This is a genomic window from Thauera sp. 2A1 (genome assembly GCF_009469595.2).
Taxonomy (GTDB): domain Bacteria; phylum Pseudomonadota; class Gammaproteobacteria; order Burkholderiales; family Rhodocyclaceae; genus Thauera.
Genome location: NZ_SSXV01000012.1, coordinates 1 through 56,295 on the forward strand (window position 1 = coordinate 1; position 56,295 = coordinate 56,295).

The following is a 56,295-nucleotide window of genomic DNA, read 5'->3' on the forward strand; positions in this document are numbered from 1 at the left end:
GTTTGTGGTCGTTTCGACACTTCCACTTTGGCACATCGATGCCGTCAGGTAACAGGAGGGCTCTTCTCATTGAAGAGCACTGCGGACCCATACCTGAGGCGGGAGGGAGGCGTCCATTACATCTCCTACACGACAATCGAGAGACTCAGCCGGCGAACACCGGGATGACCTTGCGCAGCCGCGCCGGCGCGGCGTCGGCTACGTAGGCCTTGCTGCGGAAGCGTTCGAGCAGCGCCGCCTCGCGCTTGCGGGCGTTGGCCAGGTAACGCTCGCGGACGTGGCCGAAGCCGCGGATCTGCTCGGGGATGGAAGCGAGCTCCACCGCCGTCTCGTGGTTGGCGAGTTCGAGCCCGGCGAGGATCTCCTCGATCAGCTTCTCGTAGCCGGCGATCAGCTCGCGGTCGAGCTTGCGGTCGTGGCTGCGGGCGAAGGGATCGAGCAGGCTGCCGCGCAGGTGGCGGAACCTCGCCAGCACGCGCATCGCCTTCAGCATCCACGGGCCGTAGGTCTTCTTCTTCAGCTCGCCGGTCTGCGGATCCTTGTCGGCGAGCGTCGGCGGCGCGAGGTGGAAGACGAGCTTGTAGTCGCCCTCGAACTGCTCCTCGACCCGCTTCAGGAAGTCGCTGTCGGTGTAGAGGCGCGCCACTTCGTACTCGTCCTTGTAGGCGAGCAGCTTGTGGTAGCCGCGCGCCACCGCCTCGGTGAGCAGCGTGATGCCCGGCGCCACGCGCGTCTCGGCGGCGCGCACGCGCTCGACGAGTTTGACGTAACGCTCGGCGTAGGCGGCGTCCTGGTAGTCGGTCAGGTGCGCCTTGCGCCGCGCGATGAGCTCGTCGAGGCTCTGCGACAGCTTGTGATGCGCCGGCGTGCCATGCTGCGGCTTCGCGGCTTCGCTCACCGCCTTCAGGTCCACCGCGGCACGGCGGCCCCACAGGAAGGCGGCCTTGTTGGCTTCGACCGCGGCGCCGTTGATCTCGATGGCACGCAGGATGGATTCACCGGCGAGCGGCACCAGCCCCTTCTGCCAGGCGTAGCCGAGCATGAACAGGTTGGTGGCGATCGAGTCGCCCAGCAGCGCGGTGGCGAGCCGGGTGGCGTCGATGAACTCGGCACGGTCGGCACCGACCGCATCGACGATCTGCGCTTCCATCGAGCCGGCCGGGAACTGCGGGTCGGGATTGGCCGCAACATTGCCGCTGCGGGCCTGGGCGGCAAAGCCGCGCACGAAATCGCTGGTCATCGTCTGGTCGCGGTTGATCACCACCCGGGTGTGGCCGGCGCGCATCTTGGCGAGCGACTCGTCGCCGGCCGCCACCACCAGGTCGCAGCCGATCACCGCATTGGCCTCGCCGGCGGCGACGCGAGCAGCGTGGAGCTGCTCCGGCCGGTCGGCGATGCGCACATGCGACCACACCGCGCCCCCCTTCTGCGCCAGGCCGGCCATGTCGAGCACCGAGATGCCCTTGCCTTCCACATGCGCGGCCATGCCCAGCAGCGCGGCGATGGTCACCACGCCGGTGCCGCCGACGCCGGTGATCAGGATGCCCCAGGGTGCCGAGGTCGCCGGCAGTTGCGGCAGCGGCAGCTCGGCGAACGTGGCTGCGGCGGCGCCCACCGCCTTGCCCTTCTTCAGCTTGCCACCCTCGATGGTGACGAAGCTCGGGCAGAAGCCCTTCACGCAGGAGAAGTCCTTGTTGCACGACGACTGGTCGATCATGCGCTTGCGGCCGAACTCGGTCTCCACCGACGCCACCGACATGCAGTTCGACTTCTCGCTGCAGTCGCCGCAGCCTTCGCACACCAGGTCGTTGATGACCACGCGCTGCTGCGGATCGGGGAACTTGCCGCGCTTGCGGCGGCGGCGCTTCTCGGCGGCGCAGGTCTGGTCGTAGATGATGGCGGTCACCGCCGGCACTTCGCGCAGCTCGCGCTGCACCGCATCCAGCTCGTCACGATGGCGGATGGCGATGCCGTGCGGCAGGTCGGCCGGGCCGTAGGCGCGCGGCGTGCCGTCATTGACCACCACCACCGTGCCGACGCCTTCGGCCAGCAACTGACGGGCGATGATGGGCACCGACAGCGTGCCGTCGTGCGGCTGGCCGCCGGTCATCGCCACCGCGTCGTTGTACAGGATCTTGTAGGTGATGTTCACCTTGGCGGCCACCGCGGCGCGGATGGCGAGGATGCCCGAGTGCATGTAGGTGCCGTCGCCCAGGTTGGCGAACACGTGCGGCGTCTTGGTGAAAGGCGCCTGGCCTACCCAGGGCACGCCTTCGCCACCCATCTGGCAGAAGGTCTGGGTGTGCTCCGGCGACAGCCAGGTGGCCATGTAATGGCAGCCGATGCCGGCGATGGCACGCGAGCCTTCCGGCACCTTGGTCGAGGTGTTGTGCGGGCAACCGGAGCAGTAGTGCGGCACGCGTGCGATGGAGAGCCGCGGCTTGGCCAGCGCCGCCTCCTTGGCCTCGAGGAACACCAGCCGCGCCTTGATGCGGTCGGAGGTGTAGAAGCGGGCGATGCGGGCGGCGATGGCGCGCGCGATCATCGCCGGGGTCAGCTCGCCGGCGGCCGGCAGCAGCCAGTCGGAGTGCGGCAGGCTCCACTCGCCCTTCTCGTCGAACTTGCCGATCACGCGCGGACGGACCTCGTCCTTCCAGTTGTACAGCTCTTCCTTCAACTGGTACTCGAGGAACTGGCGCTTCTCCTCGATGACCAGGATCTCGTCCAGGCCGTCGGCGAAGTGGCGCACGCCCTCGGCTTCCAGCGGCCACACCATGCCCACCTTGTACAGGCGCAGGCCGATCTCGGAGGCCACCTTGTCATCGATGCCGAGGTCTTCCAGCGCCTGGCGCACGTCGAGGTAGCTCTTGCCGCTGGTGATGATGCCGAGCTTGGCGTTCGGGCTGTCGATCACCGTCCGGTTCAGGTTGTTGACGCGGCAGTAGGCGAGCGCGGCGTACAGCTTGTGGTGCAGCAGGCGCTTTTCCTGCACCAGCGGCGGATCGGGCCAGCGCAGGTTGAGGCCGTCGGCGGGCAGCGGGAATTCGTCGGTGGAGGGAATCAGCGTCTCCACCTTGAACGGATCGACATCCACCGACGAGGACGTCTCCACGGTGTCGGTGAGCGCCTTGAACGCCACCCAGCAACCCGAGTAGCGCGACAGCGCGAAACCGTGCAGGCCGTATTCGAGGTATTCCTGGATGCCGGCCGGGGCGAGCACCGGCATCATCAGCGCCTTGAACACATGCTCGGTCTGATGCGGCAGCGTCGATGATTTCGCCGCGTGGTCGTCGCCGGCGATCACCAGCACGCCACCGTGCTTCGAGGTGCCGGCGGCGTTGGCGTGGCGGAACACGTCGCCGGTACGGTCGACGCCGGGGCCCTTGCCGTACCAGATCGAGAACACGCCGTCGTACATCGCGTTGGGGTCGAGGTTGACCTGCTGCGTGCCCCACACCGAAGTCGCGGCCAGGTCCTCGTTGAGGCCGGGCTGGAAGCGGATGTTCTTCGGCTCGAGAAATTTCTTCGCCTTCCAGAACTCCTGGTCGACGTTGCCCAGCGGCGAGCCGCGGTAGCCGGTGACGAAGCCGGCGGTGTTCAGGCCGGCCGCTTCATCGCGCATCTTCTGCATCATCGGCAGGCGCACCAGGGCCTGGATGCCGGTCATCCAGGCGCGCCCGGATTGCAGGGTGTACTTGTCGTCGAGAGTGACGGGGGGCTGTGTGTTCGACATGGTGGCGTGAACCGTCGCGGGCACCGACGCGGCGCGCTGTTGGCGCGGGCGTCCGGCCTGACGACGTTGTCTCCTGTATGGTTGGTCTTGGCGCTCGTCCTCGTCAGCGAACGGCGAGGTGGCATCGTACGGAGAAGCCGCGGCGGAAAATTTCCTCGATGCGGCGCGAATTCGTCGGCGGCGGAAAAAATCTTTCGCACAAACCGCTCGCGGGGAAACGTTCTGCAGCGAGGCCGTGGATGCAGTGCAACATCAACCCCGCTGGACCGGCGCTTTCAGCCCTGTCCTCGTCGCATCGCGTTACAGATTCACCACCGGTCGGAGGTGCATGGGCTTGAAACCAGACGCGCACGCCCCCACAATGCAGACATGGTTGTAATTCCGGCAAGCCGGAGACGTTCTGGACGGGGGTTCGATTCCCCCCAGCTCCACCAAAAGGGAATGTCCTTCAGAGCGCGTTTTCTTCTGACGGGGCTGACCTGGTCTCGACAGGGCGGGCAAGGGTGAGCAGGCAACCCGAGAGGCGACGGACGTAATCCGCGCAAAACCACAAACGCCAACGATGAGCGTTTCGCACTGGCCGCTTAAGGCCTATGCCGAGGCTGCTTGAGCCTTGTTACCAAAGAAAAGCCGGCGGGGACTTCGGTCCCCGTCGTCACGTCTGCAGCTCTGCACGGCCATCCGGCCGCCTGCGCCCCATCTGCGGAAGCCTCCCCCCGCGAGCGCCTCTCGCGCTTGCCGCCTCATCGCCGCATCAACGCCCACGACCGTTCCACGACGAGTGCGCGAACCTGTCCGCCGCGCTCTCGCGGGGCGTGATGTTGCGCCGCGCCAGTCGCATTCGGAACGATCTCGCGAGATTCCGCTGCGCGAAGGAAAAAATTTTCTTTTGCATCCATAAACGGAGCCTTTCAACGAAAAACAATTCCGCTTGCTCCTCCGTACCATGCCTCACCTCGCAGACACCCCCACGAGTGACTGCAGGAAAAAATACAAGCAGGAGACAAACCATCGTGGATTCGCCGTCTGCCGCGCGTGCGGCCGGCGTCCATCCGTCTCCACCATGCTTGTCGAGCCCGAGCGCGCACTGCCGCCCACAAGGAGGAGACACACAATGAAAGCGAACAAACTGTTCATCGCCCCCGCCGTCGCATGCCTGGCCGCCAGCCTCGCCGCCGGCACCGTCCAGGCCAAGGAAGTCGTCGTGCGCATCGGCCATGCCGGCCCGCTCAGCGGTCCGGCCGCCGCATTCGGCAAGGACGGCGAGAACGGCGCCCGCCTCGCGATCGAGGACGCCAACGCGAAGAAGCTGCAGATCGGTGGCGACTCGGTGAAGTTCGAGCTCGTCAGCGAGGACGACCAGGCCGACCCGCGCACTGCCACCACGGTCGCGCAGCGCCTGACCGATGCCGGCGTGAAGGGCGTCGTCGGCCACGTCACTTCCGGCGCCTCGGTGCCGGCCGCGCGCATCTACGAGAACGCGGGCATCCCGATGATCACCCCGTCCTCGACCAGCCCGAAGCTGACCCAGCAGGGCTACAAGATGACTTTCCGCGTCATCGCCAACGACCTGCAGCAGGGCAACGCGCTGGGCAAGTACGCCGTCGAGCAGTTGAAGGCGACGAGGATCGCGGTGATCGACGACCGCACCGCCTACGGCCAGGGCCTGGCCGACGCCTTTGCCAACGCGGTGAAGGCCGCCGGCGGCCAGGTCGTCGGGCGCGAATTCACCAACGACAAGGCGACCGACTTCATGGCCATCCTCACCAAGGTGCGCGCGGCCAATCCGGACGTGGTGTTCTACGGCGGCATGGACGCCCAGTCCGGCCCGCTGACGCGGCAGATGAAGCAGCTCGGCCTCACCGCCAAGTTCCTCACCGGCGACGGCGGCTGCACCGGCGAGATGATCAAGATGGCCGGTGACGCACTGTCGGCCACCACCTATTGCACCCAGGCCGGCATCCCGCTCGACAAGATGCCGGGTGGCACGGCCTTCCGTACCCAGTTCAAACAGCGCTACGGCAGCGACATCCACGTTTATGCGCCGTACTCGTACGACGCGACGATGGCCCTGATCGAGGCGATGAAGGTCGCCAACTCGGTCGAGCCGACCAAGTACCAGCCTGCGCTGAAGGCGCTGAACGCGCAGGGCGTGACCGGACCGCTGGCCTTCGACCAGAGCGGCGACATCAAGGGCGGCGCCATCACCGTCTACAACTTCAGCGGCGGCCGCTGGGCCCCGCTGCAGACCCTGCAGTGATCCCCTGACCGGCCGGCCCGGCGGGCCGGCCCCACCTCCCCCGCATTGCGACTCCGGCGCCCGCTCCACGGCGGGCGCCGCGGGCCGACGCGTCCAGATCCAAGACGGCGTGCGCCGTCCATCAGGGTGAAACGATGGAAACCTTACTTCAGCAAACGCTCAACGGCCTGGTGGCGGGCAGCATCTATGCGCTCGTCGCCCTCGGCTACACGATGGTCTATGGCATCCTCGGCCTGATCAACTTCGCCCACGGCGAAATCGTCATGGTCGGCGCGCTGGTGGCGCTGCAGACCATCCTGTTCCTGTCTTCCGCCGTGCCCGGGCTGCCGCCGCTGGTGCTGCTGCTCGCCGGCGTCGTCGTCGCCGTGCCGGCCTGCATGGCGCTGGGCTACCTGATCGAGCGCATCGGCTACCGCCGGCTGCGCAACGCGCCGCGCCTGGCGCCGCTGATCACCGCGATCGGCGTGTCCTTCCTGCTGCAGACGCTGGCGATGATCATCTGGGGGCGCGAGTTCCACGTCTTCCCGCAACTGATCGACACCGCGCCGATGCAGCCGGTGGACGGCGTCGTGGTGTCGCCGATGCAGATCTTCACCATCGTCGTCGCCTTCACGCTGATGGGCGGGCTGATGCTGCTGGTGAACAAGAGCCGGCTGGGCCGCGCGATGCGCGCCACCGCCGAGAACCACCGCGTTGCCGGCCTGATGGGCATCAACGCCAACGGCGTGATCGCCGCGACCTTCATCATCGGCTCGGGCCTGGCGGCGCTGGCCGGCGTGCTGTTCGCCTCCAACTACGCGATCGCGCACTACAGCATGGGCTTCACCCCCGGCCTGAAGGCCTTCACCGCGGCGGTGCTCGGCGGCATCGGCAACCTCCCCGGCGCGATGGTCGGCGGCCTGGTGCTCGGCCTGGTCGAGAGCTTCGGCGCCGGCTACATCGAGCACCTGTCCTTCGGCTTCCTCAACTCCAGCTACCAGGACATCTTCGCCTTCATGATCCTCGGCGCCGTGCTGATCTTCCGCCCCTCGGGCCTGCTCGGCGAGCGGGTCGCCGATCGCGCCTGAACTCCGGCCGACCTCACAGGAAACGCATCCATGACCTCGACTTCCACGACGCTTCCGCGCCCGGCCGGCTTCTCGCTCGACCTGCGCCTGCAGCAGCCGCTGCTCATCGTGCTGGCAGCAGCGGCACCGCTCGTCGCGCTGGCCTTCGGCGCAAGCTGGGTTCGCGTGCTCGACTTCGCGCTCCTCTACGTGCTGTTGGCGATCGGCCTCAACCTGGTGGTGGGCTTCGCCGGCCTGCTCGACCTGGGCTACATCGCCTTCTACGCGGTGGGCGCCTACACCTGGGCCTTCCTCGCCTCGCCGCACTTCGGCATCCACCTTCCGTTCTGGATCGTGCTGCCGCTGGGGGCGGCGTTCGCCGCGCTGGCCGGCATCATGCTGGGCTTCCCGACGCTGCGCCTGCGCGGCGACTACCTGGCGATCGTGACGCTCGGCTTCGGCGAGATCATCCGCATCTTCATGAACAACCTGAACCAGCCGATCAACATCACCAACGGCCCGCAGGGCATCGACATGATCGACCCGCTGACCATCGCCGGCATCGACCTGTCGCGCAACCTGGACCTGTTCGGCATGCAGGTGCCTTCCCTGGTGCTGTACTACTACGCCTTCCTCGGCGCGGTGGTGCTGGCCCTGGTGCTGGTGCGGCGGCTGCAGATCTCGCGCGTCGGCCGCGCCTGGGCGGCGATCCGCGAGGACGAGCTGGCGGCCAAGGCAATCGGCATCGACACGCGCATGATGAAACTGCTCGCCTTCGCGCTCGGCGCCACTTTCGGCGGCGTGTCGGGCGGACTGTTCGCCGCCTTCCAGGGCTTCGTCAGCCCGGAGAGCTTCAGCCTGATGGAATCGATCGTGGTGCTGACGATGATCGTGCTCGGCGGCATGGGCAACCTCGCCGGCGTGGTGTTCGGCGCCATCGTGCTCACTGCCCTGCCCGAACTGCTGCGCCACTTCGCCGTCCCGCTGCAGGTCGCGCTGTTCGGCAAGACCCTGCTCGACCCCGAGGTCCTGCGCATGCTGCTGCTGTCGCTGGCCATGATCCTGATGATGTTGTGGCGCCCGGCCGGCCTGCTGCCCGCGCGCACCCGCTATGCCCACCGTGAAGGGAGGAAGGCATGATCACCCTGCTCGAATCGCGCACCGTCAATAAACGCTTCGGCGGGCTGCAGGCGCTCACCGACGTGTCGCTGAAGATCCACCGCGGCGAGGTCTATGGCCTCATCGGCCCCAACGGCGCCGGCAAGACGACCTTCTTCAACGTGCTCACCGGCGCCTATCCCATCGATGGCGGCGAGTTCGTCATGAACGGCGCGGAACTGCCGGCCGGCAAGCCGCACCGCATCGTCGCCCACGGCATCGCCCGCACCTTCCAGAACATCCGCCTGTTCCGCGAGCTGACGGCGCTCGAGAACGTGATGGCCGGCCATCACATCCGCACCTCCGCCGGAGTGTGGGGCATCCTCGCGCAGAGCCGCGCGGCGCGCGAGGAGGAAAGGCTGGTGACCGAGCGCGCGCTCGAGATCCTCGATTACGTGGGCATCGGCCGCCACGCCGACACGGTGGCGCGCAACCTGTCCTACGGTGACCAGCGCCGGCTGGAGATCGCCCGTGCGCTGGCCACCGAGCCGCAACTGCTGGCGCTCGACGAACCTGCCGCCGGCATGAACGCGACCGAGACCGCCGGCCTGCGCGCGCTGATCGAGACGATCCGCGCCGACGGCGTGACCGTGCTGCTGATCGAGCACGACGTGAAGCTCATCATGGGCCTGTGCGACCGCGTCGCCGTGCTCGACTTCGGCAAGAAGATCGCCGAAGGCACTCCGGCCGAGGTCCAGCGCGACCCCGGCGTCATCCGTGCCTACCTGGGAGACCACCGTGCCCACTGACAACACCCGCCCCATCCTCGAAGTCCGCAAGCTGCAGGTCGCGTACGGCGGCATCCAGGCGGTCAAGGGCATCGACCTGCAGTTGCACAAGGGCGAGCTGGTGTCGCTGATCGGTGCCAACGGTGCCGGCAAGACGACGACGCTCAACACCCTGGCCGGCGTCGTGCCGCACGCCGGCGGCGAGATCCTGTACGGCGGCGACGAGATCGGCCGCCTGCCCTCGCACCTGCGGCTGCGCCGCGGCCTGGCGCTGGTGCCGGAGGGCCGCGGGATCTTCACCCGCCTGACGGTGCAGGAGAACCTGATGACCGGCGCCTACACCCGGCGCGATGCGGACGGCGTGGCCGCCGACATGGAGAAGGTGTTCACGCTGCTGCCGCGCGTCAAGGAACGCCTGCACCAGACCGCCGGCACCCTGTCGGGCGGCGAGCAGCAGATGGTGGCGATCGGCCGCGCGCTGCTGTCGCGGCCGCAGGTGCTGCTGCTCGACGAACCGTCGATGGGCCTGGCGCCGCTGGTGGTGGAGAAGATCTTCGAGGTGATCCACGCCATCACCCGCGAAGGCATGGCGGTGCTGCTGGTCGAGCAGAACGCCAACCTGGCGCTGGAAGTGAGCGAACGCGCCTACGTGATGGACGGCGGACGCGTCACACTGAGCGGCACCGGCCGCGAGCTGCTGAGCGACCCCAAGGTGCGCAGCGCCTACCTCGGCGAGGAGCTGCTCGCTGCCTGAGCCGCGCCGGCGACGGGCGGAAAGACGGGCAAAGACCGCGCTGCCGCGGCTACAGCGGCAGCGCCGTTTCGTTCTTGATCTCGCGCAACGCCACGCTGGAGTTGGTGATGTCGACTTCCGGAATCTTCAGCAGGAAGTTGTGCATGAAGGTGGACAGTGCTTCGAGGCTGGGGAGGTAGAGCTTGAGCAGGCAGTCGGTCTCGCCCAGCAGCTCGTAACACTCCACCACCTCGTCGCAGTTCTTCACCGCCTGCTCGAAGCGATCGAGCACGTCGGCGCTGTGCTTGCGGAGCTTGACGCGCACCCACACGCAGGTGTCGAGGCCGATCTTGCGGCGGTCGAGCAGGGCGACGTAGCCGCGGATCAGGCCGGCTTCTTCCAGCTCGCGCACGCGCCGCCAGCATGGCGACGCCGACAGGCCGACCTTGTCGGCCAGCGCCTGCGTGCTGATCGACGAGTCCTTCTGCAACTGGGCGAGGATGCGCCGCTGCACCGGGTCGAGTTTCATGTCTCCGCCCCCACCTGTTCATCATCCTGTTTGCGGCCGCCACGCTGCGGCGGCGGCCGAATGAACGCAATCGCGCGTTCAGAGCACCTTCAACAGCTCGACCTCGAACACCAGCGTGGCGTTCGGCGGGATCACGCCGCCGGCGCCGCGGGCGCCGTAACCCAGTTGCGGCGGGATGGTCAGCTTGCGCTTGCCGCCGACCTTCATGCCCTGCACGCCCTCGTCCCAGCCGCGGATCACGTGGCCGGCGCCGAGCGGGAAGTTGAACGGGTCGTTGCGGTCCTTGCTGGAGTCGAACTTGGTGCCGTCGGTCAGCCAGCCGGTGTAATGCACCGACACCATCTTGCCCTTTTCGGCGAGGTCGCCGCTGCCGGTCTCGAGGTCGTCGATGACGAGGCCGCTGGCGGTGGTGGTCTGGGTCATGCGTATCTCCCTTGTTGGAGTGAAAGGATGGGAATTCTACCCGCCGCCGCGTTCAATCCGCCCGCCAGCGCGCCGCGAACTTCTGCCGGAACTTGGCCACCTTGGGCGCGACGACGTAGCGGCAGTAGGACTGCTCGGGGTGGTTGGCGAAGTAGTCGCGGTGCTCTTCCTCCGCCGGCCAGAACAGGTCGGCATGCTTGACTTCGGTGACGATGGGCGCCGGCCACAGGCCGGCCTGGTCGAGCTCCTCGATCAGCGCCAGCGCGGTCTCGAGCTGGGTGTTGTCGGTGACGAAGATCACCGAACGGTATTGCGGGCCGACGTCGTTGCCCTGGCGGTCCTGCGTCGTCGGATCGTGGATGGAGAAGAAGATCTCGAGGATCTCGCGGTAGCCGATGCGCGACGGATCGAAATCCACCTTCACCACTTCGGCGTGGCCGGTGGTGCCGGTGCACACCTGGCGGTAGCTGGGTGCCTCGACGAGACCGCCGCTGTAGCCCGACTGCACCGACAGCACGCCATCCGTGCGCTGGAAGACCGCTTCGAGGCACCAGAAGCATCCGCCGCCGAGGATCGCAGTTTCGTGCCCGGCAGTCGGCAGGGGCGGCAGTTCGCCGGCGGGCGCAGTCGTCGTGTTGGTCATGGTCGTTGTCTCCGTTGGGTCGGGGATGAGGGGGCGGAATGCGTGAGCGTCTCCGCCGCAACTGCTGGATGTTGTGACCGCGGCGCGCCGGGATCATTCGCAGCGCGCTCAGCGGAAGCTGAAGCTGTAGCGCAGGTCGAGCGAGTTGTCGGTGCCGCCGCGGGCAATCAGCGACAGCCGGCGCGACAACTGGTAGGTGAGCTTGACCAGCGTCTCGGCGCCGCCCAGGCTCTGCTCGAAGGACAGGAACAGGTCGCTGCCCAGGCGCTTGCCGACGCTTAGCACCTGGCCCGACACCGTCGGGCCGCTGGCGATGCGCGCGCCGCCGCCGACAACGCGGCTGGTCGCGGCGCGCGAGCTGCTGTTGAGCTCGCCCTGGCCGATGGAGAAGGAATCCAGGCCCAGGCTGCGCGACAGGCTGTCGGTCATGCCCCCGCCCGGGCCGCCCAGCAAGGCCTGCGCCGCCGGCAGCAGCAGCCCGAGGTCCGCGCCCGAGGCGGCGTCCGGCGCGCGGCCGAGCACGATCCACGACAGTTTCTCCGGATCGGGCACGGAGGGCTCGGACACCAGCTTCACCAGTGGCCGGCGCACGCTGCCGAGGATCTCGACGCCCGCCTCGACGGCGAGGCCCTTGCGCAGGGCGACGACGTTGAGCCCGGGGTTGTCCAGCGGCCCCTGGAAATTCACCAGGCCGCGCTCGATGCTGAGGCGCTGGCCGTAGCCGCGGTAGCTGCCGCCCACCGTCGCCACCGTGCCGACCGCCGCCAGCGGCAGGCCCGGTTGCTGGCGCAGGCGCAGCTCGCCCGACAATCGCGTGTCCAGCCCCATCGCCGACAGGTAGAGCGCATCGCCGAGCGCCACGCGCAGATCGGCGCGCACGCCGAAATTGCCGGCCTGCTCCTCGCGCCCCAGCACGACGACGTCGTCGCCCAGGCTGGGCGCCGGAGACTCGGCGAACTCCAGGTAGCCGGCGTCGGCGCGGAAATCGGCCTGCAGGTCGAGCGTGGTCCAGGTGGAACGGCCGCTGCCCTTGCCCGACACGATCAGCCAGCGGTCCGGCCGCTGCAGCAGCGGCAGGCGCTCGGCCTCGAAGCGGAATTCGCCGGCGCCGGTGGCGAGCAGGATTTCTCCCGACGCGTTCAGCGTGCCCGGCGTGGCGGTGAGGCGCTCGACGGGCACGCGGTTGTCGCGCGGACGCACCCGGTTGGGCGACACGAAGGCCAGGCGGTCGAGGCGCAGCCGGTCGCGGTCGAAGCTCATGTCCAGCTCGCCGCCCGCCAGCACCAGGCCCTGGTCGACCAGCGCCACCTGCAGTCCGCGACCGTTGATGCGCCCGCTCGCCAGCGGCTCGGCCACCGTGCCGCCGAGCGCGAACTCGCCGCGCAGGCTGCCGGCGGTATCGACGTTCTCGCGCATCAGCCGGCCCAACCAGTCGATGGAGGGCATGTCGAGCCGCGCCTGCCCTTGCAGCGGCGCCTGCGGCGCGATGCGCCAGCCGGACTTGCCCACGCGCTCGGCGCGCAGCGAGGCGGAGCCATCGACACGCCCCAGCTCGGTGCCGCGCGCTTCGACGCTGACGCTGAGCCGGTCGCCGCGCGCCTCCAGCTTCGCCTCGAGCGCCTCGAGGCCGAGCCGGGTGCGGATCTCGCCCTCGATGCTGACATCGCCCGCTTCGCGGAAAAGGCGCGCGTCACCATCCAGCGTGTCGCCGACACGCAGGTTCCATTCCGCCCCCAGCGTCAGCGGCCCGGGGCCGCGCCGCGGACGATCGGCGCGGTCTGCACGATCCGCGCGCGTGGCCGGCGATCGCGTAGCGTCGCGCTGGCGCAGATCGACCACCAGGCCGGTAAGCGACCCGCGCGCGACGCTGGCCGACGGCGTCCAGTGTGTCTCGAGCAGGCGCACTCTCCCCTGCTCGCCGGCAGCGAGCTCGGCCGCAGCCAGGTCAACGCGATCGGGCGCCAGTTCGAGCGCTGCCGGCGCCAGCAGACGCAGTGCGAGCTTGCCGCCCGTTTCCAGCGCTTCGAGGCGGCCCGCCCAGCGCAGCGGCGCGGGCTTTGCCGTGCGGCCTGCGCCGGCAGGCGTGCCCGCCGCCAGCCCGCCCTGCAGCCGCAGCGCCAGCGTGTTGCCGGCGAGCCCCGACGCGTTCAGGTTCAGCACATGTGCGCCGCGAGTGCCGTCGGCCATCAGGAAGGCGGTATCGACCAGGGCCGCAGCGGCTTCCCCCTTGTCGCCCGCGCGCGCGTTGGCCGACGCGAGCCCCGACAAGCCCACGGACAGCCGGAACGGACCGTCGACGCCGGCATCGAGGCGGGCCTCGCCATTGACCGCGGCCAGCTTCAGCTCGCCCGGCAGGCGCAGGGCTTCGCCGTAGAAAGTCAGCGCGCCGGCAGGCCTGGCGAGGCTGCCGGACACCGTTCCCGCAGCGCCGGCACGCCCACCGAGGCCGTGGCCGATGGCCGCCAGCGCGGGCGCATCCACCTTGAGAGCCAGGCTGTCGCCCGGCCCGCCCCAGTCGCCGTTCGCCTGCAGCCGGTTGCCGGCAAGCTCCAGCGCGAGCACGACATCCGACAGGCGAAAGCCGTCGCCGGCGGCTGCATAGCGGAACGCCCCCGCGCCGCCGAGCGGCCGGCCTTCGAAGCGGCTGTCCGGCAGGCTGAATTTCGCCTGCACTTCCGGCTGCGGTGCCAGCGTGCCGCTGGCGGCGATGTCGAGGTTCAGCAGTGCCGACGGCGCCTCTGCGAGGAGGGCGCGCGGGTCGAGCTGGCGCAGACGGCCGTCGATGGTGAAGCTGCGCGGCACATGCCCGGCCGCATCCGTCGCGCCGGCCAGCAGCGCTGCAGTGGCCTCGATGCGCGCCTTGCCGACGGCGAGGTCGAGATGCGCGTGCTGCCGCGCCACGTCGGCACCGAGCTCGACGCGACCGCCGAGAAGCTGGCGCGGCAGGCGGGAATCCAGGGCTCGAGTATCGACGCCGGCGAGTTCGAGCGCGGCCTCCAGGTTGCCGAAGCCCGGCACTTCGGCGCCCGCCGATTGCGGCGCGTTCGTGGCCGGCGCATCTTGCGCCGCATCCCGAGCCTTGCCCGCGTGCGGCGACCATGCCAGCCGGCCGCTGATGCGACCTTGTGCCGCCGCTGGCGCAGACGCAGGCAGCCGGATGTCGAGGGCGTCGAGGTGCACCGCGTCCGCCCGCCAGGCGAGGCGGCCGGCGAGCGAGTCGAGCGGGATGCCGCCCTGGTCGGTAGGCGCCGGGCGCAGGTTGGTGATGCGCAGCGGGCCGCTGAGCAGCGCGTCGCCGGTTTCCGCGGCAGCGAGATCCGCCTCCACGCGCAATGCTGCGCGCGGCGCACCGGCGGCGAAGGCGGCAGGATCGACGTCGCCCAGCGCGAGCTTGAGCGCACGCAGCGGCACGGACTCGAAGGGCGCGGCGCGCAGCTCCGCCTTCCCCTGCAGCCCTTCGCCTTCGGCCTGCAGTTCGATGCGCGGCTGCAGCAAGGTGTCGGCGGCAGCGAGCTGAAGGGTGTAGCTGCGGCCGCCCTGCTGGCCGGCAAAGTGGCCGCTGGCCGCCAGGGCAAAAGGCGAGACGCCGTCGAGTTCGCCGGCGAGCTCCGCCCGCCCTTGCGGCAGGGTCAGCGTCAGGGCGGAAAGGCGGTGATGGCGGCCATCGCTGCCGAGGGCGGCGGAGAAATCGGTGACGGACAGGATGGGCGCGCCCGGCGGCGGCGCCGGCGCGCCCTGCTCGCCGGGTTCGCGAGCCGAAGCCGGCGCAGCGGGCGGCAGCTCGCGCAATTCGAAGCTGCCGACCTGTACGCGAGCCAGCTCGATGGCCAGCGGCAGGGTGAGGCTCTGCGGCGCGGGCGTCGGCTCGGCCTGCGTGGAAGGCCGGCGCGCGACGCGCAGGCTGGCCGCGGCGAAGCGATCAACGACGACACGGCCGGAGAGCAGCTCCGCCGGCCGCCAGTCGAAATCCAGCCTGTCGAGTTCGACCTGCAGGTCGGCTGAAGCGAAGCGGAGCGTGTCGATCCGCAACGGGCCGAGGACGCGCCCGTGAGGCGCGCTGATCTCGAGCTGCCCGCCGCTTGCGCGTTGCGCGAGGCGCACCAGTGCGCGTGCGCCGGATTCCGTGCCGACCAGCCAACTGCCCGCGCCGGCCAACGCACCCAGCGTGACCAGCACGCCCCCTGCGAGCCAGGCTGGCCAGCGCCGTCGCGGCACCGCCTTCGCCTGCCCCCTGGGAGCACCACCGGCATCCGGCGCTGGCGGCGCAGCGTCGTCCGGCCCGTTCATGGGTCTCAGCCGAACAGCGCGCGCAGTCCCTCGCCCGGCTCGGCGACACGCATGAAGGCCTCGCCGACGAGGAAGGTCTGCACCGCATGGGCGCGCATCAGGGCGACGTCTTCCGGCTTCAGGATGCCGGATTCGGTGACGACGATACGCCCGGTTGGAACGCGCGGCAGCAGCTCGAGGGTGGTCTGCAGCGACACCTCGAAGGTTCGCAGGTTGCGGTTGTTGATGCCGACGAGCGGCGTGCTCAGTTGCAGCGCCTGCTCCAGCTCGTCGCCGTCATGCACCTCGACCAGCACCGCCATGCCCAGGGCCTGCGCGATCGCTTCCATGTCGCGCATCTGCGCGAGCTCGAGGCTGGCGGCGATGAGCAGGATGGCGTCGGCGCCCATCGCGCGTGCCTCGTACACCTGGTAGGCGTCGACGAGGAAGTCCTTGCGCAGCACCGGCAGTGCACAGGCGGCGCGCGCAGCCTGCAGGTAGTCCGGCGAGCCCTGGAAGAACTGCCGGTCGGTCAGCACCGACAGGCAAGCGGCGCCGGCGGCCTCGTACGAGCGGGCGATGTCGGCCGGGCGGAAATCCTCGCGGATCACACCCTTGGACGGGCTCGCCTTCTTGATCTCGGCGATCACCGCCGATCTGCCGGCAGCGTGCTTCGAGCGGATCGCGCCGACGAAATCGCGCGCGGGGACGTTCTTCAGCGCGGCTTCCGCGTCGGCACGCACCGCGGCGAGCGGCTTCGCCGCAGACGCGGCCGCGACTTCCTCGACCTTGACCGCGCAGATCTTCTTCAGGATGTCGCTCATTGCCCCGCCCCGAAGCGCTTGCTGTATTGCACGAACTGGTCGAGCTTGGCACGTGCCGCGCCGGATGCCACGATCTCGCGCGCACGCACGATGCCGTCGCCGATCGAATCGACGAGGTTGGCGGTGTACAGCGCCACGCCGGCGTTGAGCAGCACAATGTCGCGCGCCGGACCGGGTTCGTTGTCGAGCACGCCGAGCAGCACCTCTCGCGACTCCTGCGCATCGGCCACGCGCAGGTTGCGGGTAGCCGCCATCGGCAGGCCGAAGTCCTCGGGATGGATCTCGTATTCGAGGATCTGGCCGTTCTTCAGCTCGCCGACCATGGTGCCGGCGCCCAGGCTCGCCTCGTCCATGCCATCGAGGCCGTGGACCACCAGCACGTGATCGGCGCCCAGGCGGTGCATGACGCGCGCCAGGATGCCCACCAGATCGGGGTGGAACACGCCGAGCAGCGTGTTCGGCGCGCTGGCCGGGTTGGTGAGCGGGCCGAGGATGTTGAAGATGGTGCGCACGCCCATCTCGCGGCGGATGGGGGCGACGTTCTTCATCGCGCTGTGGAAGTTGGGCGCGAACATGAAGCCGATGCCGGTGGCCTCGATGCATTCGGCGACCTGCTCGGGCGTCAGGTTCAGGTTGGCGCCCAGCGCCTCGATGACGTCGGCGGCACCGGACTTGGACGACACGCTGCGCCCGCCATGCTTGGCCACGCGCGCGCCGGCCGCGGCGGCGACGAAGATGGTCGTCGTCGAGATGTTGAAGGTGTGCGAGGAATCGCCGCCGGTGCCAACCACGTCGAGGAAGTGCGGCCCGGGTTCCTTCACCACCACCTTGGTGGACATCTCGCGCATCACCGCCGCGGCAGCGGTGATCTCGTCGATGGTTTCCTTCTTCACCCGCAGGCCGGTAAGGATGGCGGCGGTCATCACCGGCGAGATTTCGCCGGCCATGATCTGGCGCATCAGCGACAGCATCTCGTCGTAGAAGATCTCGCGGTGTTCGATGGTGCGCTGCAGCGCCTGTTGTGCGGTAATCGTCATCTGTGTTCTTCCTTCAGCCGGTCGGCCGCCGCTTCAGCGCGCGCGGTCGAGGAAATTGCGCAGCAGGTCATGGCCGCGCTCGGTCAGGATGGACTCGGGGTGGAACTGAACGCCCTCGACGTCCAGCGTCTTGTGACGCACGCCCATGATCTCGCCGTCGTCCGTCCATGCGGTGATCTCGAGGCAATCGGGCAATGTCTCGCGCTCGATTGCCAGCGAATGGTAGCGGGTGCAGGTAAGCGGATTGGGCAGGCCGTGGAACACGCCAATGTCCTTGTGATGCACCGGCGAGGTCTTGCCGTGCATCAGTTGCCGGGCATGCACGATGCGTCCGCCGAAGGCCGCGCCGATGCTCTGGTGGCCGAGGCAGACGCCGAGGATGGGCAGCTTGCCGGCGAATTCCTTGATTGCCGCCACCGAGATGCCGGCCTCCGCCGGCGAGCACGGCCCCGGGGAAATCACGAGCTGGTCGGGCTTGAGCGCCGCGATCTGCTCCAGCGTGATCTCGTCGTTGCGATACACCTTCACCTTGGCGCCGAGTTCGCCGAAGTATTGCACCAGGTTGTAGGTGAAGCTGTCGTAGTTGTCGATCATCAGCAACATGTTGTTCCCCTCACTCCGCCCGGGTGTCCAGCCCGCCCTCGGCCATCTCGGCCGCGCGCAGCATCGCCTTCGCCTTGTTCTGCGTTTCCTGCCATTCGGAGTCCGGATCGGAGTCGGCGACGATGCCGGCGCCGGCCTGCACATGGATCTGGCCGTCCTTCAGCACCGCGGTGCGGATCGCGATGGCGAGGTCCATGTCGCCATGGAAACCCAGGTAGCCCACCGAGCCGGCGTAGATGCCGCGCTTGACCGGCTCCAGCTCGTCGATGATCTCCATCGCCCGCACCTTGGGCGCGCCCGACACGGTGCCGGCGGGGAAGGTGGCACGCAGCACCGCGAGCGCGTCGAGCCCGTCCTTCAGTTGCCCTTCGACGTTGGACACGATGTGCATCACGTGCGAGTAGCGTTCGATGGTGAATTGTTCGGTGACCCTCACCGTGCCGATCTCGGACACGCGCCCGGCGTCGTTGCGGCCGAGGTCGAGCAGTTGCAGGTGCTCGGCGCGCTCCTTCTGGTCGGCCAGCAGGTCCTGCTCCAGCGCCTGGTCCTCGGCCACGGTGGCGCCGCGCTTGCGGGTGCCGGCGATGGGCCGCACGGTGACGGTGTCGTCCTCGAGGCGCACCAGGATCTCGGGCGAGGCGCCGACGACGTGGAAGTCCTCGAGGTTGAAGTAGAACATGTAGGGCGACGGGTTCAGCGAGCGGATCGCGCGGTACAGCGCCATCGGGCTCGCCGCATAGGGCTTGCTCATGCGCTGCGACAGCACCACCTGCATGATGTCGCCGTCGACGATGTACTGCTTGGCGCGGCGCACCGCGTCCTTGAACGCCTCCTCGCCGAAGCTCGACACCGGCGGCTGCGGCTCGGCGCGGAACTCCTCGGGGATCTGCACCGGTGCGCGCAGCCTGGCGAGCAGCTCGCGCAGCCGCCGCTGGGCACGCTTGAAGGCGCCCGGCACTTCCGGTTCCGCGTACACGACCAGCGTCAGCTTGCCGGTGAGGTTATCGACGATGGCGATCTCTTCCGACAGCAGCAACAGGATGTCGGGCGTGTTCAGCGTGTCGGGCTTGTCCGTCTTCGCCAGCTTGGGCTCGATGTAGCGCACCGTGTCGTAGCCAAAGCAGCCCACCAGGCCGCCGGCGAAGCGCGGCAGGTGCTCGCGCGGCGGCACCTTGATCCGGTTCATGAATTCGGCGACGAAGTTCAGCGGGTCGCCGTAGTCGCGGCGCTCGACCAGGCGGTTGCCGGTCAGCAGCAGCGCGGAGCGGCCGTAGACTTCGATGCGGGTCGGTGAAGCGAGACCGATGAAGGAATAGCGGCCGAAACGCTCGCCGCCCTGCACCGATTCAAGCAGGTAGGTGTAGGGCTCGTTGGCGAGCTTGAGGTAGATGGATAGCGGCGTGTCGAGATCGGCGAAGGTCTCGAGGGTGACCGGAATGCGGTTGTAGCCCTCGGCGGCGAGGGCATTGAATTCCTGTTCGAGCATGGGGGCTCCACGTGGGTCGGTTCGCTTCTGGCTGGGGCGGCCTGTGGCCTGCCCCGGACGTGGCTGCAGCGACGAAGGACTGCAGGCGGCGGTGTCGGACGGCGGACTGGCGATGCTGCGTCTACCGGCGACCCGCAAGGGAAGTCGCGTTCAGTGGCCCAAAGGCCAACGCCAACCGCCGCGCCAGCAGGGCTGGGCGGAATGGTCGGCAGCGAAAAAGCGATCCCGGTTTGCGAACGTCACGATATCGATCTGGCGTGGAGATTGACGAACGGACCCGATGGCAAACGGACCCGATGGCGAACGAACCTGCCCGCTATGCAGGAACGATATGGTCGAGCGCCTGAAGTGCGTTCGATAGTAGCCCATCGCATTCGATGGTGTCCACCGGCCGGCCTTCGCTGTAGCCGTAGGTGACCAGCAGCACCGGCATGCCGGCGCCCTGCGCCGCCAGCGCGTCGTTGGCCGAATCGCCGATCATCAGCGCATCCCTTGCCGATACGCCGAGCCGCTCGCAGGCCAGGTGCAGCACGGCCGGGTCGGGCTTCTTCACCGGCAGCGTGTCGCCGCTCACCACCGTGTCGAAGTGGCCGGCCATGCCCATGCGATCGAGCAGCGGCAGCGTGAAGGCCTCGGCCTTGTTGGTCACCACCGCGAGCTTGATGCTGCGCGCCCGCAGCACGGAGATCGTTTCCAGCACACCCGGATAGATGCGGGTACTGACGCCGTTGACCATGTGATAGTGGCGGCGGAACACCGCCACCGCGGCCTCGATCTCGTCCTCGCCGGCCTGCGCGTTCTCGGTCAGGCAGCGCCGCACCAGGTTGGGGATGCCCTTGCCGACGAAGCTGTGGATCTCGTCCTGCGTGCGCACCGGCCGCCCAAGCTCGGCGAGCATGCGGTTGGCGGCTTCGGCCAGGTCGCCGATGGTGTCGAGCAGCGTGCCGTCGAGGTCGAACAGCACCGCGCGCGGGGAATAGCGTGCCGGGCTCATGCGCCCACCGTGGCCAGTTCGGCGCGCAAGGCCCTGATCACGCTGTCGTAGCGGTTGGAGTCGGAATCCTTGCCGGCGCCGAACACCGCCGAGCCGGCGACGAAGGTGTCGGCGCCGGCGCGGGCAATCTCGGCGATGTTGTCGACCTTCACGCCGCCGTCGATCTCGAGCAGGATGCGCCGCCCGGTCTTCGCCTCGTAGGCGTCGATCTTCTCGCGCGCGGCACGCAGCTTGTTGAGCGTCTCGGGAATGAACTTCTGTCCGCCGAAGCCGGGGTTCACACTCATCAACAGCACCACGTCGAGCTTGTCCATGACGTGGTCCATGTAGTGCAGCGGCGTCGCCGGGTTGAACACCAGCCCCGCCTGGCAGCCCGAATCGCGAATCAGGCCCAGGCTGCGGTCGATGTGCTCCGAGCCTTCCGGATGGAAGGTGATGACGTTGGCGCCGGCCTTGGCGAAGTCCGGGATGATGCGATCCACCGGCTTCACCATCAGGTGCACGTCTATCGTCGCCTGCGTCACCGGCCGGATGGCTTCGCACACCAGCGGGCCAATGGTGAGGTTGGGCACGTAATGGTTGTCCATCACGTCGAAGTGGATCCAGTCGGCACCCGAGGCGATGACCTGGGTGATCTCCTCGCCGAGCTTGGCGAAATTGGCGGACAGGATGCTGGGGGCGATGCGATACATGGGCGGCTCCGGCAGCGCTAGGGTCTGCCGCGATTCTAAGCGCCGCCCGCCTTCAGCGCACGCAGACCTTGCGCACCTGCCTGAGGTCGGTGATGCCGCCCAGCACCTTCTCGATGCCATCCTGGCGCAGCGTGCGCATGCCTTCGGCGAGCGCCTCGCCGAGCACGCGCGACACCGGCGCGCGCTCCTGGATCAGGCGCTTGAGCGCATCCGAGCCCGGCATCAGCTCATGCAGCCCAACCCGCCCCTTATAGCCCTCGGTGCATTCGGGGCAGCCCACCGGGCGCTGCAGCGTGAAGTGCCCGTCCGCATCCGCATACGCCTTGCGCCAGCGCTCGAGCACCTTGCGCCGCTCGCCCTCGGGGTCGGCCTGGAAGGCGGGCGTCAGGTGCATGTCCTCGCAGTACTCCTCGAGCAGCAGGCGGATCTCGTCCTCGCCGGGGCGGTAGGCCGTCTTGCACTTGCGGCACAACCGCTTGGCGAGCCGCTGCGCCAGCACGCCGAGCAGTGCGTCGGCGAAATTGAACGGGTCCATGCCCATGTCGAGCAGCCGCACCACGGACTCCGGCGCGCTGTTGGTGTGCAGCGTGGAGAACACCAGGTGGCCGGTGAGCGAAGCCTCGATGCCGACCGACACCGTCTCGTGGTCGCGCATCTCGCCCACCATGATGACATCGGGATCGGCACGCAGGAAGGCGCGCATCATGGTGGCGAAGTCGAGCCCCGCCTTGCGGTTGACCTGAACCTGGCGCAGGCCCTTCTGCGTGATCTCGACCGGATCCTCGACCGTCCAGATCTTGGTGTCCGGCGTGTTGATGTAGCTCAGGATGGAGTGCAGCGTGGTCGTCTTGCCCGAGCCGGTGGGGCCGCAGACGAAGAAGATGCCGTACGGCTTGGCGACGATCTGCTTCAAGCGCTCGAGGTTGTCGGGCAGCAGGCCGAGCTGGTCGATCGGGATGGGCTCGCTGCCCACCAGCAGGCGCATCACCACATCCTCCATGCCGCCCTGCGTCGGCAGCGTGGCCACGCGCAGTTCGATGTCGAGCGGTGCGTACTTGCGGAAGCGGATCTTGCCGTCCTGCGGCTTGCGGCGCTCCGAGATGTCCAGGTCGCACATGATCTTGATGCGCGTCACCAGCGCGTTGCGGTAGCTGGCGGGCACCTCGATGTAGGGCACGAGCGAGCCGTCCTTGCGGAAACGGATCAGCGTCTTTTCCTTGCCCGGGCGCGGCTCGATGTGGACGTCGGAAGCGCCCTGGCGGTAAGCGTCGATGACGATCTTGTTGACCAGCTTCACCAGCTCGTTGTCGGCGGCGGCGCTGACGTCGTCGCTCAGGGAGCCTTCGTCGTCGTGCTCGTCGAGCCCGACCAGCAGGTCGCTCACCGAACCGGCATCGAGCCCCTGGTCGAAGAACTGACCGACGGTGCGCTCGAAGTCATGCAGCGTGGTGACATGGAAGTTGAGGCGCTTCTTCGGCAGTACATTCTGCGCGATGCCCGAGCTGCGCACCTGCTCCGGGTCGATGCAGAGGATGACGACACCGTCGGCGTTCTCCTCCAGTGGCAGCCACATGTTCTGCAGCACGTAGTCGCGCTTGATGTTGCGCAGCAGGTCGATCGGCTTGACGTGATTTGTGTTGTATGGCGTATAGGGCACGCCGAAGAAGCGCGACGCCGCTTCACCCAGTTCCTTCGGGGACAGGCCGAGGCGCTCGATCAGCAGGGATTCCGTGCTGACGCCCTCCTCGCGTGCGGCGCGGGTGATCTCGGCCAGCTCGCCGGCGGTGATGTGCCCCTCTGCCACCAGCGCATCGAAGCGCGAGCGCAACTGCGCGGCCTTCTGGCGGTGGCGGGCGAAGGCCACGCCCAGGGTCAGGGTCAGACCCAGCAGGCCCTCTTCCGCCACGCTGGTAAAGCGCGCGCCGGCCAGGTTGTTGATCAGTTGCACGACCCCCAGCACGCGCCCGCCATCGGGGTCGCAGATCGGCGCCGCCAGCATCTCCTTCGAGTGGAAGCCGGTGCTGGCATCGACCTCGCGGCGCAACGCGAGCTGCGGCGAGATCTGGTGCAGCTCGGCAACGTCGTAGGCGTCGCCGATATTGACCGTGCGGCCGGTAAGCGCCACGAAGCCCGCGATGCTGTTCTCGGCAACGGGCAGGCGGATGCTCTGTACTGCATTGAGGCCGGTCTTCACCAGGGTGGCGATCGAGCTGCCCCCATCCTCGACGACATAGATCGACAGCCGCTCGGCTTCGAACAGCGCGCACAGCGCAGCGGACAGATCGAGGATGATCTCGTCGATGTCGTTCGCAGCATGGATGCGGGTGGTGATCGCCTGCAGCTCCTTGAAGAACGCCAGCCGCCGGGCGACTTCACTACCGGAAAAGGTCTTGACGGACGTCGAGGTCATGGCTGCCGTGCCCAAACGCGATGGAAAGGAGGGCCGATTCTAAGCCCGGACGAAGCGCGACGCATGCGAGGATCGGACGGCTGCGCTTCAGAACTCCAGCACCTGCCCCTGCTCGAGGCGCCGCGCCTGCAGCCGCGGCTCGTACCCGGCGATCTGCTGCATGATGCGATCACCCTGGCCCGGCTTGAGGTGACTGATGTGCACCTCGGGCGTCACCTGCAATTCGGACAGCATCTCGGCAACCATGCCGGGGCAAAGGTGGCGCGAAGCCAGCGCGAGGCCGCGCTGCTCATCGGAAAACGCAGTCTCGATGATCAGGTGCCGCAGCGCGGGCTGGGCATTGATCGCCGCGATCATCTCGGGGCAGTAGCCGGTGTCACCCGAATAGAAGAGCTGGCCCGAACCACTGTCGAGGCAGAACGACACGGCCGGCACCGTATGTTGCGCCGGCAGTGCGGTGATGCGCCGCCTGCCCAGCCTCACCGGCTCGCCGAGCCGAATCGACTGGAACCGGAGGAAGGGGCGATGGCGATCGGGGATGGATGAAAAATCAGGCCAGATCAGCCAGTTGAAGATGTGCGAATGCAGGATGCGTATCGTCTCGGCCGTCGCATAGATCACGATCGGCGTTCCGCGGGCATCGCCCACCGAGTCGATGAGCATGGGAAGGGAGGCGATGTGGTCGAGGTGCGCGTGCGAAATGAAGATGTGGTCGATGCCGGCCAGCGCGTCGAGCTCCAGATCGCCCACGCCCGTGCCGCAGTCGACAAGGATGTCCTCATCGACGACGAAGGACGTGGTGCGCGCATGCGCCCCGCCTATCCCTCCGCTACATCCAAGCACCTTGAGCTTCATAGACGATCACGGCCGGCGCCTGCGTGCCGGGTACGGGCCTCCCTGGATCCGCGTTGATCAACCCAGTGCGGGACCTTAGCACCGCCCCGACGTGATCGATGTGCCAAAAATCACGAGACTTCCAGCCCTCACGGGCGGAAGAAGAACTCCATCTTCACGCCGGCGATGTCGATGATGTCATGATCATCGAGCGGGTGCGCCTGGGCATCCAGCGCACGGCCGTTGACCGTCGGAAACACCGCGCCCTCGACATGCGTGATGAAGTACCCTTGCGCCCGGCGAGTGATGACGGCCACCTGCCGTCCGGGCTTGCCGAGCGTGGTGAGCGATTTCACGAGCTCGAGCTCGCGCCCGGCATTCGCGCCGCTCAACACCTGCAGCATTCCGATTCGTTCCAGGCCTGGCACGGCTGTCTGCGCGGCTCGCTCGAGGGCGTCGGCACCCAGCACCTGGGTACGCAATGCCCCACTGTCGCCGGTGGCCGGCAGCCCCCCGGGCGGCGACACGTCGGTGGCGGTAGGCGGCATCTCGAACGGCTTCAGCGCCGAGGTCTCGACCATCTCCGATGGCGACAGGCCGGGCTGCGTCGCGTCGACGAGGTATTTGAGCCGGTACTTGCCAAGCTCGACCACGTCGTTGTTGTGCAGCACATGCTTCTTGACCGGCTGCCCATTGACGTAGGTGCCATTGGTGCTGTTCTGGTCCTCGAGGAAGGCGTCGTTGAGGATGCAGGTGATCACTGCGTGCTGGCCGCTGATCGCCAGGTTGTCGATCTGGATGTCATTATTCGCCTTGCGGCCGATGGACGTCCGCTCCTTGTTGAGCAGAATCTCCTTGAGCACGAGCCCGTCCATGCTGAGGATCAGCTTCGGCATTGCGCATTCCCGTCGATCCGCCCCCGCCGGGGGCGCACAAGTTTTCACTGCCGGCTAGGCCGGGCCTCCGGTCCGTGATGCAAATTCTAGCGCGCCCCTTCGCCCGCCGTGGACAAAAAAAGCGCCGGTCACCCGGCGCTTTCGATGCCTGGGGCATGCGCCCGGTCAGAGCAGGGTCTTCAGCAGCTTGCCCATTTCGGACGGGTTGCGCGTCACCTTGAAGCCGCACTCTTCCATGATGGCGAGCTTGGCATCGGCGGTGTCGGCGCCGCCGGAGATCAGCGCGCCGGCGTGGCCCATGCGCTTGCCGGCCGGCGCGGTGACGCCGGCGATGAAGCCGACGATCGGCTTCTTCATGTTGGCCTTGCACCACTGTGCGGCTTCGGCTTCGTCAGGACCGCCGATCTCGCCGATCATGATCACCGCGTCGGTGTCCGGATCGTCGTTGAACATGCGCATCACGTCGATGTGCTTGAGGCCGTTGATCGGGTCGCCGCCGATGCCGACCGCCGAGGACTGGCCGAGGCCGATCTCGGTGAGTTGCGCCACAGCTTCATAGGTCAGCGTGCCGGAACGCGACACGACACCGATGCGGCCCTTGCGATGGATGTGGCCGGGCATGATGCCGATCTTGATCTCGTCGGGCGTGATCAGGCCGGGGCAGTTGGGGCCGAGCAGCAGCGTTTCCTTGCCGCCGGCGGCGACCTTCTGCTTCATCTTGTTGCGCACGACCAGCATGTCGCGGACCGGGATGCCTTCGGTGATGCAGATCGCCAGATCGAGGTCGGCCTCGCAGGCTTCCCAGATGGCGTCGGCAGCGCCTGCAGGCGGCACGTAGATCACCGACACGGTGGCGCCGGTGTCGGCGGCGGCTTCCTTCACCGAGGCGTAGATGGGGATGTCGAAGATCTTCTCGCCCGCCTTCTTGGGATTCACCCCGGCGACGAAGCAGTTCTTGCCGTTGGCGTATTCCTGGCACTTCTCGGTGTGGAACTGCCCGGTCTTGCCGGTGATGCCCTGGGTGATGACCTTGGTGTCTTTGTTGATCAGGATGGACATTCGCAACTCTCCTTACTTGACCGCAGCGACGATCTTGGTCGCGGCTTCCGCCATGGTGTCGGCGGTGATGATCGGCAGGCCCGACTCGGCGAGGATCTTCTTGCCGAGGTCTTCGTTGGTGCCCTTCATGCGCACCACGAGCGGGACGGAGAGATGCACTTCCCTGGCCGCGGCGACCACGCCGGTGGCGATGGTGTCACAGCGCATGATGCCGCCGAAGATATTGACCAGGATGCCCTTCACCTTGGGGTTCTTGAGCATGATCTTGAAGGCTTCGGTGACCTTCTCGGTGGTCGCGCCGCCGCCGACGTCGAGGAAGTTGGCCGGCTCGGCGCCGAACAGCTTGATCGTGTCCATGGTGGCCATCGCCAGGCCGGCGCCGTTCACCAGGCAGCCGATGTTGCCGTCGAGGCTGATGTAGGCGAGGTCGAACTTGGAGGCTTCGATCTCGTCCGCATCCTCTTCATCGAGGTCGCGGTAGGCGACGATCTCGGGGTGACGGTAGAGCGCGTTGGAATCGAAGTTGAACTTGGCGTCGAGCGCCTTCACGGTGCCGTTGCCCTCGTGGATCAGCGGGTTGATTTCCGCCAGCGAGGCATCGGTCTCCATGTAGCAGGTGTAGAGTTTCTTGAGGGTGTCTACTGCCTGGGCGATCGAACCTTCCGGCATGCCGATGCCCTTGGCCAGCTCGAGGGCCTGCGCGTCGGTGAGGCCGACGAGCGGATCGACGAACACCTTGATGATCTTCTCGGGCGTCTTGTGGGCAACTTCCTCGATGTCCATGCCACCTTCGGAAGAGGCCATCACCGCGACCTTCTGCGTGGCACGGTCGGTCAATGCGGCGACGTAGTACTCGTGCTGGATGTCGGCGCCTTCCTCGATCAGCAGGTTGCGCACCTTCTGGCCCTCGGGACCGGTCTGGTGGGTCACGAGCTGCATGCCGAGAATCTGGGATGCGTACTGACGCACTTCGTCCAGCGACTTGGCGACCTTCACGCCGCCGCCCTTGCCACGGCCGCCGGCGTGGATCTGGGCCTTCACCACCCAGATCTTGCCACCGAGTTCCTGGGCCGCTTTGACCGCGTCGTCGACGCTGGTGCAATGGATGCCGCGCGGCGTGACGACGCCATATTTTCTCAGTACTTCCTTTGCCTGATACTCATGAATCTTCATGGTTGCCCTTCGATCAAAGCCGCGGCGGACACCCGCCGCGAACAGGTTGATGGCACGGTTCGGAGCATCGCTCCGCGACAGGCGTCGTCTCCCTCGTCCGCCTCCCGCCGCCCCCGACCGGAACCAGCCGGCCTCGTATCCGGAAAAGTCACGCGCAATACGTGCTTACCCCAAGACCTCAGAATTATACATAATTACGGCGATCTTGATGCAGAGCATGGCGCGCGACGCCTGCTGCCGCTCAGCCGTCGCGCTGCGGTGCGCGATACCACTTCGGGTAGTAGCGCCTGACAGCCTCCGCAGAGGTTTCGAGCGCATGACATCGATCGAGCTGGAAGGGCTTGTCCACCGTTTCTTCGTCATCGCGCCGGAAACTGACGAAGGTCTGGATCGCGGCGGTAGGCAGCGACAGCAGCAGCTCGCTCAGGTGCGTGCAGCCGCGAACATCGGCGAACATCTCCCCCACCGTGCGGCGAAAGCCGCGCACCAGGTTGAGGCCGATGAGCTGGCGATAGGCCGGCCCGATCGTGTCGCACTGCCCGGGATACGGCACCCAGTCGGAACACGCCGCGGCATCGATGATGTTGAACTCCGCATCGAGCGTGACCCGCACCCGCATCAGGTGCACCGGGTCGCCGGCACGGCGCAGGCCGGACGAAATCGGAAAGTCCTGATCCTTGACGTCGGTCAGCGACGCCTCCAGGTCGTAGAGCCCATCGTCGCGCAGGAAGCCTTCGACTTCGATGCGGCGCGTATGAACGCGACGTCGGGAAGAATGAGGGGGCGGAAGAGGCATGGGTGACGTACGACAGCGTATGGAACAAGGCGATGTTAGCCGATCAAATGGCGTCGCGGACAACCGGCTTTCAGGTGGATGCGGCGGGAACATGCTGCGGATCGCCATAAATGTCGCACCCGCCCCCGGTCATTGCTGGAAGCGGCTGGAATAGTCTGATAAAACCTGCTGCATGACTGACGACCACCGCCAGCCGAGCGGAGCATGAAAACAAGACGGTTCCCGATCGCCGCGGCCCTTGCCGCCCTTTTTGCCAGCACCCTCCCATGGGCGTCCGCCAGCGCCGCCGCACTGGGCGAGATCGCCTCCCTGTCGGCGGTCGGCGCGCCGTTCCGTGCCGAATTCGGCATCGCTTCCGGCTCGGCCGAGGACTTGCAGGGCTGCCTGCGCGTCGTCGTCCCCGAGGACGCTGCGCACGACCTTCCCTGGCTCACGGGCGGACGCATCAGCACGGTCGGGCGAGGCTCCGCGGCACGCATCGTCATCAGCAGCAGCCAGGTGATCAACGAGCCGGCGATCCGGTTGGCCATCGCCAACGTCTGCGACGCGCAGTTGCGACGCGAGTACACTGCCCTGCTGCCCTATCGGGCCGATCCGACGCTGCCCGCGGCCGCGCCCGTCGCTGTGCCGCGCGAGGCGGCGCGAACGGGCAGCGTCCGCGCCGCCCGCAGCCATGCGACCACCTGGTCGACCGCGACGGGCGAATCGCTCGCCAGCCTGGCTAGCGCGCTCTACCCCGACGATGCGGCGGCGCGCCGGCGTTTCGTCCGCGCCACGGCAGCGGCCAACCCGGAGCTGTTCCCCGACGCCGCATCGCAGCGTACAGAGCTGCCGCCCGGCACGCCGGTGCGGATTCCGGACCTTCGCCGGGTCGCCGCGCCTTCCGCCGCAGTCGCGCCCGAACCCGCGCAGCGGCGTCCTGTCCGTGCCGAGACCGCACCGCAGCCGGCCCGCCCCACCGCCGCCCCTGCGGTCGCTCGCGCCTCGCCGCCCACCGCGGCGACCGCCAGCGATCGCGTGGTCGTGGCGCCGGACCGGCGCGAAGCCGCGGCAGCGGCAGCAGTGCCGCCGCAGGGCAGCGCCGCTGGGCGCCGCCACGAAGACTCGCTCAATCCGCTCAGGCGCGAACGTGACCTGACCGAAGCGATCGATCGCAGCATCGTCGCCGAAATGGAATTGCTGAGGCGCATCAAGGAACTGGAGCAGATCCAGGCCCAGCTCGAGCAGCGGACGCGCGCAATTGCCGCACTCCCGCCGGTCATGCCGCCTGCGACACCCACCGCCCCGCAATTGGTGAACACGGCAGGCTCGACGAATGTCACGGATTCCCAGCCCGAGGCGACACCGAGCCGCGCATGGCACGACTGGATGCTGGGCGGCGGGCTGCTGCTGGCGACCCTGCTCGTGCTCGCCGCGGTGTCGCGCCGGCGCGCCGCGAGCGAAGGCTCCGCCGCTTCGCCGCAACCGGGCCGCAGCGCGGGAACGCGGAGGACGTCACCTCCGCTGACGGCGCCCCCCGCCATTGCGGCCGCGGACACGGCAGATGCGGCGGCGCGTGGCACGGCATTGCACAGCGCCGCAACCACCCCGGCGGGGGCACCCGCAGACGAGTTGCGCATCGACTGGGAGTCGCCCGCTCACACTACCCGCTCCCATCCATCTGCAACGGTGGCAAGCGCAGACATGCAGGAGCTTGCCGAGGATCACAAGTCCGCGGTCGAACTCGCCGACATCATGATGAGCTTTGGTCGCTTGCAGGGTGCTGCGGACACGCTCGCCGAGTTCATCCAGGGCAATCCGCGCCAGGCCATCTCGCCCTGGCTGAAGCTGCTCGACGTCTATCGCGCGGCAGGCTTGCGCGGCGAATTCGACGAGTTGTCGCGCCAGCTCAACAAGACCTTCAACGTGCGCCGGGTGAGCTGGGAAAACTACGACACCTTGCGCAACACCTCGCTTTCGCTCGAGAACATGCCACACATCGTCGCCCGGCTGCAGGCCCTGTGGGGTTCGCGCGAATGCCAGGCGTACATCCAGCAGTTGCTGCGCGACAACCGCGACGGCTCGCGGCAAGGCCTCCCATTCGTGGTGATCGACGACCTACTCGTGCTGGAGGGGGTGCTGGAGCAGGAGTTCGGCCCTTACCGCTCCTATGCGATGAAGGTGGCCGACGCCGTCGAATAGGACAAGGTCAAACCGGGTTGGGCAGATCGACGAAGTCTGCGTCGATCTGGCAGACCTCGCGCAGGTGGCGGGCAAGCGCGCGTACACCGTAGCGCTCGGTGGCGTGGTGTCCGGCTGCGATGTAGGGCACACCGGATTCGAGCGCGAGATGGACCGTCTGCTCTGAGATCTCGCCGGACACATAGAGATCGGCACCTGCGGCAATCGCCTGCTCGAAATAGCCCTGCGCCGCACCGGTGCACCACGCGACCCGATGCACGGCACGCGCCGCATCGCCAATCAGCAGGGGTTCGCGCCCCAGGCGCGCGGCGATCGAGCGCGCCAGGCAGGCGGCGGTTTCGGCACCCGGCTGCGCTGCGGGGCGGCCGATCCAGCCCAGGTCCTGGTCGGCGAAGCGCCCCTCACCGCTCCAGCCCATGACGCGTGCAAGCTGCGCGTTGTTGCCCAGTTCGGGATGAGCGTCGAGCGGCAGATGGTATGCGATCAGGCTGATGTCATGCGAAAGGAGGGCCTGCAGGCGCCGCTTGCGCAGACCGGTGACGCGGCCGTCCTCGCCGCGCCAGAAATAACCGTGATGCACCAGCACAGCGTCGTACTCCCCGCTCACCGCGAGATCGACCAGAGCCTGGCTGGCGGTCACGCCGCACAGCACCCTGCGCACCTCCGCGCGACCTTCCACTTGCAGACCGTTTGGGCAATAATCCTTGAGCCTTGAGGCTTCCAGCAGTGCGTCGAGATGCTCGTGCAGCTCCCTGAGTTGCATGATTTCCTCACTCCGTTCTTGCACGCGGCGCCGCGCATGTGCGCGATGCCAGAGACTTTCTCCAATCGCCCGCCATTATGCGCCGTCTGTGGCTCACCTTCGCGCAGGCTGTGACCATCAGCGTCGCGGTCCTGTTCGTCCTCAATACCCTGAAACCGGAGTGGCTGCGCGACGCTCCCACCGGCACGGTGGTGGCCGTGCGTGAAGATCCGTCCGGCGCTGGCACGACCGCCCCTGTGCAGGCGGTCAGCTCCTACGCTGGTGCTGCCCAGCGCTCGCTGCCGGCAGTAGTGCACATCTTCACCAGCAAGGCAGGCGGCAGCGGCCGTCATCCGCTGATGGACGACCCCATCTTCCGCCACTTCTTCGGCGACCGCTTCGACGGCGACCCGGGCCAGCGCGCCTCCGGCCTCGGCTCCGGGGTAATCGTGAGCGCCGACGGCTACATCCTGACCAACAACCATGTCGTCGAGGCCGCCGACGCGATGGAAGTGGCGCTCAACGACGGGCGCAAGTTCAGCGCCCGCCTCGTCGGCCGCGACCCGGAGTCCGACCTGGCGATCCTCAAGATCTCCAGCGAATCGGAATTGCCGGCCATCACCTTTGCCGATGAGACGACGCTGCACGTGGGCGATGTGGTGCTTGCCATCGGCAATCCGTTCGGCGTGGGGCAGACGGTGACGATGGGCATCGTCTCGGCGCTCGGCCGCAGCCAGCTCGGCATCAATACCTTCGAGAACTACATCCAGACCGATGCGGCCATCAACCCGGGCAATTCGGGCGGCGCGCTGGTCGACAGCGCCGGGCGTCTGGTGGGTCTCAACACCGCGATCTACTCCCGCTCGGGCGGCTCGCTCGGCATCGGCTTCGCCATCCCGGTGTCGATTGCGCGCAACGTGCTGGAGCAGATCGTCGCCCGCGGCGAGGTGACCCGCGGCTGGGTCGGCGTCGAGATTCAGGACATCACGCCCGAACTGGCCGAATCCTTCGGCCTGCGGGACGCGAAGGGTGCGCTGATTGCCGGGGTGCTGCGCAACAGTCCGGCCGACCGCGCCGGCATCCGCCCGGGCGACGTGCTGGTGGCCATCGGTGACCAGTCGATCGCTGACCCCAGGGCCATGCTGGATCTCGTTGCTGCACTCCAGCCGGGACGGAAGGAGCACTTCAAGGTACGACGCGGCGCAGAAGCAGTCGATCTCGAGGTCGAGATCGGCCGCCGTCCGACGCCGGCGACGGCGGCTCGATGAACGTTATTGCCGATCCACAGAGCCCGTGTCCGCATCCGCGACCACGAGCGCATTGCCGTCCCCGCTCGCCACTGGGCGAGACACCATTCTCGCAAGCAGGATGCCCAGCTCGTAGAGCAGGCACATCGGCACGGCCAGCATGCACTGCGAGACGACGTCCGGCGGTGTGACGATGGCGGCGACCACGAAGGCACCGACGATCACGTAAGGCCGGACCTCCTTCAGCTTGGCCACCTCGACAAGACCGGTCTTGACCAGCAGGATCACGATCACCGGCACTTCGAAGGTGATGCCGAAGGCGATGAACATGGACATCACGAAGGAAAGGTACTGCTCGATGTCAGGCGCCGGGACGATGCTCTTGGGCGCGAACTCGGCGATGAACTTGAACACCGTGCCGAATACAAAGAAGTAGCAGAACGCCATGCCCAGCACGAAGAGTGCGCTGCTGCCGATCACCAGCGGCACCGCCAGCCGGCGCTCATGGGCGTAAAGGCCGGGCGCGATGAAGGCCCAGGCCTGATACAGCACCACAGGCAGCGCGAGCACGAAGGCAACCATCATCGTGACTTTCACCGGCACGAAGAAAGGGGTCACCACGCCGGTCGCGATCATGTGCGTTCCGGTAGGCAAGGTCGCCATCATCGGCTTGGCGAGGATGTCGTAGATGTCGCCCGCCCAAGGCATCAGGCAGACGAAGACGACCCCCACCGCAATGAGCGCGCGAAGCAGGCGATCGCGCAGCTCCATGAGATGGGCAATGAAGCTTTCCTGCTGGTCGGTCATGCCTTGTCCGCCTGATTCGGGGTATTGGATGACGGCGACGGCTGCGACGACGGCAGCCCCAACTCGAGCTGGGCGCTGGCAGGCGCCGCTGCGCCCTCGGCCGGCACCGCGCCCGGGGCAGTAGCCGCACCCGTGGCTGCGGCCTCCAGTGCGCGCAATTCCTCGCCGGCGCGACTCACTTCGCCCTCGACACTGGCCACCTGGGCACGCACCGAATTTTCGATCGTCTGCGCCTGCTGCCTGACCTGCTCCTGGAGTTTCTTCAGCTCCTCGAGCTGCATCTCGCGCTGGATGTCGGACTTCACGTCCGATACGTAACGCTGCAGCCGCCCGAGAAGGTGACCTGCCGTGCGCGCCACCTTGGGCAGGCGCTCAGGGCCGACGACGATCAGCATCACAATGCCGATGACGACGAGTTCCGAAAAGCCGAAATCGAACATGTTGTTTCCGAACCCGCGCCTGCCAGGGCAGACGCGAAAACGAAGGGGCGCTCGCTACCGGGCGCCCCTCGATGTGTCGGACGTGGCGCTCAGGAGGTCTTGTCGACCTTTTCGCGCGCCTCGCCCTCGATGGTCTGGCCGTCGCCGGAGATCTTCTGCTGCGTCGAACCCGCAGCGGCATCACCCTCGCGCATGCCTTCCTTGAAGCCCTTCACCGCGCCACCGAGATCTGATCCGATATTGCGCAGCTTCTTCGTCCCGAACACCAGCATGACGATGACCAGCACGATCAGCCAGTGCCAGATGCTGAATGAACCCATACACCGCTCTCCTTAGCGCTTCAACATGGGCGGCAGCGGATCTGCGCCGCCCAGAATGTGCAGGTGGAGATGATACACCTCCTGCAAACCGACCCTTCCGGTGTTGACAATAGTGCGGAAACCATCCGTACAGCCTTGATCCTGCGCAATCCGCGCGGCGGCGACCATCAGGCGGCCCATCGCCGCTTCGTGCCGGTCCTCGAGTTGCGCCATCGAGTCGACGTGTTCCTTGGGGATCACCAGCACGTGCACCGGCGCAACAGGCCGGATGTCGTGGAACGCCAGCACGTGATCGTCCTCGTAGACTTTCCGCGCCGGGATCTCACCGCGCACGATACGGCAGAACAGGCAATCGCTCATCGTCTGCATCCTCAGGCGGCCGTGCGCGACTTCTTCTCGTCGATGCCCGAAACACCCTCGCGGCGGCGGAATTCCGCCAGCACGTCGTCGACCGACAGGCCGTGATGGGCGAGCAGGACCATGGAGTGGAACCACAGGTCGGTGACTTCCCACACCAGGTGCAGCATGTCACGATCCTTGGCCGCCATGATGGTCTCGGCCGCTTCCTCAGCGACCTTCTTGCAGATCGCGTCGGTGCCCTTGGCGTACAGGCTGGAGACATAGGAGGAGTCGGGGTCGGCCTTCTTGCGCTCGGCAAGCGTGGCGGATACGCGGTGCAGCACTTCGATGTCGATCATTTGTAGATATCCTGCGGGTCTTTCAAAACCGGTTCGACGGCCTCCCAGCGGCCATCGGCGAAATACTTCTGGAAGAAGCAACTGTGCCGCCCGGTATGGCAGGCGATGCCCCCCACCTGCTCGATCTTCAGCAGCACCACGTCGTTGTCGCAATCGATGCGGATGTCGAGCACCTTCTGTACGTGACCGGATTCCTCACCCTTGTGCCACAGTTTGCGCCGCGAACGTGACCAGTAGATCGCTTCACCGGTCTCGGCGGTGCGCTGCAGCGCCTCGCGATTCATCCAGGCGAACATCAGCACGTCGCCGGACGACGCTTCCTGGGCGATCACCGGCACCAGGCCCTGCGCGTCCCACTTGACCTCGTTAAGCCACTTCGTGCTGACGCTCACAGCCGTACCTCGATGCCGCGCGCGTGCATCAGCTCCTTGGCCTCGCGCACGGTGTGTTGTCCGAAATGGAAGATGCTCGCCGCCAGCACCGCGTCGGCCCGGCCTTCGGTCACGCCATCGGCGAGGTGCTCCAGCGTGCCCACGCCGCCGCTGGCAATGACGGGGATGCCGACCGCGTCGGCGACCGCGCGCGTGAGGCCGAGATCGAAGCCGATCTTGGTGCCGTCGCGGTCCATGCTGGTGAGCAGGATCTCGCCCGCGCCCAGGGATTCCACCCTGCGCGCCCACTCGATCGCGTCCAGCCCGGTGTTGTTGCGGCCACCGTGGGTGAAGACCTGCCACTTGCCCGGCGCGGTCTGCTTCGCATCGACGGCGACGACGATGCATTGGCTGCCGACCTTGCTCGCCGCGTCATGCACGAGCTGCGGATTGTTCACCGCCGCCGTGTTCATGCTGACCTTGTCCGCGCCGGCGTTGAGCAGGCGGCGCACGTCGTCCACGCTGCGCACGCCACCGCCGACGGTCAGCGGGATGAAGACCTGCTCGGCCACCTGCTCGACCACGTGCAGGATGATGTCGCGCGCGTCGGAACTGGCCGTGATGTCGAGGAAGGTGATCTCGTCGGCGCCCTGCTCGTCGTAGCGGCGCGCGATCTCCACCGGATCGCCGGCATCGCGCAGCTCGACGAAATTGACACCCTTCACGACGCGCCCGGCATTGACGTCCAGGCAGGGAATGATGCGTTTGGCGAGCATCAGCGGCGCCCAGCAGGAGTTTTCATTCGGTGACGCCGCTCAGTTCGTCGGCCCGCGCCTGCGCAGCGGCAAAATCCAGCGTGCCTTCGTAGATCGCGCGGCCGGTGATGGCGCCCATGATGCCTTCGTCCTCGACCGCGCACAGCGCGTCGATGTCGCGCAGGTCGGTGATGCCACCGCTGGCGATGACCGGGATGCGTAGCGCACGCGCCAGGCGCACGGTGGCCTCGATATTGACGCCGGAGAGCATGCCGTCGCGACCGATGTCGGTGTAGATCACCGAATCGACACCGTAGTCCTCGAACTTCTTCGCCAGATCGACCACATCGTGCCCGGTGAGCTTGGACCAGCCATCCACCGCCACCTTGCCGTCCTTGGCATCCAGGCCGACGATGATGTGGCCGGGGAAGGCGCCGCAGGCGTCGTGCAGGAAGCCCGGGTTCTTCACCGCGGCGGTGCCGATGATGACGTAACTGATGCCGTTGTCGAGGTAGTGCTCGATGGTGTCAAGGTCACGGATGCCCCCGCCGAGCTGCACCGGAATGTCTTCGCCGACCACGTCGGTGATCGCGCGGATCGCGGCGCCGTTCTTTGGCTTGCCGGCGAAGGCGCCATTCAGGTCGACCAGGTGCAGCCGACGCGCGCCGGCATCGAGCCAGTGCCGCGCCATTGCGCCGGGGTCTTCGGAAAACACCGTGGCGGCGTCCATTTCGCCCTGCTTCAGGCGTACACAATGACCGTCCTTGAGGTCGATGGCGGGGATCAGCAACATACCGGGTCAGATTTCTTGAGCTGGAAGGGAGTGCGGGCAGGCATGAATCAGGGTGCCCACTGGACGAAATTCGCGAGCAGGCGGAGGCCGGCTGCAGCGCTCTTCTCGGGGTGAAACTGGACCGCGAAGATATTAGCCCGCGCTACCGCACTGGTAAAGCGCACGCCATAGTCGGTTTGCGCGGCCACCTCCGCCGCGTCGGCCGGCTGCACGAAGTAGCTGTGCACGAAGTAGAAGCGCTCGCCGTCGGGAATCCCTTCCCACAGCGCATGCGGCCGGCTTTGCCACACCTCGTTCCAGCCCATGTGCGGCACCTTCAGCCGCGCGCCGTCGGCCGCCACCATGCGCGCATCGGGAAAGCGGATCACGTCACCCTGCAGGATGCCCAGGCCCGGCACGTCGCCCTCGGCGCTGTGCTGGAACAGCATCTGCTCGCCGATGCAGATCCCCAGGAAGGGCTTGCTCGCCGCCGCCTCGAGCACCGCCGGCCGCAGCCCGCGAAGGTCGAGCTCGCGCATGCAGTCGGGCATCGCGCCCTGCCCCGGGAACACCACCTTCGCCGCCGCGGCGACGCGGGCAGGATCGGAAGTCACGAACACATCGTGGCCAGGCGCAACGTACTCGATCGCCTTGGCGACCGAACGCAGGTTGCCCATGCCGTAATCGATGATGGCCACTGAGGTCATCGGGAAAACTCGCTGAGGGGTAACGAAGGGATCGTTGCGGGAAAACCGTCGGGGCCGCTCAGAGCGCCCCTTTGGTGGACGGGATGACTCCGGCCGCGCGCTCGTCGCGCTCGGCGGCCATGCGCAGCGCACGGGCAAAGGCCTTGAACACCGTCTCACACTGGTGGTGCGCGTTGTCGCCACGCAGGTTGTCGATGTGAAGCGTGACGCCGGCGTGATTGACGAAGCCCTGGAAGAACTCGCGCACCAGGTCCACATCGAAGTTGCCGATGCGCGCACGCGTGTAATTCACGAAATAGTGCAGCCCGGGGCGTCCCGAGAAATCCACCACCACCCTCGAGAGCGCCTCGTCCAGCGGCACGTAGGCGTGGCCGTAGCGGCGCACCCCTTTCTTGTCGCCCAGCGCCTGGGCGAAAGCCTGGCCGATGGTGATGCCGACGTCCTCGACGGTGTGATGGTCGTCGATGTGGGTATCGCCCTCGCAGCGCACGTCGAGATCGATCAGGCCATGGCGCACGATCTGGTCGAGCATGTGATCGAGGAAGGGGACGCCGGTGGCGAGCGTGCCCTTGCCGGCGCCATCGAGATCGATGCGCACCGAGATGCGGGTTTCGAGGGTATTGCGAGTGACTTCGGCGTGCCGCATGGCTGGAACTGGCTTCGGAAGGGTGGGTTCGGACCATGATAACATCGCCCGACGAACAGGCTGCAATGCACAGCTTTTCGCTTGGACCCGGCAAACGCTGCCGCGTTGCATGAGGTCCGCCGACCGCCCGAACGCCATCACTTGCAGACATCCGCATGAGCCGCTACTGGAGCGCCGTGGTCCACGGCCTGACCCCCTATGTGCCGGGCGAGCAGCCCAAGCTGGACAATCTCGTCAAGCTCAACACCAACGAGCACCCCTACGGTCCGTCGCCCAGGGCGCTGGAAGCGATCCGCGCGGCCACCAGCGATGCGCTGCGCCTGTACCCCGATCCGAACTGCGATGCGCTGAAGGCGGCGCTGGCGAAGCGTCACGGCCTGCAGCCAAACCAGATCTTCGTCGGCAACGGCTCCGACGAAGTCCTGGCCCACGCCTTTGTGGCGCTGCTCAAGCATGAGCGGCCGCTGTGGTTCCCCGACATCACCTACAGCTTCTATCCGGTCTATTGCGGCCTGTATGGCGTCGACCACCGTACGATCCCGCTGGCCGACGACTACTCGATCCGCGTGGAAGACTACCTGCCGCAGGGTGACGACCACCCGGGCGCGATCATCTTCCCGAATCCGAACGCGCCCACCGGCCGGCTGATGGCGCTGGCCGACGTCGAGCGCATCGTCGCCTCAAACCCGGACGCGGTGGTGCTGATCGACGAAGCCTATGTGGATTTCGGCGGCGACAGCGCGATCGGGCTGGTCGACCGCTACCCGAACCTGCTCGTCGTGCACACGTTCTCGAAGAGCCGCTCGCTCGCCGGCCTGCGCGTGGGCTTCGCGGCCGGGCACGCATCGCTGATCGAGGCGCTCGAGCGGGTGAAGAACAGCTTCAACTCCTATCCGCTGGACCGCCTCGCGATCGCGGGCGCGGTCGCGTCAGTCGAGGATGAAGCGCATTTCCAGGAAAGCTGCCGCAAGGTGATCGCCACTCGCGAAGCGCTGGTTGCGCAGTTGGCCGTACTGGGCTTCGACGTCCTGCCTTCGGCCGCCAACTTCATCTTCGCGCGCCATCCGCAGCACGACGGCGCCGAGCTCGCCGCAGAATTGCGCAAGCGCGCGATCATCGTGCGCCACTTCAAGGCGCCACGCATCGACCAGTTCCTGCGCATCACAGTGGGGACGGACGAGCAGTGCAAGGTTCTGGTGGATGCGCTAAGAGAGATTCTCGGCCGCTGAACAGGCGACAAGCCTAGCCCGAGCGGCTCGGAGCATCCCTGGCGCAGGCGAGGACTGTCTGAGCCCGAAGGGCGAGTTCCGCAGCCTGCAGAAGGGATGCTCCGAGCCGCTCGGGCGGGTTAGGCATGCAGAAGGGGCTGTTCCGCACGATTCGTCGGCGCGGGCTCGCGACCGTGGCACGAATCCGTCGGAAGCGCTCGGGGTATTCATTCTGCCGGCTGCGGAACTCGCTCCCTTCGGTCGCTCGGACGGTCCTCGCCGGCGCCATGAATACCCCGACCACTTCCGACTAGCCGATCGCCGGATCTTTTCTCCGGACTTAGACCTTCAGCCGCATTTCTGCGGAGCGCGCATGCGCCTGCAGGCCCTCGCCATGCGCAAGGATCGACGCCACCTTGCCCAGATGCTGCGCCCCGGCCTCGGAAATATTGACGATGCTGGTGCGCTTCTGGAAATCGTAGGTGCCCAGCGGCGACGAGAAGCGCGCGCTGCGCATCGTCGGCAGCACGTGATTGGGGCCAGCGCAGTAATCGCCCAGCGCCTCCACCGCCCAGTGGCCGACGAAGATCGCCCCGGCATGACGGATGTGGTCTATCCAGGCTTCGGCGTTTTCCAGCGACAGCTCGAGGTGTTCGGGCGCGATGCGGTTGGCGATCGCGCAGGCCTGCTCCAGACTGTCGACGCGAATCAGCGCGCCGCGGTTGGCCAGCGACTTCGAGATCGTGTCGCGGCGCGGCATGGCCGGCAGCAGGCGATCGATCGCCGCGTGCACCGCGTCGATGAAGCCCGGATCCGTGCACAACAGGATCGACTGCGCCAGTTCGTCGTGCTCGGCCTGCGCGAACAGATCCATCGCCACCCAGTCCGCATGGCCGCTGCCGTCGGAGATGATCAGCACCTCGGACGGCCCGGCCACCATGTCGATGCCCACGGTGCCGAACACGCGGCGCTTGGCCTCGGCGACGAAAGCGTTGCCCGGGCCGACGATCTTGTCCACCTGCGGGACGGTCTGGGTGCCATAGGCCAGCGCCGCCACCGCCTGCGCGCCGCCGATCGTGAATACGCGATCGACGCCGGTGATCGCCGCGGCCGCCAGCACCAGCGCGTTCTTCTCGCCGCGCGGCGTGGGCACCACCATGATCAGCTCGCCGACGCCCGCGACCTTGGCCGGGATCGCATTCATCAGCACCGAGCTCGGATAGGACGCGCGCCCACCCGGCACGTACAGGCCGACACGGTCGAGCGGCGTCACCTTCTGGCCGAGGCGGGTGCCGTCGGCCTCGGCGTATTCCCAGGATTCGCCCTTCTGCCGCTCGTGATAGACACGCACGCGGTCGGCGGCGATGCGCAGCGCCTCGCGCTGCGCCACGCTCAGACTATCGAGCGCAGCATGCAGCTCGGATTTCGGCAGCTCCAGCGCCGCCATCGAATGGACGTCCAGCCCATCGAAACGGCGCGTGTATTCGACCACGGCGGCATCGCCGGTGGTGCGCACCGCACGCAGGATCTCGGTGACCGCCGTGTCGATGCGTTCGTCGGCCTCGGCTTCGAAGGCGAGCAGCGCATCGAGCGTGGTCAGGAATTCGGCATCGCGGGCGTCGAGTCGGTGGATCGGCGTCTGGCTCATGGAGACTTCCTCAGGGTTGCACCGCGCCGGCAAAGGCGTCCAGCACCGGCTGCAGCAGCTCGCGCTTGAGCTTCAGCGAAGCCTGATTGACGATCAGGCGCGAACTGATCGGCATGATGTCCTCGACTTCCTCGAGATTGTTGGCCCGCAGCGTGCTGCCGGTGGACACCAGGTCCACGATCGCATCGGCGAGCCCCACCAGCGGCGCCAGCTCCATCGAGCCGTACAGCTTGATCAGGTCGACATGCATGCCCTTGCCGGCGAAGTGCGCCTTGGCGGCGTTGATGTACTTGGTCGCCACACGAATGCGACCACCCGGGCGCGTCGCCGACGCGTAGTCGAAGCCCTTGCGCACCGCCACGCACAGCCGGCAGCGCGCGATGTTCAGGTCCAGCGGCTGGTACAGGCCCGCGCCGCCATGTTCGATCAGCACGTCCTTGCCGGCGATGCCGAGGTCGGCCGCGCCATACTGCACATAGGTCGGCGTGTCGGTGGCGCGCACGATGACGAGGCGCACATCCGGCCGGTTGGTGCCGATGATGAGCTTGCGCGAGGACTCGGGGTTATCGGTGGGCACGATGCCCGCGGCCGCCAGCAGCGGCAGCGTCTCTTCGAAGATGCGGCCCTTGGACAGGGCGAGGGTGATGCTGGACACGTGGAACGCCTTGATCGATCGGGCCGCCATTGTAACCCGGCGGCGCTTCTGTTAGCCTCGCGACCGGTTGGCTGGACCGCCCCGCGGCGGTTCAGCCATTTCTTTTTTTGTGTCACGCGCGCGCGAACACGCGCGGAAGCCGGAGTACCCCATGAAACCGTCGATCATCGTCTCGTCAACCGACCTCGAGCGCCTCGAGGGACTGCTTTCCCTTCCCGCCTTCCGCAGCCGCAGCGATCTCGACGGCCTGCGCGACGAGCTCGAGCGCGCCGACGTGCGCGAACCGGCGGACATGCCGCCGGACGTCATCACGATGAACAGCCGCGCCCGCTTCCTGGAACAGAACACCAGCCGCGAATATGAGCTGACGCTCGCCTATCCCAAGGATGCGCGCGCCGAGGAAGGCCGCGTCTCGATCTTTTCGCCCGCAGGCAGCGCGCTGCTGGGCCTGTCGGCCGGCCAGATCATCGACTGGAAGACGCCGGACGGCAACGCGATCCGGCTGCAGGTGCTGGCAGTGACGTGGCAGCCGGAAGCGAACGGGCGCTTCGAGCTCTGAAGGCGGGCGCCAGCCCGCGTGCTTCGAGGCCGGATCAGCGCAGACGGCGCACCTTCGCGCCGAGCGCGACGAGCTTTTCCTCCAGCCGCTCATAGCCGCGATCGAGGTGATAGATGCGCTCGATCACCGTCTCGCCCTGTGCAACCAGGCCCGCCACGACCAAGCTGGCCGAAGCGCGCAGGTCGGTCGCCATCACCGTGGCGCCTTCCAGCTTGGCGACCCCCTGGACCATCGCGGTGTTGCCGTCGATGCGGATGTCCGCTCCCAGGCGCTGCAGTTCGACCGCGTGCATGAAGCGGTTCTCGAAGATCGTCTCGCGGATCATCGCCACGCCGTTGGCCACGCAGTTGATGGCCATGAACTGCGCCTGCATGTCGGTCGGGAAGGCCGGATAGGGCGCGGTGCGCAGGCTCACCGCATTGAGGCGCGCGGGCGCCTTGAGGCGGATCGCATCGCGCTCGGACACCACCTCGCAGCCCGCATCCATGAGCTTGTCGACGACTGCATCCAGATAGCTCGTCGCCGTACCCGTCAGCCGCAGCTCCCCACCGGTGGCCGCCGCGGCGCACAGGTAGGTGCCGGTCTCGATGCGATCGGGCATGATGCGGTGCGTCGCGCCATGCAGCCGCTCCACGCCGCGGATGCGCATCACATCGGTCCCGGCGCCGGAGATCTGCGCCCCCATCGACACCAGGCAGTTCGCCAGGTCGACCACCTCGGGCTCGCGCGCGGCGTTCTCGATCACCGTCTCGCCATCGGCCAGGCAGGCGGCCATCATCAGGTTCTCGGTGCCGGTCACCGTCACCATGTCGGTGAACAGGCGCGCGCCCTTCAGGCGCGGCACGGCGGCGTGCACATAGCCGTGCTCGACCCGCACGTCGGCACCCATCGCCTGCAGGCCCTTGATGTGCTGGTCAACCGGCCGCGCGCCAATCGCGCAGCCACCCGGCAGGGACACCTTCGCCTCGCCGCAGCGCGCCACCAGCGGGCCGAGCACGAGGATGGAGGCGCGCATGGTCTTGACCATCTCATAGGGCGCGACCGGATTGTTCAGCTCGCCCGCGTCCAGCGTCACGACGTCGCCATCGCGCACGACCTTGACGCCCATCTGCGCCAGCAGCTTGAGCAGCGTGCCGATGTCGTTCAACTGCGGCACGTTGGTGAAGGTCACCGGCTCGCGCGTCAGCAGGGCGGCGCACAGGATGGGCAGCGCGGCGTTCTTGGCACCGGAAATGGCGATCTCGCCAGACAGGCGGGCACCGCCTTCGATCAGGAGTTTGTCCATGCGGCGCTCACATTCCCAGTTCGCCGCGACCCGTTTCCCACTGCGCGGGCGTGAAGGTCTGCAACTGCAGGGCATGGATCTCGTTGCCCATGAGGGCGCCCAGGGTAGCGTACACCGCCTGGTGCTGACGCACACGAGGCTTGCCCTCGAAGGCCTTGCTGACGACGATGCCGGTGAAATGCACGCCGTCGTCGCCCTCGATGGCGACGAAATCGCAGGACATGCCCTGCTCGATGAGACGCTTGATCTCGCTTGCTTGATACATGACGAATTCCTTTACGAACGCAGCTTGTAGCCGCGGCCGAGCATGGCCAGGGTCAGCGCGGCGAGCAGCACGAAGCAGGCTCCGACCACGCCCAGCGACAGCCAGGGCGAAGTGTCGGACTGGCCGAAGAAGCCATAGCGGAAACCATCGATCATGAAGAAGAACGGGTTGAAGTGCGACACGTTCTGCCAGATCGGCGGCAGTGAATGGATGGAGTAGAACACGCCCGACAGCATCGTCAGCGGCATGATCAGGAAGTTCTGGAACGCCGCAAGCTGATCGAACTTGTCTGCCCAGATGCCGGCGATGACGCCGAACGAGCCGAGGATGACGCCGCCCATCAGGGCGAAGGCCAGCACCCACAGCGGGTTGGCGATCGGCAGGTCGACGAAGGGCAGCGACACCAGCAGCACGCCCAGGCCGACGAAAAGCCCGCGCAGCGTCGATGCGATCACGTAGGCCGCGTAGAACTCGCGGTAGGACAGCGGCGGCAGCAGCACGAAGATGATGTTGCCGGTGATCTTGCTCTGGATCAGCGAAGACGAACTGTTGGCAAAGGCGTTCTGCAGCACCGACATCATCACCAGGCCGGGGACCAGGAAGGCGGTGTAGGCGACATCACCATACACAGTGACGTGGCGGTCCAGCACATGGGAGAAGATCAGCAGGTACAGCACTGCGTTGAGCACCGGCGCCGCCACCGTCTGGAAGGCGACTTTCCAGAAGCGCAGCACTTCCTTGTACAACAGGGTGCGAAAGCCGGTGAACGGCGAATCCACCGGCATCGGCTCGATGCGCGGCGCCGACTGCGCACGGGCTTGCGAATCAAGCACGATTCATCACCTCCACGAAGACGCGCTCGAGGTCCGGCTCGCCCAGTTGCATCTCGACCAGGCCGGCGTCAGCCTCGCGCAGCCGTGCGAGCACCGGTTCGACGTCCTGGTAATTGTCGAACGCGAACTCCGCCCAGCCTCCGTCCTCGTCCACCACGCCGCCGAGCGCGAGGGCAGTCTCGGGGCGCTGCAGCCGCACGCGCAGGCTGTGCTTGGCGAAGCGCCGCAGCAGGTTGCCGGTGGTGTCGAGCGCGACGACGCGACCGCCCTTCAACATGGCGATACGACCGCACAGCGTTTCGGCTTCTTCCAGGTAATGCGTGGTCAGCACGATCGTGTGGCCATCGCGGTTGAGCTTGCGGATGAAATGCCACAAGCCCTGGCGCAGCTCGACGTCCACGCCGGCGGTCGGCTCATCGAGCACGATCACCGGCGGCCGGTGCACCAGCGCCTGCGCCACCAGCACGCGCCGCTTCATGCCGCCCGACAGCGCACGCATGTTGGCGTTGGCCTTGCCGGTGAGATCGAGGCTGGCGAGGATCTCGTCGATCCAGTCGTCGTTGCTGCGGATGCCGAAATAGCCCGACTGGATGCGCAGCAGCTCGCGCACCGAAAAGAAGGGGTCGAACACCAGTTCCTGCGGCACCACACCCAGGTTGCGCCGTGCATTGCGGTAGTCGGTGACGACGTCGTGCCCCATCACCTCGAGCGTGCCGCCATCGGGCCGCACGATGCCGGCAAGCGAGGAGATCAGCGTGGTCTTGCCCGCACCGTTGGGGCCGAGCAGGCCGAAGAACTCGCCCTGTGCGATCTCGAGATCGACACCGCCGAGCGCCTTCAGCGCGCCGTAATTCTTGGTGACCTGCCGGATGCGTATCGCCGGGATACTCATTGAGCGCTCGCTCCGGAAAGCGACAACAGGGTGTCGACGTCATACAGCGCAGCCAGGCTCGCCAGCCCGGCCGGCAGCGCGCGCAAGCTGACGCCATGGCCGGCGGCACGCGCGGTCCGCAACCAGTCGAGCAGCAGCGCCAGCGCCGCCGAATCGGCCTCGGTGACGGCGGAGAAATCGACCACCAGGTCGGCTTCGGCCGCACGCCGCCGTCCGACTTCGAGCATGGCAGGGGCTGTCAGCATGGTCAGCGCGCCTTCCAGCCGCAGCACTTCACCCACGCCAGCGTTCATTTGCGCGCCTGCTCCGACTCCAGCGACCGGTTCTTGTCCTCGATCGAACGGATCAGGCCGTCGATGCCACCGCTGCGCACCTCCTGCGAGAAGCTGCTGCGGTAGTTCGTCACCAGGCTGACACCGGCGACGACGACGTCGAACACCTTCCAGCCCTTGTCCGACTTCTCCAGCATGTAGTCGATGCCGATCGGCTGGGCCCCCGCCTGGCGCACTTCGGTGCGGATCTGCACGCGGGTGTCGGTGTCGGCGATGCGGTTCGGCTTGAAGTCGATCACCTGATCGCGGTACTGGGTGAGGGCGTTCGAATAGGTGCGCACCAGCAGGGTGCGAAAGGCTTCGGTGAGCCTGGCCTGCTGCGCCGGCGTCGCGTCGCGCCAGTCGCGGCCCACCGCGAGCATGGTCATGCGGCGAAAGTCGAAGTGCGGCAGCACCTTCGCGTCAACGAGCTGGATCACGCGGTGCGTGTCGCCCGCCTGGATCGCCTTGTCGGCGCGCACGATGGCCAGCACCTCGTTGGTGACGTCGCGCACCAGCACATCGGGTGCGATCACGTCGGCCGCCATCGCGGCCGGGGCAATCAGGGCAAGACAGGTACAGAAGAAGGCAAGAAGGCGTTTCATGGCGTTGAGCATGTTCATTTCGATTCGTCGGCAGGGCTGCGCAAGGCCAGCTTCGCCCCGCCACTGCCCAGGAGTTCAAGATTCTCGACCGCCCGGCTGGCTGCCGTATCGACGCCGCTGCCGAGCGGCGCAGCCGAGGCGCCGTTGAAATCTTCGTACACCCGCGGCGGCGCACCGTCGAAAACCTTGTAACGGCGTTGTTCAAGATAGAAGTCGCGCACGTAGGCGTACTTGTCGATCGTGCCTTCTTCCAGCGTCTTCTCGGTGCCGAGCGCGCGCCAGCGCTCGTGCGTGACGCGCACCGCGGTGACCGTGTTACGCGTCGGGATGTGGCTCGAATTCCATGCGGCATTGGCCGCCATGTCCGCCGGGAAGGCGGCGGCGTCGCGGATCGTGCGCGGACCGAAGATGGGCAGGACGAAATACGCGCCTTCGCCCACGCCCCAGCGACCCAGGGTCTGGCCCAGATCCTCGTCGTGCTTGGGCAGGCCGGCTTCGGTGGCGACATCGAGCAGGCCAAGCAGGCCGAAGGTCGAATTGACCATGAAGCGCATCATGTCGCTGAGACCGTCGGCGACCTTGCCCTGCAGCAGGTTGTTCAACGCGATCCAGGGATCCCCCAGGTTGCCGAACACGTTGCCGATCGCCGTGTGCACCGGCGTGGGAAGGACCGCGTCGTAGACCTCGGCCACCGGCTTCAGCACGACCTTGTCGACCTGCTCGTTGAAGCTGAACATCGCCCGGTTGTATCCCTCGAGCGGATCGTCAGGATTGCGCGGCGTGCTGGCGCATGCGCCCAGCAACAGCGTGGATGCCAGCAGCGGCAGCAGACGACGACCAAGGCTGGAGCGGCCCGGAACGGCAAGCGTGTTGTTCTTCATGGACGAATCTCCCGCGACGACCTGAGCGGTCTTACTTCGACGCTGGCGCCGGCGTTTCCGCGGCACGGTTGAACATGAACTGGCTGATCAGCTTCTCGAGCACGACGGCCGACTGCGTCATCGCCACGGTCTCGCCGTTGCTCAGCATCTCGACGTCGCCGCCGGCTTCGAGGCCGACATATTGCTCGCCGAGCAGGCCCGAGGTCAGGATCGTGGCAATGGTATCGCGCGGAAACGGGTACTGGCGCTCGAGCTCGAGCCGCACCACGGCACGGTAGCGCTGCGCATCGAAGCGGATGCCGGCGACACGACCGACGACGACGCCCGCACTCTTCACCGGCGCGCGCACCTTGAGGCCGCCGATGTTGTCGAACGGCGCCTCGACGACATAGGTGGGCACGCTGTTCAAGCCGGAAAAATTGCCGACTTTCATCGCCAGAAAGATCAGCGCGGCACAGCCCAGCGCGACAAAGAAGCCGACCCAAAGGTCTAGCGTGGCACGACTCATCATTGACCCCGGAACATGAAAGAGGTGAGCACGAAATCCAGCGCCAGAATGGCCAGCGCCGACGTCACCACGGTACGCGTGATGGCACGGGAAACGCCCTCGGCGGTCGGGCTGCAATCGTAGCCTTCGAACACTGCGATCAGCGACACGGCAATCCCGAAGACCACCGACTTGATCACGCCGTTCATCACGTCGTAGCGAAAATCCACCGCCGCCTGCATCTGCGACCAGAACGCGCCGTCGTCTACGCCGATCACCACGACGCCGATCAGCCAGCCGCCGAACACGCCCATCGCCGAGAACAGCGCGGCCAGCAGCGGCATGGAGATCACGCCGCCCCAGAAGCGCGGCGCGACCACGCGGGCGATGGGATTGACCGCCATCATGTCCATCGCCTTCAACTGCTCGGTGGCCTTCATCAAGCCGATTTCGGCGGTAACCGCCGAACCCGCACGGCTGGCGAACAGCAGGCCGGCAACCACCGGTCCCAGTTCGCGCGTCAGCGACAGCGCCACCAGGACGCCCAGCGCCTCCGACGAACCGTAACGCTGCAATGTTTCATAGCCTTGCAAGCCGAGCACCAGACCGACGAACAGTCCCGAGACGATAATGATCAGCAGCGACAGCACGCCGCTGAAATAGATCTCGCGCACGGTCAGGTGCAGCCGGCGCAGCGACTGACCGGAGTACATCAGCACCGCAGCGAAGAAGCGCATCGCGAAGCCGAGGCGCCAGATGCCGTCGACGGTCATCGCGCCGACGCGCCGCAGCATGCCGAGCCCCCCCTTCATGGGCGCACCTCCTGCAGCAGGCTGTCGATCGGCGGCGCCGGATAGTGGAAGGCCACCGGCCCGTCCGCCTCGGCATGCACGAACTGATGCACGAAGGGGTCGCTCGAGGCGCGGATCTCGTCCGGCGTCCCCTGCGCGACGATGCGCCCTTCCGACACGAAATAGATGTAATCGACGATCAGCAGGGACTCATGCACGTCGTGCGTGACCATGATCGAGCTGGCACCGAGCGCGTCGTTGAGGCGGCGGATCAACTGGCCGACGATGCCGAGCGAGATCGGATCGAGGCCGGCGAAGGGCTCGTCGTACATGATCAGCATCGGATCGAGCGCCACTGCGCGCGCCAGCGCCACGCGGCGCGCCATGCCGCCGGAGAGCTCCGCCGGCTTCAGCGCATGGGCGCCGCGCAGGCCGACCGCCTGCAACTTCATCATCACCAGGTCACGAATCATCCCCGGCGGCAGGTCGGTGTGCTCGCGCAGCGGGAAGGCGACGTTGTCGAACACCGTCATGTCGGTAAACAGCGCCCCGAACTGGAACAGCATGCCCATGCGCCGGCGCAGCGCGTAGAGCTCTCGCCGCGGCATGTGCGCCAGCTCGCGCCCTTCGACCTCGACCGCACCGGAACTCGCCCGCAACTGCCCGCCGATCAGCCGCAGCAAGGTGGTCTTGCCGCAGCCGCTGCCGCCCATGATGGCCACCACCTGGCCGCGATGCACGGTCAGGTCGATGCCGCGCAGCACCTCACGCTCGCCATAGGCGAAGCGCGCGTCGCGCAGCGAGACGACAGGAGAAGGATCGACCAGAGAAATCGACACGAGAAAATTTCAACCAATTCCGAACCCGGCAGTTTAGCAGACGACAGATGCGATCCCGGGACAGTGTTGCACCGCGGCAACGCGCCGCGCGACGCTCCCGATCAAATTACAGTTGCATGAAAATGAAAATAGCATATCCTCTCGCTGCCGATCGCGGCATTTTATGCAAAAACCATTTCCTAGTCCGCACCCTCCATGGCAGCTTTCCGCCCCGCCCTGCCGCTCGCCGCCGCCCTGCTCGCGGGCTGCGCGCAGGCACCGGTCTCGGTGCCGCATGCAGGTCATCTGGCAGCGCCCGCCACGGTCCCGCCGTCGCAGTCACTCGACAACGGGCGTGCGACCGTGCCCGGGCTGACGCCGCCACTCCCAGCCCCGCCTCAAGCTTCGCTGCCATCCTCACTCCAGGCCACGCCACCAGCGCCAACGTATTCGGTGACGGTACGCAACGTGCCGGTGGAGCAGTTGCTGTTCGCCATCGCCCGTGATGCCAATCTGGACATCGACCTGCATCAGGGCCTGGCCGGCAATGTCACGCTGAATGCGGTGAACCAGGCCCTGCCCGACCTGCTGGCACGGATCGCACGCCAGGCCCGCCTGCGCATCGAAGTGGACGGCCGCCAGGTCAGCGTCCGGCCCGACACGCCTTTCCTGCGCAGCTACCAGCTCGACTACGTCAACCTCACCCGCACGATGAGCGGCACCGTCGCCACCAGCACGCAGATCGCCACCAGCGGCTCGGCGACGACGCGACAGGCAAGCAGTGGAGGCAACAGCGGGGGCAATGCCTCCGTCACCCAGATCGAGACGCGCTCGGTGAACCAGTTCTGGGAATCGGTGGCTTCCGACATCCGCGCCATCCTCGACGAGGACGGCGGCGGCCGGCGCGGCGATGCGGCCGACGATCGCCGGCTGCTCGTAAACCGCGAAACCGGCGTGCTGATGGTACGCGCCAGCGGTCACCAGCACGACAACATCCGCGCCTACCTCGACCAGGTGCAGGTGGCCTCGCGCCGGCAGGTGATGATCGAGGCCACCATCGTAGAAGTGACCCTCGCCGACGGCTATCGCCAGGGCATCGACTGGACCCGCCTCGGCGCGCCGGGCTGGAGCGTGCGACCGCGCGGCAGCAACGACGCCGGGGGCGGCATACCGACGCTGAGCTACCTGTCCGGCCAGCTCGATGTGCGCCTCGAGCTGCTCGAGACCTTCGGCACGGTCAAGGTGCTGTCCAGCCCGAGGCTGTCGGTGCTCAACAACCAGACCGCGATGCTCAAGGTGGTCGAGGAAGTCGTCTATTTCCTCGTCGATGCCTCGACCACCCAGTACGACGACAGCAAGCGCGAAAAGACCACCGCCACGACGACGCCGCAATCCGTGTCGGTCGGCATGGTGATGTCGGTCACCCCGCAGGTGAGCGCGAACGGCGACATCACGCTCAACGTGCGACCGACGATCTCGGGCATCTCGGGTTTCCGCGACGACCCGAACCCGTCGCTGGGCAGCATTCCCAACCGCGTGCCGCAGATCCGCACGCGCGAGATCGAGTCCGTGCTGCGTCTGCGCAGCGGCGAGATCGGCGTGCTCGGCGGATTGATGGAGGACAAGATCGACTACGACGGCGGACGCATCCCGCTGCTGGGTGACCTGCCGCTGCTGGGCGAAGCCGTCACCCGCCGTGAGAACGCGGTGCGACGCACCGAGCTGCTGATCTTCCTGCGCCCGCTGCTGATCGAGGACCCCAGCACCCGCGGCGATTACGCCGCCTACCGCAAGCGCCTGCCGGGCGGTGATTTTCTCGCCGCCAACCCCGCGCCCGGCGAGCGCAACTTCCCCCTGGCGCCGCTGCGGCCGCAACTGCCAGCGGCGCCTGCCACCACCATCCACGTTCCCTGACCCGCAGGCCTCGGCTGACATGAACATTCCGCATCTGCCTCCCCTCGCCTTCCTCCCGGCCGACACGCCCGCCGCAGCCGAGCCGCGCTTCGACTCGGCAGCACCGGATGTGCAGGTCGCCTCGCCCGCCGCCGGCGGGCGGATCGGGGAACAACTGTGCGCCGCCGGGCTCATTGGCAGCGACCAGTTGCGCATCGCCTTGCACGAGCAGCGCCACCACCATCGCCCCCTGGGCCGCCTGCTGGTCGAGCTCGGCTTCGTACAGGAATCAGCGCTGCGCGACGTGCTCGCCGCACGCGTCGGCCGGCCCTGCGTCGACCTCGCCGCCACGCTGCCGGCAGCCGAGGCGCTGGCGCTGCTGCCGCACGAGATCGCCCGCCGCCACCGCCTGCTGCCGCTGCACTTCGACAGTGGCGAGCGACGGCTGACGGTGGCGCTCGCCGACGCTGACGACATCGTCGCCCTCGACCGCCTGCGCAGCCATCTCGCCGCCGACATCTGCCTCGACCTGCGCGTGGCCGGTGAGTCCGAGCTGGTACAGGCCATCGACCAGCACTACGGCCGCGCAAGCTCGATCGACGACATCCTGCGCGAGATGGACGGCGCCCCCGGCGGCACGCCTGCCGAGCGTTTTCGCAGCTCCGCCCTGGGCCTGCAACCGGTGGTGAGGCTGGTCGATGCGCTCATCGCCGATGCCGTCGCGCAGGGCGCCTCGGACGTGCATTTCGAACCGGAGGCCGGCTTCCTGCGCGTGCGCTACCGCATCGACGGTCTGCTGCACCAGGTGCGCGCGCTGCACCGCGCGAGCTGGCCCGAGATGGCGGTGCGGCTGAAGGTCATGGCCGGGCTCGACATCGCCGAGACGCGTGCCCCGCAGGACGGCCGCATCGGCCTGGGGGTGGGCGGGCGGCCGATCGACCTGCGCATCGCCACCCAGCCCACGCTGCATGGCGAAAACATCGTGCTGCGCATCCTCGACCGCCAGAAAGGCATCGTGCCGCTGGCTGCGCTCGGCCTCGCCGACGACCAGCGCGCAGCGCTGCAGCGCATGCTGGCGCGGCCCGAAGGCCTGATCCTCGTCACCGGCCCCACCGGCAGCGGCAAGACCACCACGCTGTACTCGGTGCTGAACCACCTCAACACCGAAGAGGTGAACATCATGACCCTGGAGGATCCGGTCGAGTACCCGCTGCCCCTGGTGCGGCAGACGGCGGTCGGCGACGCCAGCCGGCTCGACTTTGCCGGCGGCGTGCGGGCGCTGCTGCGGCAGGACCCGGACATCATCCTGGTGGGCGAGATCCGCGACGCCGACACCGCGGAGATGGCCATCCGCGCTGCGCTCACCGGCCATCAGGTGTATGCGACCCTGCATGCCGGCTCGGCCGTGGCGGCGATTCCGCGGCTGATGGACATCGGCATCCGGCCGGAACTGCTGGTGGGCAACCTGATCGGCATCCTCGCCCAGCGCCTGGTCCGTCGCCTGTGCCCGCATTGCCGCGAGCCACACGTCGCCGAAGCCAGCGAGCGCCGTCGCCTCGGCCTGTCCGCCGCGGGGCCGGACACGATCATCCACCATCCGGTCGGCTGCGCGGCTTGCGGCTTCCGCGGCTATCGGGGCCGCATCGCGATCATGGAACTGCTGTGCATGGATGCGACGCTCGACGACCTGGTGGCGCGACGCGCCAGCCCGCAGGCCATGCTCGCCCAGGCACGCGGCAACGGTTTCCTGACGCTCGCCCAGGACGGCGTGCGCCGCGTGCTCGAGGGCACGACCTCGCTGCAGGAACTCGCCCGCGTCGTCGCGCTAGACGCGCGCGCGGCCTGATCGCAGGACACGCCGCCATGCGCTATCGCTACCGCGCCATGCAGCCGGACGGGCACACCGTGCGCGGAGAACTGGAGGCCGACGATGTCAATGAACTCGAGCGCCGGCTGGCCGAACGCAGCCTCAGCCTCATCAACGGTGAGCCGGCGCGCGAGCCACTGTGGCGCTCGCGCATTCCGCGCCGCGAGCTCGTGCACCTGTGCTTCCAGCTCGAGCAACTGTTGAGCGCCGGCATCCCCGTGGTCGAAAGCCTCGGCGAACTGCGCGACACCGTCCAGCACGCGCGCCTGCGCGACATCGTCGGCGCCATGCTGGCGGACATCGCCGCCGGCAGGCCGCTGTCCGAGGCCGCCGCGCGCCACCCCGCCGCCTTCGATGCGGTATTCGTCAGCCTGCTGCGCGCCGGTGAACAAGCCGGCACGCTGCCAGAGGCCATCCGCGACATCGGCAGCGCGATCGCGCGCGATGACGAACTCGCCACCCATGCCCGACGTGTGGCGATCTACCCCGCCATCGTCGGCAGTCTGCTCGGTGTCGCGGTGGTCGTCGCCCTCACGCATGTTGTGCCTGAACTGGAAAAGCTGTTCCGCACCGCCGGGCAGACGCTGCCACTGCAGACGCGCGTGCTGCTGTGGCTGTCGCATGCGCTGGCGGCCTGGGGATGGTTGCTGGTGGCCGCCGCGGGCACCGCGGCGATCGGGCTGCGCATGGCGATTGCCCGCTCGAGCACGCTGCGACTGCGCCGCGACGTCCTGCTGCTGCGCCTGCCTCTCGTCGGCGAGCTGCGGCGCAAACTTGCGCTGGCCCGCTTCGCCGCGCTGTTCGCCACCCTGTACGCGGCCGGCATCAACGTCATCGACGCGCTCAGGAGCAGCCAGGACATCACCGGCAACCTGGCGCTGCGCGACGGCCTGCGCGCGGCCACGCAGCGCATCGAGCAGGGCCAGACGATCTCGCAGGCGTTCACCGCAACCGGCCTGTTCCCGCCGCTGGTGACGCGCATGTTGCGCGTCGGCGAGCAGACCGGCGCGCTCGATCGCGCGCTCGACAACATGTCCGGCTTCTACCGCCGCGAGGTGAGCGAATCCATCTCCCGCCTGCAGGCCGCGCTCGAGCCGGCCCTCACCGTGACCATGGGCGCACTGCTGCTGTGGGTGGCCAGCGCGGTGCTGGGGCCCATCTACGACATCCTGACCCATCTTCCCGTCTGAGCGATGAGCACCTCTCCCTACCTGCTGCGCGTGGACGAGCATGGCCTGCTGGCCTGTCATATCGACAAGCGCGGCAACGCGCTCGCGCCGGCGTGCCGCTTCGCGGCCGGTGACGTCGCGGGCTTTGCCGCCTGGCTCGCACGCCAGCCAGGGGGATGCCGCTGCCGGCTGGTGTTCGACCTCGCCGGCGAGCAGATCGAAGTCGAGTCGCTCCCGCGGGCGCGTGGCGCCGACCGCCGTGCGCTGCTCGCGAGGCGCCTCGCCGCCCATTTCGGTCGCTCTCCCGTCGCCTGGACCCATGCGCTCGGGCGCAAAACGGACTCGCCGCACCAGGAGGACGTCGTGCTGCACGGCCTCACCTCGAGCGGGGCGCTGCAGCCCTGGCTGGATGTGCTCAAGGACAAGGGCGCACGGCTCGAGGCGCTTGCCTCGGCGACCTCGCTGACGGCCCATTTCGCACCGCGCGCGCTGCGCCTCGACGGCAACCTGCTGCTCGTCTGCCTCGGCCGCAACGGCATGCGTCTGAGCCAGGTCGAACGGGGTGTCGCCCATTTCACCCGGCTGGTGGGCCACCTCCACGCGCTCGACGACGAGGCCCTGCACGAGATCTCGCGCACGCGCACTTACCTGGGGACGCGGCCCCGCGCAGGCGAGGCACGACTGCAGGTGGTCGTGCTCGATGGCGTCGCTGCGCGGGATCCTGTACCCGACCCCGCGGACGGCATCCGCCGCATCGCCGCCGTGTCCCTGTTCCCCGACGGCCCGGGCCCGATCGCGCCCGATGCCGACCTGATCGAGGCGGCCCACCTGCGCTGGCTTGCGCAGATGCCGCGCTCACTCAGCTTCGGCACGAGTTCGTCGCAGGTGTCGCTCGCGGGCGGGGCGCTGCCACGCCTGCTGCCCCACGCCACCGCGCTCGCCACGACGGCCGCCCTGGCTTTCGCGGCCATGCGCTGGGCCGACGCCGCGGCGCTGGAACGCGAGGCGGCAGCGGTCGAAGCCCGCATCGCGTCGCAACGCGCCGAACTGAGCCGGTTCAAGGACGCGCGCGCCGCACTCCCCGCCAAGGCAGAGGAATTGCTCGCCGTCATCGCGCATATTGAGCGGGAACAGGCCCGTCAGCTTCCACCGGCCGCACTGTTCGCACGCCTCGGCGCAGCGCTGGACGCGGTGTCGGGCCTCGAGCTCGATCAGCTTTCGTGGTCACCGCCGCCTGAGGGTGCGCCAGGCGCAACCGTCACGATGAATCTGCGCCCGGCCGATGACGGCGATTCGGCGTCGCTCGCCGAAACCGATGTCGCCGTGGAGGCACTCGCACAAGCCCTGGCGCAGCGAGGTGGGCGCGCGTTCGAGCGCGCATCACCGGCACAAGCGGGCAACGACGGCTACGAAGGCGGCGGCCGGCGGCGGCCGACGGCGACGCTTCGCTTCCGCTTCGACGCGGAGGAGCAGCAATGAAGTCTGCCGCTGCCCTGCCTGCCGCGCTCGCTACGCGGCTGCCCGATCTGTCCGCCCGAGGCCCGCTGCTCGTGCCGGCGTTGTGCGCGCTGGCGCTCGGCACCGGCCTGGGCGTCGCGTGGCTCGCCGGCACTGCGTTGGCCGACGCCACTCGCCGGCTCGAACAGGCACACGCGCTGCAGCGGCGCAGCAGCGCCGAGCTCGACGCGGCACGCGTGCTCGACGCACGCCTTGCCACCGTGCTGCCGCAATACCAGCGCATGGAACAGCGCGGCGCCGTCGGCCGGGCTGGCGAAGCCGCCCTCTCCGACCCAATCCTGAGGACCCTCGCCGGCACCCCGCTACCCGCCCCGGCGCAGGCGCGCCAGGGGATCAAGCTCCGGCTCTCACCGCCGCGCGTGGTCACCGACGCCGCCAATACAGCCCCATCCGACGGCCGCGCGGCAGGCCTGCATGTCGTCGGCCGCTCGCTGCAGTTTGACGCGATGCTGCGCCACGAAGGCGAATTGCTGGCCCTGCTCGCCCGGCTGGAAGCGGAGCGCGGTCCGCTGATGCTGACGCGCGGCTGCCGCCTCGACCGCCTCGACCGTCTGACCCCTGCCCTGCGCGAGGCGCGCGCGCCGACCTTGCGTGCGAGCTG

The 56,295-nt window shown here is 67.7% G+C and carries 54 protein-coding genes and 1 other RNA gene (1 of these 55 only partly in view); 15 read left to right on the plus strand and 40 right to left on the minus strand.

Translation table 11 applies throughout. The features are described from left to right. Positions 1-145: 145 nt before the first annotated feature. Entirely contained in the window at positions 146-3,733 is a 3,588-nt protein-coding gene (locus tag GH664_RS12260; protein WP_153168365.1) for an indolepyruvate ferredoxin oxidoreductase family protein, read from the minus strand. A gap of 320 nt (positions 3,734-4,053) precedes the next feature. On the opposite strand from GH664_RS12260, the gene ssrA reads away from it, so the two are divergent. From ssrA to GH664_RS12290, 6 genes are all read left to right on the plus strand, one after another. Beyond that, positions 4,054-4,391, plus strand: a transfer-messenger RNA (tmRNA) gene (ssrA, locus tag GH664_RS12265). A 456-nt stretch (positions 4,392-4,847) separates the two neighbouring features. Then, positions 4,848-5,993 (plus strand): branched-chain amino acid ABC transporter substrate-binding protein, encoded by a 1,146-nt coding sequence (locus GH664_RS12270; RefSeq protein WP_153168366.1) that lies wholly within the window; start codon positions 4,848-4,850, stop codon positions 5,991-5,993. 134 nt (positions 5,994-6,127) lie between these two features. After that, complete coding sequence (locus GH664_RS12275) at positions 6,128-7,060, plus strand: branched-chain amino acid ABC transporter permease (RefSeq protein WP_153168367.1); 933 nt, start codon at positions 6,128-6,130, stop codon at positions 7,058-7,060. 30 nt (positions 7,061-7,090) lie between these two features. Further along, positions 7,091-8,179 (plus strand): ABC transporter ATP-binding protein, encoded by a 1,089-nt coding sequence (locus GH664_RS12280; protein ID WP_153168368.1) that lies wholly within the window; start codon positions 7,091-7,093, stop codon positions 8,177-8,179. After that, complete coding sequence (locus GH664_RS12285; RefSeq protein ID WP_153168369.1) at positions 8,176-8,946, plus strand: ABC transporter ATP-binding protein; 771 nt, start codon at positions 8,176-8,178, stop codon at positions 8,944-8,946. Before GH664_RS12280 ends, GH664_RS12285 begins: the two co-directional genes overlap by 4 nt. Next, positions 8,936-9,679 (plus strand): ABC transporter ATP-binding protein, encoded by a 744-nt coding sequence (locus GH664_RS12290; protein WP_153168370.1) that lies wholly within the window; start codon positions 8,936-8,938, stop codon positions 9,677-9,679. The genes GH664_RS12285 and GH664_RS12290 overlap by 11 nt, the downstream gene beginning before the upstream one ends. Positions 9,680-9,728: 49 nt before the next feature. Here the strand turns inward: GH664_RS12290 and GH664_RS12295 are convergent, their stop codons facing one another. From GH664_RS12295 to GH664_RS12370, 16 genes are all read right to left on the minus strand, one after another. Next, positions 9,729-10,187, minus strand: a complete 459-nt coding sequence (locus tag GH664_RS12295) for an Lrp/AsnC family transcriptional regulator (protein WP_153168371.1) — start codon at positions 10,185-10,187, stop codon at positions 9,729-9,731. A 78-nt stretch (positions 10,188-10,265) separates the two neighbouring features. Beyond that, positions 10,266-10,610, minus strand: a complete 345-nt coding sequence (locus tag GH664_RS12300) for an FKBP-type peptidyl-prolyl cis-trans isomerase (RefSeq protein WP_153168372.1) — start codon at positions 10,608-10,610, stop codon at positions 10,266-10,268. 52 nt (positions 10,611-10,662) lie between these two features. Further along, a complete protein-coding gene (gene msrA, locus GH664_RS12305) occupies positions 10,663-11,253 on the minus strand; it encodes a peptide-methionine (S)-S-oxide reductase MsrA (RefSeq protein WP_153168373.1) in 591 nt (196 codons plus the stop codon). A gap of 108 nt (positions 11,254-11,361) precedes the next feature. After that, positions 11,362-15,540: a translocation/assembly module TamB domain-containing protein gene (locus GH664_RS12310; protein WP_153168374.1), complete on the minus strand. Its 4,179-nt coding sequence runs from the start codon at positions 15,538-15,540 to the stop codon at positions 11,362-11,364. Positions 15,541-15,545: 5 nt separating this feature from the next. Further along, positions 15,546-16,343: an indole-3-glycerol phosphate synthase TrpC gene (gene trpC, locus GH664_RS12315; RefSeq protein ID WP_153168375.1), complete on the minus strand. Its 798-nt coding sequence runs from the start codon at positions 16,341-16,343 to the stop codon at positions 15,546-15,548. After that, a complete protein-coding gene (gene trpD, locus GH664_RS12320) occupies positions 16,340-17,380 on the minus strand; it encodes an anthranilate phosphoribosyltransferase (protein WP_153168376.1) in 1,041 nt (346 codons plus the stop codon). Before trpD ends, trpC begins: the two co-directional genes overlap by 4 nt. Positions 17,381-17,413: 33 nt before the next feature. Then, a complete protein-coding gene (locus tag GH664_RS12325; RefSeq protein ID WP_153168377.1) occupies positions 17,414-17,983 on the minus strand; it encodes an aminodeoxychorismate/anthranilate synthase component II in 570 nt (189 codons plus the stop codon). A 10-nt stretch (positions 17,984-17,993) separates the two neighbouring features. Then, positions 17,994-19,469 carry an anthranilate synthase component I gene (gene trpE / locus GH664_RS12330; protein ID WP_153168378.1) on the minus strand — a complete coding sequence of 492 codons (1,476 nt, stop codon included), beginning with the start codon at positions 19,467-19,469 and terminating at the stop codon, positions 17,994-17,996. 316 nt (positions 19,470-19,785) lie between these two features. Then, a complete protein-coding gene (locus tag GH664_RS12335; RefSeq protein WP_153168379.1) occupies positions 19,786-20,463 on the minus strand; it encodes a phosphoglycolate phosphatase in 678 nt (225 codons plus the stop codon). Beyond that, positions 20,460-21,155, minus strand: a complete 696-nt coding sequence (gene rpe / locus GH664_RS12340) for a ribulose-phosphate 3-epimerase (protein WP_153168380.1) — start codon at positions 21,153-21,155, stop codon at positions 20,460-20,462. Before rpe ends, GH664_RS12335 begins: the two co-directional genes overlap by 4 nt. Positions 21,156-21,207: 52 nt before the next feature. Next, positions 21,208-23,565 carry a GspE/PulE family protein gene (locus GH664_RS12345; RefSeq protein ID WP_153168381.1) on the minus strand — a complete coding sequence of 786 codons (2,358 nt, stop codon included), beginning with the start codon at positions 23,563-23,565 and terminating at the stop codon, positions 21,208-21,210. An 87-nt stretch (positions 23,566-23,652) separates the two neighbouring features. After that, positions 23,653-24,420: an MBL fold metallo-hydrolase gene (locus GH664_RS12350; protein ID WP_153168382.1), complete on the minus strand. Its 768-nt coding sequence runs from the start codon at positions 24,418-24,420 to the stop codon at positions 23,653-23,655. 128 nt (positions 24,421-24,548) lie between these two features. Continuing rightward, a complete protein-coding gene (locus GH664_RS12355; RefSeq protein WP_153168383.1) occupies positions 24,549-25,295 on the minus strand; it encodes an FHA domain-containing protein in 747 nt (248 codons plus the stop codon). Between the two features lie 165 nt (positions 25,296-25,460). Then, complete coding sequence (sucD, locus tag GH664_RS12360) at positions 25,461-26,354, minus strand: succinate--CoA ligase subunit alpha (protein ID WP_153168384.1); 894 nt, start codon at positions 26,352-26,354, stop codon at positions 25,461-25,463. Positions 26,355-26,366: 12 nt separating this feature from the next. Further along, on the minus strand, positions 26,367-27,527 hold the full coding sequence (gene sucC, locus GH664_RS12365; protein WP_153168385.1) for an ADP-forming succinate--CoA ligase subunit beta: 1,161 nt from the start codon (positions 27,525-27,527) through the stop codon (positions 26,367-26,369). Between the two features lie 241 nt (positions 27,528-27,768). After that, the gene (locus tag GH664_RS12370; protein ID WP_153168386.1) at positions 27,769-28,323 is read right to left on the minus strand and encodes a DUF2889 domain-containing protein; all 555 of its coding nucleotides are present in this window, start codon (positions 28,321-28,323) and stop codon (positions 27,769-27,771) included. Positions 28,324-28,527: 204 nt separating this feature from the next. On the opposite strand from GH664_RS12370, the gene GH664_RS12375 reads away from it, so the two are divergent. Beyond that, positions 28,528-30,504: a FimV family protein gene (locus tag GH664_RS12375; protein WP_153168387.1), complete on the plus strand. Its 1,977-nt coding sequence runs from the start codon at positions 28,528-28,530 to the stop codon at positions 30,502-30,504. A gap of 7 nt (positions 30,505-30,511) precedes the next feature. Here the strand turns inward: GH664_RS12375 and GH664_RS12380 are convergent, their stop codons facing one another. Then, a complete protein-coding gene (locus GH664_RS12380) occupies positions 30,512-31,267 on the minus strand; it encodes a Nif3-like dinuclear metal center hexameric protein (RefSeq protein ID WP_153168388.1) in 756 nt (251 codons plus the stop codon). Positions 31,268-31,344: 77 nt separating this feature from the next. On the opposite strand from GH664_RS12380, the gene GH664_RS12385 reads away from it, so the two are divergent. Further along, positions 31,345-32,514, plus strand: coding sequence for a Do family serine endopeptidase (locus GH664_RS12385; RefSeq protein WP_153168389.1), 1,170 nt, complete (start codon positions 31,345-31,347; stop codon positions 32,512-32,514). A 3-nt stretch (positions 32,515-32,517) separates the two neighbouring features. On the opposite strand, the gene tatC is transcribed toward GH664_RS12385, so the two are convergent. From tatC to hisB, 10 genes are all read right to left on the minus strand, one after another. Next, positions 32,518-33,300 (minus strand): twin-arginine translocase subunit TatC, encoded by a 783-nt coding sequence (gene tatC, locus GH664_RS12390; RefSeq protein WP_153168390.1) that lies wholly within the window; start codon positions 33,298-33,300, stop codon positions 32,518-32,520. Then, complete coding sequence (tatB, locus tag GH664_RS12395) at positions 33,297-33,740, minus strand: Sec-independent protein translocase protein TatB (RefSeq protein WP_153168391.1); 444 nt, start codon at positions 33,738-33,740, stop codon at positions 33,297-33,299. The genes tatC and tatB overlap by 4 nt, the downstream gene beginning before the upstream one ends. 89 nt (positions 33,741-33,829) lie before the next feature. Continuing rightward, positions 33,830-34,060 (minus strand): Sec-independent protein translocase subunit TatA, encoded by a 231-nt coding sequence (gene tatA / locus GH664_RS12400; RefSeq protein WP_153168392.1) that lies wholly within the window; start codon positions 34,058-34,060, stop codon positions 33,830-33,832. Between the two features lie 12 nt (positions 34,061-34,072). Then, positions 34,073-34,420: a histidine triad nucleotide-binding protein gene (locus GH664_RS12405; RefSeq protein ID WP_153168393.1), complete on the minus strand. Its 348-nt coding sequence runs from the start codon at positions 34,418-34,420 to the stop codon at positions 34,073-34,075. An 11-nt stretch (positions 34,421-34,431) separates the two neighbouring features. Next, complete coding sequence (locus GH664_RS12410; protein WP_153168394.1) at positions 34,432-34,758, minus strand: phosphoribosyl-ATP diphosphatase; 327 nt, start codon at positions 34,756-34,758, stop codon at positions 34,432-34,434. Continuing rightward, on the minus strand, positions 34,755-35,150 hold the full coding sequence (gene hisI, locus GH664_RS12415) for a phosphoribosyl-AMP cyclohydrolase (RefSeq protein ID WP_153168395.1): 396 nt from the start codon (positions 35,148-35,150) through the stop codon (positions 34,755-34,757). Before hisI ends, GH664_RS12410 begins: the two co-directional genes overlap by 4 nt. Beyond that, entirely contained in the window at positions 35,147-35,908 is a 762-nt protein-coding gene (hisF, locus tag GH664_RS12420; RefSeq protein ID WP_368857355.1) for an imidazole glycerol phosphate synthase subunit HisF, read from the minus strand. The genes hisI and hisF overlap by 4 nt, the downstream gene beginning before the upstream one ends. A gap of 19 nt (positions 35,909-35,927) precedes the next feature. After that, positions 35,928-36,677 carry a 1-(5-phosphoribosyl)-5-[(5-phosphoribosylamino)methylideneamino]imidazole-4-carboxamide isomerase gene (hisA, locus tag GH664_RS12425; protein ID WP_153168397.1) on the minus strand — a complete coding sequence of 250 codons (750 nt, stop codon included), beginning with the start codon at positions 36,675-36,677 and terminating at the stop codon, positions 35,928-35,930. Positions 36,678-36,724: 47 nt separating this feature from the next. Further along, positions 36,725-37,363, minus strand: coding sequence for an imidazole glycerol phosphate synthase subunit HisH (hisH, locus tag GH664_RS12430; RefSeq protein WP_153168398.1), 639 nt, complete (start codon positions 37,361-37,363; stop codon positions 36,725-36,727). Between the two features lie 58 nt (positions 37,364-37,421). Then, positions 37,422-38,009: an imidazoleglycerol-phosphate dehydratase HisB gene (gene hisB / locus GH664_RS12435; protein ID WP_153168399.1), complete on the minus strand. Its 588-nt coding sequence runs from the start codon at positions 38,007-38,009 to the stop codon at positions 37,422-37,424. A 155-nt stretch (positions 38,010-38,164) separates the two neighbouring features. Here hisB and hisC point away from each other — a divergent pair, with 155 nt between their 5' ends. Then, positions 38,165-39,238 carry a histidinol-phosphate transaminase gene (gene hisC, locus GH664_RS12440; RefSeq protein WP_153168400.1) on the plus strand — a complete coding sequence of 358 codons (1,074 nt, stop codon included), beginning with the start codon at positions 38,165-38,167 and terminating at the stop codon, positions 39,236-39,238. Between the two features lie 319 nt (positions 39,239-39,557). Here hisC and hisD read toward each other — a convergent pair whose 3' ends face one another. Together hisD and hisG are read right to left on the minus strand one after the other, a co-directional pair. Beyond that, positions 39,558-40,865, minus strand: coding sequence for a histidinol dehydrogenase (gene hisD, locus GH664_RS12445; RefSeq protein WP_153168401.1), 1,308 nt, complete (start codon positions 40,863-40,865; stop codon positions 39,558-39,560). Positions 40,866-40,875: 10 nt separating this feature from the next. Continuing rightward, positions 40,876-41,520: an ATP phosphoribosyltransferase gene (gene hisG / locus GH664_RS12450; RefSeq protein WP_153168402.1), complete on the minus strand. Its 645-nt coding sequence runs from the start codon at positions 41,518-41,520 to the stop codon at positions 40,876-40,878. 151 nt (positions 41,521-41,671) lie between these two features. Between hisG and rnk the strand changes: the two genes are divergently transcribed. Beyond that, on the plus strand, positions 41,672-42,079 hold the full coding sequence (gene rnk / locus GH664_RS12455; protein WP_153168403.1) for a nucleoside diphosphate kinase regulator: 408 nt from the start codon (positions 41,672-41,674) through the stop codon (positions 42,077-42,079). A 34-nt stretch (positions 42,080-42,113) separates the two neighbouring features. Here rnk and murA read toward each other — a convergent pair whose 3' ends face one another. The 10 genes from murA to GH664_RS12505 are packed head-to-tail and all read right to left on the minus strand — an operon-like array spanning position 42,114 to position 49,268. After that, positions 42,114-43,364, minus strand: a complete 1,251-nt coding sequence (gene murA / locus GH664_RS12460; RefSeq protein WP_153168404.1) for a UDP-N-acetylglucosamine 1-carboxyvinyltransferase — start codon at positions 43,362-43,364, stop codon at positions 42,114-42,116. 7 nt (positions 43,365-43,371) lie between these two features. Next, positions 43,372-43,629 carry a BolA family protein gene (locus GH664_RS12465; protein ID WP_153168405.1) on the minus strand — a complete coding sequence of 86 codons (258 nt, stop codon included), beginning with the start codon at positions 43,627-43,629 and terminating at the stop codon, positions 43,372-43,374. Between the two features lie 11 nt (positions 43,630-43,640). After that, a complete protein-coding gene (locus tag GH664_RS12470; RefSeq protein WP_194270400.1) occupies positions 43,641-44,414 on the minus strand; it encodes an ABC transporter permease in 774 nt (257 codons plus the stop codon). A 40-nt stretch (positions 44,415-44,454) separates the two neighbouring features. Next, positions 44,455-45,354 carry an ABC transporter ATP-binding protein gene (locus GH664_RS12475; RefSeq protein ID WP_153168407.1) on the minus strand — a complete coding sequence of 300 codons (900 nt, stop codon included), beginning with the start codon at positions 45,352-45,354 and terminating at the stop codon, positions 44,455-44,457. After that, positions 45,351-45,647 carry a lipid asymmetry maintenance protein MlaB gene (locus GH664_RS12480; RefSeq protein ID WP_153168408.1) on the minus strand — a complete coding sequence of 99 codons (297 nt, stop codon included), beginning with the start codon at positions 45,645-45,647 and terminating at the stop codon, positions 45,351-45,353. Before GH664_RS12480 ends, GH664_RS12475 begins: the two co-directional genes overlap by 4 nt. Continuing rightward, on the minus strand, positions 45,644-46,270 hold the full coding sequence (locus GH664_RS12485) for a phospholipid-binding protein MlaC (RefSeq protein ID WP_153168487.1): 627 nt from the start codon (positions 46,268-46,270) through the stop codon (positions 45,644-45,646). The genes GH664_RS12480 and GH664_RS12485 overlap by 4 nt, the downstream gene beginning before the upstream one ends. Positions 46,271-46,284: 14 nt before the next feature. Next, positions 46,285-47,151 (minus strand): VacJ family lipoprotein, encoded by an 867-nt coding sequence (locus GH664_RS12490; protein WP_153168409.1) that lies wholly within the window; start codon positions 47,149-47,151, stop codon positions 46,285-46,287. Between the two features lie 31 nt (positions 47,152-47,182). Continuing rightward, positions 47,183-47,659 (minus strand): outer membrane lipid asymmetry maintenance protein MlaD, encoded by a 477-nt coding sequence (mlaD, locus tag GH664_RS12495; RefSeq protein ID WP_153168488.1) that lies wholly within the window; start codon positions 47,657-47,659, stop codon positions 47,183-47,185. Continuing rightward, on the minus strand, positions 47,659-48,450 hold the full coding sequence (gene mlaE, locus GH664_RS12500; RefSeq protein WP_153168410.1) for a lipid asymmetry maintenance ABC transporter permease subunit MlaE: 792 nt from the start codon (positions 48,448-48,450) through the stop codon (positions 47,659-47,661). Before mlaE ends, mlaD begins: the two co-directional genes overlap by 1 nt. Then, a complete protein-coding gene (locus tag GH664_RS12505) occupies positions 48,447-49,268 on the minus strand; it encodes an ABC transporter ATP-binding protein (RefSeq protein WP_153168411.1) in 822 nt (273 codons plus the stop codon). Before GH664_RS12505 ends, mlaE begins: the two co-directional genes overlap by 4 nt. A gap of 195 nt (positions 49,269-49,463) precedes the next feature. On the opposite strand from GH664_RS12505, the gene GH664_RS12510 reads away from it, so the two are divergent. The 5 genes in view from GH664_RS12510 to GH664_RS12530 are tightly spaced (at most 19 nt apart) and all read left to right on the plus strand, a layout consistent with a single transcriptional unit that may run on beyond the window. Beyond that, positions 49,464-51,161, plus strand: coding sequence for a pilus (MSHA type) biogenesis protein MshL (locus GH664_RS12510; RefSeq protein WP_153168412.1), 1,698 nt, complete (start codon positions 49,464-49,466; stop codon positions 51,159-51,161). Between the two features lie 19 nt (positions 51,162-51,180). Next, positions 51,181-52,986 carry a GspE/PulE family protein gene (locus GH664_RS12515; protein ID WP_153168413.1) on the plus strand — a complete coding sequence of 602 codons (1,806 nt, stop codon included), beginning with the start codon at positions 51,181-51,183 and terminating at the stop codon, positions 52,984-52,986. Positions 52,987-53,003: 17 nt separating this feature from the next. Continuing rightward, on the plus strand, positions 53,004-54,197 hold the full coding sequence (locus GH664_RS12520; protein ID WP_228111489.1) for a type II secretion system F family protein: 1,194 nt from the start codon (positions 53,004-53,006) through the stop codon (positions 54,195-54,197). A gap of 3 nt (positions 54,198-54,200) precedes the next feature. After that, on the plus strand, positions 54,201-55,655 hold the full coding sequence (locus GH664_RS12525) for a hypothetical protein (protein ID WP_153168414.1): 1,455 nt from the start codon (positions 54,201-54,203) through the stop codon (positions 55,653-55,655). Beyond that, positions 55,652-56,295, plus strand: the 5' portion of a protein-coding gene (locus GH664_RS12530) for a hypothetical protein (RefSeq protein ID WP_153168415.1). 49 nt of this gene lie beyond the right edge of the window; 644 of the gene's 693 nt are visible here — the first part of the coding sequence; its start codon is at positions 55,652-55,654; its stop codon lies off the right edge, out of view. Before GH664_RS12525 ends, GH664_RS12530 begins: the two co-directional genes overlap by 4 nt.

Bases quoted from the DNA above. Each gene is read 5' to 3' on its own strand.
- GH664_RS12380 (WP_153168388.1), bottom strand. From the start codon at position 31,267: ATGCAACTCAGGGAGCTGCACGAGCATCTCGACGCACTGCTGGAAGCC.
- GH664_RS12335 (WP_153168379.1), bottom strand. From the start codon at position 20,463: ATGAGCCCGGCACGCTATTCCCCGCGCGCGGTGCTGTTCGACCTCGAC.
- hisB (WP_153168399.1), bottom strand. From the start codon at position 38,009: ATGCGGCACGCCGAAGTCACTCGCAATACCCTCGAAACCCGCATCTCG.
- murA (WP_153168404.1), bottom strand. From the start codon at position 43,364: ATGGACAAACTCCTGATCGAAGGCGGTGCCCGCCTGTCTGGCGAGATC.
- GH664_RS12260 (WP_153168365.1), bottom strand. From the start codon at position 3,733: ATGTCGAACACACAGCCCCCCGTCACTCTCGACGACAAGTACACCCTG.
- trpD (WP_153168376.1), bottom strand. From the start codon at position 17,380: ATGACGATTACCGCACAACAGGCGCTGCAGCGCACCATCGAACACCGC.
- GH664_RS12480 (WP_153168408.1), bottom strand. From the start codon at position 45,647: ATGAACGCTGGCGTGGGTGAAGTGCTGCGGCTGGAAGGCGCGCTGACC.
- GH664_RS12370 (WP_153168386.1), bottom strand. From the start codon at position 28,323: ATGCCTCTTCCGCCCCCTCATTCTTCCCGACGTCGCGTTCATACGCGC.
- GH664_RS12475 (WP_153168407.1), bottom strand. From the start codon at position 45,354: ATGAGTATCCCGGCGATACGCATCCGGCAGGTCACCAAGAATTACGGC.
- hisH (WP_153168398.1), bottom strand. From the start codon at position 37,363: ATGACCTCAGTGGCCATCATCGATTACGGCATGGGCAACCTGCGTTCG.
- GH664_RS12350 (WP_153168382.1), bottom strand. From the start codon at position 24,420: ATGAAGCTCAAGGTGCTTGGATGTAGCGGAGGGATAGGCGGGGCGCAT.
- msrA (WP_153168373.1), bottom strand. From the start codon at position 11,253: ATGACCAACACGACGACTGCGCCCGCCGGCGAACTGCCGCCCCTGCCG.
- tatC (WP_153168390.1), bottom strand. From the start codon at position 33,300: ATGACCGACCAGCAGGAAAGCTTCATTGCCCATCTCATGGAGCTGCGC.
- mlaD (WP_153168488.1), bottom strand. From the start codon at position 47,659: ATGAGTCGTGCCACGCTAGACCTTTGGGTCGGCTTCTTTGTCGCGCTG.
- hisC (WP_153168400.1), top strand. From the start codon at position 38,165: ATGAGCCGCTACTGGAGCGCCGTGGTCCACGGCCTGACCCCCTATGTG.
- GH664_RS12385 (WP_153168389.1), top strand. From the start codon at position 31,345: ATGCGCCGTCTGTGGCTCACCTTCGCGCAGGCTGTGACCATCAGCGTC.
- GH664_RS12325 (WP_153168377.1), bottom strand. From the start codon at position 17,983: ATGTTGCTGATGATCGACAACTACGACAGCTTCACCTACAACCTGGTG.
- hisD (WP_153168401.1), bottom strand. From the start codon at position 40,865: ATGAGCCAGACGCCGATCCACCGACTCGACGCCCGCGATGCCGAATTC.
- GH664_RS12470 (WP_194270400.1), bottom strand. From the start codon at position 44,414: ATGCCGGTGGATTCGCCGTTCACCGGCTTTCGCACCCTGTTGTACAAG.
- GH664_RS12300 (WP_153168372.1), bottom strand. From the start codon at position 10,610: ATGACCCAGACCACCACCGCCAGCGGCCTCGTCATCGACGACCTCGAG.
- GH664_RS12490 (WP_153168409.1), bottom strand. From the start codon at position 47,151: ATGAAGAACAACACGCTTGCCGTTCCGGGCCGCTCCAGCCTTGGTCGT.
- tatB (WP_153168391.1), bottom strand. From the start codon at position 33,740: ATGTTCGATTTCGGCTTTTCGGAACTCGTCGTCATCGGCATTGTGATG.
- GH664_RS12345 (WP_153168381.1), bottom strand. From the start codon at position 23,565: ATGACCTCGACGTCCGTCAAGACCTTTTCCGGTAGTGAAGTCGCCCGG.
- GH664_RS12310 (WP_153168374.1), bottom strand. From the start codon at position 15,540: ATGAACGGGCCGGACGACGCTGCGCCGCCAGCGCCGGATGCCGGTGGT.
- GH664_RS12515 (WP_153168413.1), top strand. From the start codon at position 51,181: ATGAACATTCCGCATCTGCCTCCCCTCGCCTTCCTCCCGGCCGACACG.
- rnk (WP_153168403.1), top strand. From the start codon at position 41,672: ATGAAACCGTCGATCATCGTCTCGTCAACCGACCTCGAGCGCCTCGAG.
- GH664_RS12525 (WP_153168414.1), top strand. From the start codon at position 54,201: ATGAGCACCTCTCCCTACCTGCTGCGCGTGGACGAGCATGGCCTGCTG.
- GH664_RS12280 (WP_153168368.1), top strand. From the start codon at position 7,091: ATGACCTCGACTTCCACGACGCTTCCGCGCCCGGCCGGCTTCTCGCTC.
- mlaE (WP_153168410.1), bottom strand. From the start codon at position 48,450: ATGAAGGGGGGGCTCGGCATGCTGCGGCGCGTCGGCGCGATGACCGTC.
- GH664_RS12520 (WP_228111489.1), top strand. From the start codon at position 53,004: ATGCGCTATCGCTACCGCGCCATGCAGCCGGACGGGCACACCGTGCGC.
- trpE (WP_153168378.1), bottom strand. From the start codon at position 19,469: ATGCTCGAACAGGAATTCAATGCCCTCGCCGCCGAGGGCTACAACCGC.
- GH664_RS12465 (WP_153168405.1), bottom strand. From the start codon at position 43,629: ATGTATCAAGCAAGCGAGATCAAGCGTCTCATCGAGCAGGGCATGTCC.
- GH664_RS12510 (WP_153168412.1), top strand. From the start codon at position 49,464: ATGGCAGCTTTCCGCCCCGCCCTGCCGCTCGCCGCCGCCCTGCTCGCG.
- GH664_RS12355 (WP_153168383.1), bottom strand. From the start codon at position 25,295: ATGCCGAAGCTGATCCTCAGCATGGACGGGCTCGTGCTCAAGGAGATT.
- sucC (WP_153168385.1), bottom strand. From the start codon at position 27,527: ATGAAGATTCATGAGTATCAGGCAAAGGAAGTACTGAGAAAATATGGC.
- sucD (WP_153168384.1), bottom strand. From the start codon at position 26,354: ATGTCCATCCTGATCAACAAAGACACCAAGGTCATCACCCAGGGCATC.
- GH664_RS12410 (WP_153168394.1), bottom strand. From the start codon at position 34,758: ATGATCGACATCGAAGTGCTGCACCGCGTATCCGCCACGCTTGCCGAG.
- GH664_RS12285 (WP_153168369.1), top strand. From the start codon at position 8,176: ATGATCACCCTGCTCGAATCGCGCACCGTCAATAAACGCTTCGGCGGG.
- trpC (WP_153168375.1), bottom strand. From the start codon at position 16,343: ATGAGCGACATCCTGAAGAAGATCTGCGCGGTCAAGGTCGAGGAAGTC.
- GH664_RS12270 (WP_153168366.1), top strand. From the start codon at position 4,848: ATGAAAGCGAACAAACTGTTCATCGCCCCCGCCGTCGCATGCCTGGCC.
- GH664_RS12375 (WP_153168387.1), top strand. From the start codon at position 28,528: ATGAAAACAAGACGGTTCCCGATCGCCGCGGCCCTTGCCGCCCTTTTT.
- hisA (WP_153168397.1), bottom strand. From the start codon at position 36,677: ATGTTGCTGATCCCCGCCATCGACCTCAAGGACGGTCATTGTGTACGC.
- GH664_RS12295 (WP_153168371.1), bottom strand. From the start codon at position 10,187: ATGAAACTCGACCCGGTGCAGCGGCGCATCCTCGCCCAGTTGCAGAAG.
- GH664_RS12485 (WP_153168487.1), bottom strand. From the start codon at position 46,270: ATGAAACGCCTTCTTGCCTTCTTCTGTACCTGTCTTGCCCTGATTGCC.
- GH664_RS12405 (WP_153168393.1), bottom strand. From the start codon at position 34,420: ATGAGCGATTGCCTGTTCTGCCGTATCGTGCGCGGTGAGATCCCGGCG.
- tatA (WP_153168392.1), bottom strand. From the start codon at position 34,060: ATGGGTTCATTCAGCATCTGGCACTGGCTGATCGTGCTGGTCATCGTC.
- GH664_RS12275 (WP_153168367.1), top strand. From the start codon at position 6,128: ATGGAAACCTTACTTCAGCAAACGCTCAACGGCCTGGTGGCGGGCAGC.
- rpe (WP_153168380.1), bottom strand. From the start codon at position 21,155: ATGTATCGCATCGCCCCCAGCATCCTGTCCGCCAATTTCGCCAAGCTC.